Origin of the sequence: Fontimonas sp. SYSU GA230001, from assembly GCF_040066175.1 — a bacterium.
In the GTDB taxonomy this organism is placed as follows: domain Bacteria; phylum Pseudomonadota; class Gammaproteobacteria; order Nevskiales; family Nevskiaceae; genus Solimonas.
On the sequence record NZ_JBEAAM010000019.1, the window covers coordinates 1 to 57,671 of the forward strand.

General features: G+C 66.9%; 53 protein-coding genes and 2 tRNA genes (1 of these 55 running past the window's edge). 34 read left to right on the forward strand and 21 right to left on the reverse strand.

Annotation, left to right across the window (positions count from 1 at the left end; all coding sequences use genetic code 11):
* The first annotated feature begins 170 nt into the window (after positions 1–170).
* Together AAG565_RS10860 and AAG565_RS10865 are read left to right on the forward strand one after the other, a co-directional pair.
* Positions 171–246: transfer RNA gene (locus tag AAG565_RS10860), tRNA-Glu, on the forward strand.
* A gap of 120 nt (positions 247–366) precedes the next feature.
* Positions 367–1,686, forward strand: a complete 1,320-nt coding sequence (locus AAG565_RS10865; RefSeq protein ID WP_348819616.1) for a nucleotide sugar dehydrogenase — start codon at positions 367–369, stop codon at positions 1,684–1,686.
* 170 nt (positions 1,687–1,856) lie between these two features.
* On the opposite strand, the gene AAG565_RS10870 is transcribed toward AAG565_RS10865, so the two are convergent.
* The 6 genes from AAG565_RS10870 to AAG565_RS10895 form a co-directional block, all read right to left on the reverse strand.
* Positions 1,857–1,933: transfer RNA gene (locus tag AAG565_RS10870), tRNA-Val, on the reverse strand.
* 84 nt (positions 1,934–2,017) lie between these two features.
* A complete protein-coding gene (locus AAG565_RS10875) occupies positions 2,018–2,170 on the reverse strand; it encodes a hypothetical protein (protein WP_348819617.1) in 153 nt (50 codons plus the stop codon).
* Positions 2,171–2,322: 152 nt separating this feature from the next.
* A complete protein-coding gene (uvrB, locus tag AAG565_RS10880) occupies positions 2,323–4,380 on the reverse strand; it encodes an excinuclease ABC subunit UvrB (protein ID WP_348819618.1) in 2,058 nt (685 codons plus the stop codon).
* A gap of 36 nt (positions 4,381–4,416) precedes the next feature.
* Entirely contained in the window at positions 4,417–7,581 is a 3,165-nt protein-coding gene (gene putA, locus AAG565_RS10885; RefSeq protein WP_348819619.1) for a bifunctional proline dehydrogenase/L-glutamate gamma-semialdehyde dehydrogenase PutA, read from the reverse strand.
* A 77-nt stretch (positions 7,582–7,658) separates the two neighbouring features.
* Positions 7,659–8,315, reverse strand: coding sequence for a response regulator transcription factor (locus AAG565_RS10890; RefSeq protein WP_348819620.1), 657 nt, complete (start codon positions 8,313–8,315; stop codon positions 7,659–7,661).
* Complete coding sequence (locus AAG565_RS10895; protein WP_348819621.1) at positions 8,312–9,034, reverse strand: ATP-binding protein; 723 nt, start codon at positions 9,032–9,034, stop codon at positions 8,312–8,314. Before AAG565_RS10895 ends, AAG565_RS10890 begins: the two co-directional genes overlap by 4 nt.
* Positions 9,035–9,100: 66 nt before the next feature.
* On the opposite strand from AAG565_RS10895, the gene cutA reads away from it, so the two are divergent.
* The 25 genes from cutA to AAG565_RS11020 all read left to right on the forward strand — a co-directional run bounded on the left by cutA (position 9,101) and on the right by AAG565_RS11020 (position 35,585).
* A complete protein-coding gene (gene cutA / locus AAG565_RS10900) occupies positions 9,101–9,412 on the forward strand; it encodes a divalent-cation tolerance protein CutA (protein ID WP_348819622.1) in 312 nt (103 codons plus the stop codon).
* A 36-nt stretch (positions 9,413–9,448) separates the two neighbouring features.
* A complete protein-coding gene (locus tag AAG565_RS10905; protein WP_348819623.1) occupies positions 9,449–9,967 on the forward strand; it encodes a TlpA disulfide reductase family protein in 519 nt (172 codons plus the stop codon).
* A 127-nt stretch (positions 9,968–10,094) separates the two neighbouring features.
* The gene (aroQ, locus tag AAG565_RS10910) at positions 10,095–10,541 is read left to right on the forward strand and encodes a type II 3-dehydroquinate dehydratase (protein ID WP_348819624.1); all 447 of its coding nucleotides are present in this window, start codon (positions 10,095–10,097) and stop codon (positions 10,539–10,541) included.
* Positions 10,542–10,558: 17 nt separating this feature from the next.
* A complete protein-coding gene (gene accB, locus AAG565_RS10915; RefSeq protein ID WP_348819625.1) occupies positions 10,559–11,032 on the forward strand; it encodes an acetyl-CoA carboxylase biotin carboxyl carrier protein in 474 nt (157 codons plus the stop codon).
* Between the two features lie 31 nt (positions 11,033–11,063).
* Complete coding sequence (gene accC, locus AAG565_RS10920) at positions 11,064–12,425, forward strand: acetyl-CoA carboxylase biotin carboxylase subunit (RefSeq protein WP_348819626.1); 1,362 nt, start codon at positions 11,064–11,066, stop codon at positions 12,423–12,425.
* An 11-nt stretch (positions 12,426–12,436) separates the two neighbouring features.
* The gene (gene recQ, locus AAG565_RS10925) at positions 12,437–14,287 is read left to right on the forward strand and encodes a DNA helicase RecQ (RefSeq protein WP_348819627.1); all 1,851 of its coding nucleotides are present in this window, start codon (positions 12,437–12,439) and stop codon (positions 14,285–14,287) included.
* Positions 14,288–14,435: 148 nt separating this feature from the next.
* Positions 14,436–15,242 carry a TOBE domain-containing protein gene (locus tag AAG565_RS10930; protein ID WP_348819628.1) on the forward strand — a complete coding sequence of 269 codons (807 nt, stop codon included), beginning with the start codon at positions 14,436–14,438 and terminating at the stop codon, positions 15,240–15,242.
* 245 nt (positions 15,243–15,487) lie between these two features.
* Positions 15,488–16,846, forward strand: a complete 1,359-nt coding sequence (locus AAG565_RS10935; protein WP_348819629.1) for an alginate export family protein — start codon at positions 15,488–15,490, stop codon at positions 16,844–16,846.
* An 8-nt stretch (positions 16,847–16,854) separates the two neighbouring features.
* Positions 16,855–17,625 (forward strand): molybdate ABC transporter substrate-binding protein, encoded by a 771-nt coding sequence (gene modA, locus AAG565_RS10940; RefSeq protein WP_348819630.1) that lies wholly within the window; start codon positions 16,855–16,857, stop codon positions 17,623–17,625.
* Complete coding sequence (modB, locus tag AAG565_RS10945; RefSeq protein WP_348819631.1) at positions 17,625–18,305, forward strand: molybdate ABC transporter permease subunit; 681 nt, start codon at positions 17,625–17,627, stop codon at positions 18,303–18,305. Before modA ends, modB begins: the two co-directional genes overlap by 1 nt.
* A complete protein-coding gene (locus AAG565_RS10950) occupies positions 18,286–19,395 on the forward strand; it encodes an ABC transporter ATP-binding protein (protein ID WP_348819632.1) in 1,110 nt (369 codons plus the stop codon). The genes modB and AAG565_RS10950 overlap by 20 nt, the downstream gene beginning before the upstream one ends.
* Positions 19,392–20,369 carry an arsenic resistance protein gene (locus AAG565_RS10955; RefSeq protein WP_348819633.1) on the forward strand — a complete coding sequence of 326 codons (978 nt, stop codon included), beginning with the start codon at positions 19,392–19,394 and terminating at the stop codon, positions 20,367–20,369. Before AAG565_RS10950 ends, AAG565_RS10955 begins: the two co-directional genes overlap by 4 nt.
* Before the next feature lie 118 nt (positions 20,370–20,487).
* Positions 20,488–21,774 (forward strand): acetyl-CoA C-acetyltransferase, encoded by a 1,287-nt coding sequence (locus AAG565_RS10960; protein WP_348819634.1) that lies wholly within the window; start codon positions 20,488–20,490, stop codon positions 21,772–21,774.
* Between the two features lie 202 nt (positions 21,775–21,976).
* On the forward strand, positions 21,977–23,314 hold the full coding sequence (locus AAG565_RS10965; protein ID WP_348819635.1) for a sodium-dependent transporter: 1,338 nt from the start codon (positions 21,977–21,979) through the stop codon (positions 23,312–23,314).
* Positions 23,315–23,333: 19 nt separating this feature from the next.
* Positions 23,334–25,004, forward strand: a complete 1,671-nt coding sequence (locus AAG565_RS10970; protein WP_348819636.1) for an alanine/glycine:cation symporter family protein — start codon at positions 23,334–23,336, stop codon at positions 25,002–25,004.
* Between the two features lie 26 nt (positions 25,005–25,030).
* The gene (gene hemH / locus AAG565_RS10975) at positions 25,031–26,074 is read left to right on the forward strand and encodes a ferrochelatase (protein ID WP_348819637.1); all 1,044 of its coding nucleotides are present in this window, start codon (positions 25,031–25,033) and stop codon (positions 26,072–26,074) included.
* A gap of 181 nt (positions 26,075–26,255) precedes the next feature.
* Positions 26,256–26,702 carry a pilin gene (locus AAG565_RS10980; protein WP_348819638.1) on the forward strand — a complete coding sequence of 149 codons (447 nt, stop codon included), beginning with the start codon at positions 26,256–26,258 and terminating at the stop codon, positions 26,700–26,702.
* A 77-nt stretch (positions 26,703–26,779) separates the two neighbouring features.
* Complete coding sequence (locus tag AAG565_RS10985) at positions 26,780–27,214, forward strand: pilin (RefSeq protein WP_348819639.1); 435 nt, start codon at positions 26,780–26,782, stop codon at positions 27,212–27,214.
* A gap of 20 nt (positions 27,215–27,234) precedes the next feature.
* A complete protein-coding gene (locus AAG565_RS10990; protein WP_348819640.1) occupies positions 27,235–29,124 on the forward strand; it encodes a hypothetical protein in 1,890 nt (629 codons plus the stop codon).
* Positions 29,125–29,182: 58 nt separating this feature from the next.
* On the forward strand, positions 29,183–30,352 hold the full coding sequence (locus AAG565_RS10995) for a DegT/DnrJ/EryC1/StrS family aminotransferase (protein ID WP_348819641.1): 1,170 nt from the start codon (positions 29,183–29,185) through the stop codon (positions 30,350–30,352).
* A gap of 48 nt (positions 30,353–30,400) precedes the next feature.
* Complete coding sequence (locus AAG565_RS11000; protein WP_348819642.1) at positions 30,401–31,489, forward strand: hypothetical protein; 1,089 nt, start codon at positions 30,401–30,403, stop codon at positions 31,487–31,489.
* Between the two features lie 10 nt (positions 31,490–31,499).
* A complete protein-coding gene (locus AAG565_RS11005) occupies positions 31,500–32,330 on the forward strand; it encodes a class I SAM-dependent methyltransferase (protein ID WP_348819643.1) in 831 nt (276 codons plus the stop codon).
* Positions 32,331–32,354: 24 nt separating this feature from the next.
* Positions 32,355–33,851, forward strand: coding sequence for a lipopolysaccharide biosynthesis protein (locus AAG565_RS11010; protein ID WP_348819644.1), 1,497 nt, complete (start codon positions 32,355–32,357; stop codon positions 33,849–33,851).
* On the forward strand, positions 33,848–34,804 hold the full coding sequence (locus tag AAG565_RS11015; protein ID WP_348819645.1) for a glycosyltransferase: 957 nt from the start codon (positions 33,848–33,850) through the stop codon (positions 34,802–34,804). Before AAG565_RS11010 ends, AAG565_RS11015 begins: the two co-directional genes overlap by 4 nt.
* A 4-nt stretch (positions 34,805–34,808) precedes the next feature.
* On the forward strand, positions 34,809–35,585 hold the full coding sequence (locus AAG565_RS11020; protein WP_348819646.1) for a class I SAM-dependent methyltransferase: 777 nt from the start codon (positions 34,809–34,811) through the stop codon (positions 35,583–35,585).
* A 6-nt stretch (positions 35,586–35,591) separates the two neighbouring features.
* Here AAG565_RS11020 and AAG565_RS11025 read toward each other — a convergent pair whose 3' ends face one another.
* The 6 genes from AAG565_RS11025 to AAG565_RS11050 all read right to left on the reverse strand — a co-directional run bounded on the left by AAG565_RS11025 (position 35,592) and on the right by AAG565_RS11050 (position 40,474).
* Positions 35,592–36,632, reverse strand: a complete 1,041-nt coding sequence (locus AAG565_RS11025) for a glycosyltransferase (RefSeq protein ID WP_348819647.1) — start codon at positions 36,630–36,632, stop codon at positions 35,592–35,594.
* Complete coding sequence (locus AAG565_RS11030; protein ID WP_348819648.1) at positions 36,629–37,540, reverse strand: NAD-dependent epimerase/dehydratase family protein; 912 nt, start codon at positions 37,538–37,540, stop codon at positions 36,629–36,631. Before AAG565_RS11030 ends, AAG565_RS11025 begins: the two co-directional genes overlap by 4 nt.
* On the reverse strand, positions 37,537–38,688 hold the full coding sequence (locus AAG565_RS11035) for a glycosyltransferase family 4 protein (RefSeq protein WP_348819649.1): 1,152 nt from the start codon (positions 38,686–38,688) through the stop codon (positions 37,537–37,539). Before AAG565_RS11035 ends, AAG565_RS11030 begins: the two co-directional genes overlap by 4 nt.
* A complete protein-coding gene (locus AAG565_RS11040) occupies positions 38,688–39,560 on the reverse strand; it encodes a glycosyltransferase family 2 protein (RefSeq protein WP_348819650.1) in 873 nt (290 codons plus the stop codon). Before AAG565_RS11040 ends, AAG565_RS11035 begins: the two co-directional genes overlap by 1 nt.
* Before the next feature lie 165 nt (positions 39,561–39,725).
* Positions 39,726–40,046 carry a nucleotidyltransferase domain-containing protein gene (locus AAG565_RS11045; protein ID WP_348819651.1) on the reverse strand — a complete coding sequence of 107 codons (321 nt, stop codon included), beginning with the start codon at positions 40,044–40,046 and terminating at the stop codon, positions 39,726–39,728.
* A complete protein-coding gene (locus AAG565_RS11050; RefSeq protein ID WP_348819652.1) occupies positions 40,043–40,474 on the reverse strand; it encodes a nucleotidyltransferase substrate binding protein in 432 nt (143 codons plus the stop codon). The genes AAG565_RS11045 and AAG565_RS11050 overlap by 4 nt, the downstream gene beginning before the upstream one ends.
* Positions 40,475–40,638: 164 nt before the next feature.
* Here AAG565_RS11050 and pilB point away from each other — a divergent pair, with 164 nt between their 5' ends.
* From pilB to AAG565_RS11080, 6 genes are read left to right on the forward strand one after another with little or no spacing between them, the layout of a single operon-like run.
* Entirely contained in the window at positions 40,639–42,381 is a 1,743-nt protein-coding gene (pilB, locus tag AAG565_RS11055) for a type IV-A pilus assembly ATPase PilB (RefSeq protein ID WP_348819653.1), read from the forward strand.
* 18 nt (positions 42,382–42,399) lie between these two features.
* Entirely contained in the window at positions 42,400–43,620 is a 1,221-nt protein-coding gene (locus AAG565_RS11060) for a type II secretion system F family protein (RefSeq protein ID WP_348819654.1), read from the forward strand.
* Positions 43,621–43,638: 18 nt separating this feature from the next.
* Positions 43,639–44,505: an A24 family peptidase gene (locus AAG565_RS11065; RefSeq protein ID WP_348819655.1), complete on the forward strand. Its 867-nt coding sequence runs from the start codon at positions 43,639–43,641 to the stop codon at positions 44,503–44,505.
* A gap of 9 nt (positions 44,506–44,514) precedes the next feature.
* The gene (gene coaE, locus AAG565_RS11070) at positions 44,515–45,156 is read left to right on the forward strand and encodes a dephospho-CoA kinase (RefSeq protein ID WP_348819656.1); all 642 of its coding nucleotides are present in this window, start codon (positions 44,515–44,517) and stop codon (positions 45,154–45,156) included.
* A 57-nt stretch (positions 45,157–45,213) separates the two neighbouring features.
* On the forward strand, positions 45,214–45,972 hold the full coding sequence (gene zapD, locus AAG565_RS11075; RefSeq protein ID WP_348819657.1) for a cell division protein ZapD: 759 nt from the start codon (positions 45,214–45,216) through the stop codon (positions 45,970–45,972).
* Between the two features lie 32 nt (positions 45,973–46,004).
* Positions 46,005–46,184 carry a DNA gyrase inhibitor YacG gene (locus tag AAG565_RS11080; protein WP_348819678.1) on the forward strand — a complete coding sequence of 60 codons (180 nt, stop codon included), beginning with the start codon at positions 46,005–46,007 and terminating at the stop codon, positions 46,182–46,184.
* Here the strand turns inward: AAG565_RS11080 and AAG565_RS11085 are convergent.
* The 4 genes from AAG565_RS11085 to AAG565_RS11100 all read right to left on the reverse strand — a co-directional run bounded on the left by AAG565_RS11085 (position 46,169) and on the right by AAG565_RS11100 (position 52,342).
* A complete protein-coding gene (locus AAG565_RS11085) occupies positions 46,169–47,134 on the reverse strand; it encodes a Nudix family hydrolase (protein ID WP_348819658.1) in 966 nt (321 codons plus the stop codon). The genes AAG565_RS11080 and AAG565_RS11085 overlap by 16 nt on opposite strands.
* 46 nt (positions 47,135–47,180) lie before the next feature.
* On the reverse strand, positions 47,181–48,401 hold the full coding sequence (argJ, locus tag AAG565_RS11090) for a bifunctional glutamate N-acetyltransferase/amino-acid acetyltransferase ArgJ (RefSeq protein ID WP_348819659.1): 1,221 nt from the start codon (positions 48,399–48,401) through the stop codon (positions 47,181–47,183).
* A gap of 88 nt (positions 48,402–48,489) precedes the next feature.
* The gene (secA, locus tag AAG565_RS11095; RefSeq protein WP_348819660.1) at positions 48,490–51,261 is read right to left on the reverse strand and encodes a preprotein translocase subunit SecA; all 2,772 of its coding nucleotides are present in this window, start codon (positions 51,259–51,261) and stop codon (positions 48,490–48,492) included.
* Between the two features lie 148 nt (positions 51,262–51,409).
* Positions 51,410–52,342 carry a M23 family metallopeptidase gene (locus AAG565_RS11100; RefSeq protein ID WP_348819661.1) on the reverse strand — a complete coding sequence of 311 codons (933 nt, stop codon included), beginning with the start codon at positions 52,340–52,342 and terminating at the stop codon, positions 51,410–51,412.
* 9 nt (positions 52,343–52,351) lie between these two features.
* Between AAG565_RS11100 and AAG565_RS11105 the strand changes: the two genes are divergently transcribed.
* Positions 52,352–52,687 carry a hypothetical protein gene (locus tag AAG565_RS11105; protein ID WP_348819662.1) on the forward strand — a complete coding sequence of 112 codons (336 nt, stop codon included), beginning with the start codon at positions 52,352–52,354 and terminating at the stop codon, positions 52,685–52,687.
* A gap of 63 nt (positions 52,688–52,750) precedes the next feature.
* Here the strand turns inward: AAG565_RS11105 and lpxC are convergent, their stop codons facing one another.
* The 5 genes from lpxC to AAG565_RS11130 form a co-directional block, all read right to left on the reverse strand.
* Complete coding sequence (lpxC, locus tag AAG565_RS11110; protein ID WP_348819663.1) at positions 52,751–53,671, reverse strand: UDP-3-O-acyl-N-acetylglucosamine deacetylase; 921 nt, start codon at positions 53,669–53,671, stop codon at positions 52,751–52,753.
* A gap of 155 nt (positions 53,672–53,826) precedes the next feature.
* Positions 53,827–55,044: a cell division protein FtsZ gene (gene ftsZ, locus AAG565_RS11115; RefSeq protein WP_348819664.1), complete on the reverse strand. Its 1,218-nt coding sequence runs from the start codon at positions 55,042–55,044 to the stop codon at positions 53,827–53,829.
* Between the two features lie 161 nt (positions 55,045–55,205).
* Positions 55,206–56,435: a cell division protein FtsA gene (ftsA, locus tag AAG565_RS11120; protein WP_348819665.1), complete on the reverse strand. Its 1,230-nt coding sequence runs from the start codon at positions 56,433–56,435 to the stop codon at positions 55,206–55,208.
* 3 nt (positions 56,436–56,438) lie between these two features.
* A complete protein-coding gene (locus tag AAG565_RS11125; RefSeq protein WP_348819666.1) occupies positions 56,439–57,209 on the reverse strand; it encodes a cell division protein FtsQ/DivIB in 771 nt (256 codons plus the stop codon).
* On the reverse strand, positions 57,206–57,671 hold the end of the coding sequence (locus AAG565_RS11130; RefSeq protein ID WP_348819667.1) for a D-alanine--D-alanine ligase. The gene runs 536 nt beyond the window's last position; only the last 466 of its 1,002 coding nucleotides appear in the window; its start codon lies off the right edge, out of view; the stop codon is at positions 57,206–57,208. Before AAG565_RS11130 ends, AAG565_RS11125 begins: the two co-directional genes overlap by 4 nt.

Genomic DNA, 57,671 nt, shown 5'->3' on the forward strand with positions numbered 1-57,671 from the left:
ATCCTCCGATGATCCCGCCGCCCCGCCGGCCTTTCAGGCTCACTTCACGTTGGAATCACGCACCCCCTTCAGGCTCATGTGTCATTGGAAGAGGCTGCCCCTTGTTGAACGGCTCCGACGCACCCATAATACGCGCCCTTCGCGGCCGGCTCGGCTGCGGCAGACCCCTCGCTCCTATCGTCTAGAGGCCTAGGACGGAGCCCTCTCAAGGCTTAAACCCGGGTTCGAATCCCGGTAGGAGCGCCAAATCAAGCCCAGGCATGGGCTGCTGGCGTGGTATTCTGCGACACGATCAGCCATGGCATGTCATTTGATTGCCACGGCGATCACGTCCCGACCTGACGCGACCCCTCGTCCTCGACTGCCATGCCCGACCTCCCCGCGGCCGCCAGCAGCCTGCGACAGCGCTTGCAGGATCGCACCGCCGTCATCGGAGTCATTGGCCTGGGATACGTCGGCCTGCCGCTGGCGCTGCGCTTCGAGCAATGCGGTTTCCGCGTGCTCGGCTTCGACATCGATCGGGAGAAGATCGCGCGCATCGAGCGGGGACAGAGTTACATCAACTACCTGCCGGCCGCGGATGTCGTCGCGGCCACGCAGCGCGGACTCAGCGCCACCACCGATTTCTCGCGGCTGGACGAACCCGACGCACTGCTCATCTGCGTCCCGACCCCGCTCGACCGCCACCGCGAACCGGACCTGAGCTACGTGCTCGACACCGGCCGCGCGATCGCGGCGCGGCTGCGTCCGGGGCAACTCGTCTCACTGGAGAGCACCACCTATCCGGGCACGACCGACGAGGACCTGCGCGCCGTGCTCGACCACAGCGGGCTGACCCTAGGCCAGGACTACTTCCTGGTGTTCTCGCCCGAGCGCCAGGATCCGGGCAACACCCGCTACGGACCGCACAACATCCCCAAGATCGTCGGCGGCTGCACGCCGACCTGCCTGGCGCTGGGGCAGATCCTCTACGCCCAGGCCGTCGAGCGCGTCGTCCCGGTCAGCTCACCCCGGGTGGCCGAACTGGCCAAGCTGCTGGAGAACATCCACCGCGCGGTGAACATCGGCCTGGTCAACGAGATGAAGATGCTGGCCGATCGCATGGGCATCGACATCTTCGAGGTCATCGACGCTGCCGCGACCAAGCCCTTCGGCTTCGTGCCCTATTACCCCGGCCCCGGACTGGGCGGACACTGCATCCCCATCGATCCCTTCTACCTCACCTGGAAAGCGCGCGAGTACGGCTTGCACACGCGCTTCATCGAGCTCGCCGGCGAGATCAACAGCCACATGCCGCACTGGGTGGTGCAGAAAGTCGCGGACGCCCTCAATGACACCGGCCGCGCCGTGCGCGGATCGCGCGTCCTGATGATCGGCATCGCCTACAAGAAGGACGTGGACGACCTGCGCGAATCGCCGGCCCTCGAACTGATGGACCTGCTCGAGGAACGGGGCGCGGACGTCCATTACCACGACCCCTTGATCCCGCGCATCCCGCGCATCCGGCGCGGCGCATACGACAAGACCAGCGTGCCGATCACCGCGGATCGGCTGCCGGACTACGATCTCGTATTGATCGCCACCAATCACAGCGCGGTCGATTACGCGCTGCTGGCGCGCCATGCCCGGCTGATCGTCGATACCCGCGGCCAGTTCCGCGGCGACGGGCGCGTGGTCCGCGCCTGAGGAGTCCGCCTCCACATCCGTCCCGTGCGCGGGCAGGCCGCGATCCGCGGCCGTCGGTGCGAACGACCGCATCGGGACAAAACGACAAAATGCCCAACCAAGGTCGGGCATTTCGGGAACTTCTCGGAAAAATATCGGGAAGGGCGAAACCCTTCCCTAAGTCTTTGATTTGGTAGGCGCGATTGGACTCGAACCAACGACCCCCACCATGTCAAGGTGGTGCTCTAACCAGCTGAGCTACGCGCCTGCGGTTTGTGCAGGGGCGCGAAGGATACCGGCGAGGTGGGATGCGCGCAAGCGCGACTTCGGTCGCGCACGGGCGACGGCGCCCTCAACGGCCGCGCTGGACGTCTGCCGGGACGCCGAGGTGCGGACCGCGTGCCGGGATCGGCATCGGGGCCACCGGCAGCTGCGGTTCGCTGCGGTTCAGTGGAATGGACCTGGAGGGCTGGCCCAGTACCGGGATGCGGCGGATCGAGGACATCGGCAAGGCTCCTGAGGGGGCTGTGATCGGACTCCTGATCGCCAATGTGCCCGGCCGCGACCGGTTCGTCTGTCCCCCGACGACGGCGCGATGCCGACGATTCTTCCGGCATCGGTCATGCAAATCCCGACCGGCCCCTGACAGGAAACCGCTCAGGCGGCATTGACCAGCGCGCGTTCGCGCAGCCGGCGGATCTCGTCGCGCTTGGCGGCCGCGGCCTCGAACTCCAGATTCATCGCCAGCTGCTTCATCTCCTTCTCCAGCTTGGCGATCTGCTTCGCCATCTGTTCGGGCGGCAGCACGTCGTACCGGGCCTTGACCTCCGCCGCCTTGAGGGCACGACCGGCGACATCCTCGTAGCCGTAGCGCATGACGTCGGCGACGCGCTTCTGCACACCCTTGGGCGTGATGCCGTGCGCGGCGTTGTAGGCGAGTTGCTTGTCGCGCCGGCGCGTCGTCTCGCCGATCGCACGCTTCATCGAGTCGGTCTCGCGGTCGGCATAGAGGATCGCCTTGCCGTGCAGATTGCGCGCCGCGCGGCCGATGGTCTGGATCAGCGAGCGCTCCGAGCGCAGGAAGCCTTCCTTGTCGGCATCCAGGATCGCCACCAGCGACACCTCGGGAATGTCGAGGCCTTCGCGCAGCAGGTTGATGCCGACCAGCACGTCGAACAAACCCAGACGCAGATCACGGATGATCTCGGCGCGCTCGACGGTGTCCACGTCGGAGTGCATGTAGCGCACTTTCACGCCGTTCTCGTGCAGGTAGTCGGTGAGGTCCTCGGCCATGCGCTTGGTCAGCACCGTGACCAGCACGCGCTCGTGCCGGTCGGCGCGGATGCGGATCTCGCCGAGCAGATCGTCCACCTGGCTGGCCGCAGGGCGGATCTCCACGTCCGGATCGACCAGACCCGTCGGACGCACGACCTGTTCGACGACGGCACCGTGCGACTTCTCCAGCTCGTACGGGCCGGGCGTGGCCGAGACGAAGATCGTCTGCGGACAGATGCGCTCGAACTCATCGAAGCGCAGCGGCCGGTTGTCGAGCGCCGACGGCAGGCGGAAGCCGTACTCGACCAGGGTCTCCTTGCGGTTGCGGTCGCCGCGGTACATGCCACCGATCTGCGGCACGGTCACGTGCGACTCGTCGATGACGACGATCGCATCGGGCGGCAGGTAATCGAGCAGGGTCGGCGGCGGCTCGCCCGGCGCGCGCCCGGACAGGTAGCGCGAGTAGTTCTCGATACCGGAGCAGAAGCCGATCTCGCGGATCATCTCCAGGTCGAACAGCGTGCGCTGTTCGAGCCGCTGGGCCTCGAGCAGCTTGCCGACCGACTGGAAGTGCGTCACCCGCTCGCGCATTTCCTGCTGGATGGCGTCGAGCACGCCCAGCATCTGCTCGCGCGGCGTGACGTAGTGCGTCTTCGGGAACACCGTGACACGCGGCAGCTTCTGCTTCACCTCGCCGGTCAGCGGATCGAAGGTGCTCAGCGACTCGATCTCGTCGTCGAACAGCTCGACCCGGATCGCTTCGGCATCCGACTCCGCCGGATGGATGTCGATCACCTCGCCGCGCACGCGGTAGGTGCCGCGCTCGATCGCGACTTCGTTGCGGGTGTACTGCATCGCGGTCAGCTGGCGGATCAGGTCGCGCTGGTCGAGGCGCTCGCCCTTGATCAGGTGCAGCACCATCTGGAAGTAGCTTTCCGGATCGCCCAAACCGTAGATCGCGGACACCGACGCGACGATGATCGCATCGCGCCGCGTCATCAGCGACTTGGTCGCCGACAGGCGCATCTGCTCGATGTGCTCGTTCACCGAACTGTCCTTCTCGATGAAGGTGTCGGTGCTCGGCACGTAGGCTTCCGGCTGGTAGTAGTCGTAATACGAGACGAAGTACTCGACCGCGTTGTGCGGGAAGAACTCGCGGAACTCGCCGTACAACTGCGCCGCCAGCGTCTTGTTCGGCGCCATCACCAGTGCCGGACGCTGCAGCTGCTGGATGACGTTCGCGATCGTGAAGGTCTTGCCGGATCCGGTGACGCCGAGCAGGGTCTGGTGCGTCAGCCCGTCGCGCAGGTTCTGCACCAGCGCGGCGATCGCTGCCGGCTGGTCGCCATCCGGCTGCCAGTCGGCCTTCAGCTGGAACGGCTGCTCGTCACGCTGGCGCAGGCGGACCAGCTTGTTCGATTCGCGGGGGGCTTGCGGCATGGCGACAGGAGCTTACAGGTTCGCGGACGGGCGCGGTCAGCCGCTCTGCGCCAGCAGACGGGCGTTGCCGCCGACCGCCGCGGTGTTGACGGTCAGCGTGCGCTCGCTGACGAAGCGCAACAGGTAATGCGGTCCGCCGGCCTTCGGGCCGGTGCCGGACAGGCCCTCTCCGCCGAAGGGCTGCACCCCGACGACGGCACCGGTCATGCCGCGGTTGACGTAGCAGTTGCCGACCCGCGCGCGGGCCTGGACGCGCTTCCAGGTCGATTCGATGCGCGAGTGGATGCCCAGCGTCAGGCCGTAACCGCTGGCGTTGATCGCGTCGATCACCGCATCCAGGTCACGGCGCGCGTAGCGGATCACGTGCAGCATCGCGCCGAAGTTTTCCGATTCGAGTTGCTCGATGCGGTCGATCTCGACTGCGCAGGGCGCAAAGTAAGTGCCGTTCCGGCAGGCGTCCGGTAGCGCCAGGTGCGCGATCGGACGGCCGGCCGCGGTGATCTTCGCCGCATGCGCATCGAGCCGGTCGCGCGCGTCGGCGTCGATCACCGGACCGATGTCGGTGCTCAGCAATGCCGGATCGCCGATCACCAGCTCGCGCATCGCGCCGCGCAGCATCGCGACGGTCTTGTCGGCGATGTCCTCCTGCAGATAGAGCACGCGCAGCGCCGAGCAGCGCTGGCCGGCGGACAGGAAGGCGGAGTGGATCGTGTCCTTGACCACCTGCTCGGGGAGTGCCGAGGAATCGACGATCATCGCGTTCTGGCCGCCGGTCTCGGCGATCAGCGTCGCGATCGGCCCGCGCCGCGCCGCGAGCGTCCGGTTGATCGCCTGCGCGACCTCGACCGAGCCGGTGAAGACGACACCGGCGATGCGCACGTCGGCGACCAGCGCCGCGCCCAGGTCACCGGCGCCCAGGGCCAGCTGCAGGACCTCGCGGGGCACGCCGGCGTCGAACAGCAGCTGCACCAGACGCACGGCGATGAAACCGGTCTGCTCGGCGGGCTTGGCGATCACCGCATTGCCGGTGACCAGCGCCGCGGCGATCTGGCCGGTGAAGATCGCCAGCGGAAAGTTCCATGGCGAAATGCAGACGAACACGCCCTTGCCGTGCAGTTGCAGCTCGTTGTGCTCGCCGGTCGGTCCCGGCAGCGTTTCGGGGCGCGCCATCAGACGGCGCGCGGCCACGGCGTAGTAGCGCAGGAAGTCCACCGCCTCGCGCACCTCGGCGATGGCGTCGGGAATCGTCTTGCCGGCTTCGAGGATCGCCAGTTGCATGAACTCGGCGGCACGCCGCTCCAGCTGGTCGGCCGCGCGTTCGAGGATCGCCGCGCGCGCATCGACGTCGCGCGCGTTCCAGTGCGGCTGCGCGCGCAGCGCCGCCTCGATGATGTCCGCGCACCGCGAGGTCGGACAGGCGCTCCATTCGCCGAGGATGCGCCGACGATCCGCCGGCGAACTGGCGGTGTGGCGTTCGCCGTCGGCATTGCCGACGGCCAGCAGCGACTGCGCCCGTCCCGTCAAGGGCAAGCCGCGCAGCGCATCGCGCAGAACGAGGCGGACGCTCTCGTCGGCCAGATTGAGGCCCTGCGAGTTGCGCCGTGTCGCGCCGTACAGATCGGGCGGCAGCGGCAGCGCCGGGTTGGGCTTGACCGCCAGCGCGGCGACCGTTGCGACCGGATCGGCGACCAGCTGCTCGGCCGGTACCTGCTCGTCGAAGATGCGGTTGACGAAGGAGGTGTTGGCGCCGTTCTCCAGCAGGCGCCGCACCAGGTAGGGCAGCAGGTCCTCGTGCGAGCCGACCGGCGCATAGACGCGGCAGGGCACCGGCAGGTCCTCGCCGACGACTTCGTACAGTGCCTCGCCCATGCCGTGCAGGCGCTGGAACTCGTAGTTCGCCGTATCGCCGGCGTAGGCCTGCACCGCGGCGATCGTGTGCGCGTTGTGTGTCGCCAGCATCGGGTAGAACAGGTCGCGCGCGGCGAGCAGGCGGCGCGCGCAGGCCAGATAGGCGACGTCGGTGTTGGCCTTGCGCGTGAACACCGGGTACGAGGGCAGGCCCGCTTCCTGCGCCCGCTTGACCTCGGTATCCCAGTACGCGCCCTTGACCAGGCGCACCGGGATGCGCCGCTGGACGGTCCGCGCCAGCTGCTCCAGCCACTCGACGACGAACAGCCCACGCTTCTGGAAGGCTTGCACGGCGAGGCCAAAGCCTTCCCACAAACCGATCGACTCGTCGCGGAATACCGCCTCGAACACGTCGAGCGACAGCTCCAGGCGGTCCGCCTCCTCGGCATCGACGGTCAGGCCGATGTTGTGCGCCCTGGCCAGCTGCACCAGCTGCAGCAGCCTGGGCACCAGTTCGCGCAGCACGCGCTCGCGCTGCGCGAACTCGTAGCGCGGATGCAGCGCCGACAGCTTCACCGAGATGTTCGGGCGCTGGAACACGGGCGCCTCGCGCGTCGCGTCGGCGTGGCCACCGATCGCACCGATCGCCTGGCGATAGGCCTCGAAGTAGCGCTCGGCGTCGGCGCCAGTCAACGCGGCCTCGCCCAGCATGTCGAACGAATGCAGATAGCGGCGCTGCTCGCGCGAGCGCGCGTTCTTCAGCGCCTCCTCGATCGTGCGCCCCATGACGAACTGCGAGCCCATCAGCCGCATCGCCTGGCGGATCGCCAGCCGGATCACCGGTTCGGTGGACCTGCCGATCATGCGGTTGATCGCGGCGCGGAAATTGCCGGTGGTCTGCGGCGACAGCTTGACGATGCGCCCGGTCAGCATCAGGCCCCAGGTGGACGCGTTGACGAACAGCGAGTCGCTCTCGCCCAGATGCGCCTCCCAGTCGGCGTTGGCCAGCTTGTCGGCGATCAGGCGCTCGGCGGTCTCGTCGTCGGGGATGCGCAGCAGCGCCTCGGCCAGACACATCAGCAGCACGCCCTCCTCGGACGACAGGTCGTACTGCTGCATGAAGGCGTCGAGTGCGGACTGCTCGTCGCGCAACCGGCGTACGCGCGTCACCCAGTCGGCCGCGCGCGCCGTCACCGCCTGCGCCGCCGCATCCGGCAGGCCGGCGATGCCGAGCAGGCGGTTGATCAGCTCGGTCTCGTCGGCGAGGTAGTGTGCGGTGATCGCCGTCCGCGCCGCGTCGCGCGGCGGCGGGGTTCCGGAGAACACGAAATCGGGTGTGGATTCGGTCGTCATGCCGTCCTCCGTGCGGGAGGCGGCATTTTAGGGCGGCGACCGGCGCCGCCCATGAGGAGTTTCCTGTCCGGCGCGGATCAGACCAGGCCGAGATTGGCGGCCTTGAGCGCCGCTTCCGCGCGCGACGACACGCCGAGCTTGCGATACACCGACTTGATGTAGCCGGCGGCGGTGTTGCGGCTGATGTTCATCATCTCCGCGACCTCCGGCAGGCGCATACCCTTGGCGATCAGCATGAGCACTTCGCGCTCGCGCGGCGACAGGTTGCCGTCGTTGCTGTCATCGCTGTCTGCCGCTCCGACCTGCGGCCCTGCGCCGAACGCGGCGAGCATGCGCTGGGCGACGAGCGAGGACAGCGGCGGCTCGCCGTCGGCGATGCTGCGCAGCGCGCGGCGCACCTTGGCGTCCGGTTCGTCCTTGAGCAGATAACCCTGCACGCCGGCGCGCAGCGCGGCGAACAGGTGGTCGTCGTCGGCGTAGATCGTCGTCACCACGCGCAGGCAGTCCGGATAGTCCTGCGCGGCGTGGCGCAGCAGATCGATGCCCGATCCGTCCGGCAGGCCCAGGTCCACGAGCACGAGGTCCGGCTGGTACATCGCCAGCTTGCGCCGGCCCTCGGCCACCGACGCGGCGATGTAGATCTCGCAGGCGAACACGTCCTGCAGCAGGCCCGACAACCAGGCCGCCGCCGATGCGACGTCCTCGACGACCAGCGCGCGTTCGATGGTTTTCACGTCACCGCCTGCAAGGAATCCAGTGGCACTTCCAGGACGACCTTGACGCCGCCGGAAGACTCGTTGAGCCAGCGCACGCTGCCGCCCAGCGAGGCCGCGCGCTCCTGCATGCCCAGTGTACCGCTGCCGGCGGGCGTGGGCCGGCGCGGACCGGGCCGGTCGTTGGCGATCTCGAACACCAGCTGCCTTTCCCGGCAGGCGATGTTGACCGCGATCGTGCTGGCACCGGCGTGACGGATCGCGTTGGTGACCGCCTCGCGCATGATGCGGAACAGGTTGAGCGCGCTGGCGCCCACCACCGCGACATCCGGCGTCGCCGGATCCTGACGCCAGCCGAGTTCGACGTTGAAGGCTTCGAGACGCTGCTCCATCTCGTCGCGGATCTGTGCCAGCACCTCCAGCAGCGTGCCCGGCGGGCGGCGCGAGCGCGAGACGATGTCGCGCAGGTCGTAGATGATCGAGCGCACCAGGTCGGCGTGGCGCACGTCGCCGACCGTGTGCAGCAGCGCCAGCAGCTTGACGCCGATGTCGTCGTGCAGGTCACGGAAGATCTTGGCGCGCTCCTCAGCCGCGATGCGCTCGCGCTCACGCGGATCGGGCACACTCGGCGTCTCGCGCAGCCGCGCCTGGGCCGCGCGCGCCTGCCGCCGCCAGTACCACAGGCCGTAGCTCGCGCCCCCTGCGACCAGCAGCGCGCTCAGGAACAGGATCTCGATCACGTCGAATGGGTCGTGTGGCGGTGCGCGGCCTTTGTCGTCCGTGCCGCGGCGGGACACAATATACGCATGTCCGTGGCCCTTGCCCTCGTCACCTGCCCGGCCGACGCCGCCGACGCGCTGGCCGACCTGCTGGTGCGCACGCGCGTCGCCGCCTGCGTCAACATCCTGCCCGGACTGCGCTCGGTGTACCGCTGGAACGGCGATGTCTGCCGCGACGACGAGGTGCTGCTGCTGATCAAACACCCGGCCGAGCGCTTCGACGCGCTGCGCGAGGCGGTGCTGTCGCTGCATCCCTACGAACTTCCGGAGATCGTCGCGGTCGATCTGGACCGCGGGCATCCGCCCTATCTGCAGTGGGTGCTCGACGCCTGCCGCTGACCCGCACACGTCGATCCGTCTTCTACCGACCACCGCATGCGCCAGGGATTCGCTGTGCTCGCGCTGGCCCTCGTGGCCGGCATCGCCGGCTTCTACGCCTATCAGCGGATCGACCGCAGCCCCGCGCTGATCGGCCGCGAGGCACCGCCACTGGTGCTGCGGGACGCTGCCGGCCAGGCGCACGCGCTGGCCGCGCTGCGCGGCCGGTGGGTGTTGCTGAACTTCTGGGCGTCGTGGTGCGCACCCTGCATGGACGAACTGCCGCTGCTGGTCGATGCGCAGCGCCGCTACGCGGCGCAGGGCCTGCAGATTCTCGGCCCCGCACTGGACGACGCCGACGCCGTCGCGCCGGTGATCGCGCGCTTCGGCATCAATTACCCGGTGATGCCGGATTTCGCCGCGGCCGACGCGGCGATGCAGGCGCTGGGCAATGATCGCGGCGCGCTGCCGTACAGCGTGCTGATCGATCCGCAGGGCCGCATCGCCGACCGCGTACTGGGCGGCCTGTCGCGGGATGCGCTGGAAAGCCTGATTACCTCGAACCTCGGCCAGTGACGCGCCAGAACCGGCAGCCAGCCTCGATTGCATAGGATTTTGCGGCGATCTGCGGCCAATTTCGCCCATCTTGTATTGTTCGGATCCACTCGTGCAGAATGCGGCGACCTCGTGCACGAGCCGAACCTTGAGCCGCCTGCTGCTGATCAACGGACCGAACCTGAATCTGCTGGGCACCCGTGAACCGGGCGTTTACGGCAGCCGCACGCTACCCGACATCGAACAGCAGCTGCGCGACGAGGCGCATGCGCTGGGGCACGCGCTCGACTGCTTCCAGAGCAATCACGAGGGCGCGCTGGTGGACCGCGTCCAGCAGGCGCGCGGCGACGGCACGCAGTTCATCCTGATCAATCCCGGCGCCTACACCCACAGCAGCATCGCCCTGCGCGACGCGCTGCTGGGCGTCGCCCTCCCGTTCATCGAGATTCACCTGTCCAACGTGCACGCGCGGGAGCCTTTCCGCCGGCACTCGTACCTGTCCGACATCGCCGCAGGCGTCATCGTCGGCTGCGGGCCGCTGGGCTACCGCCTCGCCCTGCTCGCCGCGAATGAACGCCTCACGGCCAAGAACTGAAGCCCTCGGGGGGCCCAATGGATTTGCGCAAGATCAAGACCTTGATTGAGCTGGTGGAACAGAGCGGCATTTCCGAACTGGAAGTCCGCGAGGGCGAGGAGTCGGTGCGCATCAGCCGGCAGACGCTCGCGGCCGCCGCGCCGGTCCCGTACCTGCCGCCGCCGGTTCCCGCGCTCGCCGCCGCCCCGACGCCCGCACCCGCGGCCGCCGCGGCCGGCGCACCCACCGCACCGCCCACCGCGGCCAAGACGGACAACCGGCACATCGTGCGCGCGCCAATGGTCGGCACCTTCTACCGCGCGCCGTCGCCGGGCGCCAAGGCCTTCGTCGAGGTCGGCCAGACGGTCAAGGTCGGCCAGGTGCTGTGCATCATCGAGGCGATGAAGATGCTCAACCAGATCGAAGCCGACAAGGCCGGCGTGATCGTCGAGATCCTGGTCGAGAACGAAAAGCCGGTCGAATTCGACCAGCCGCTGTTCGCGATCGAGTGAGAGGAAGCGCCACCGGACGCGGTTCCTCCCCATGAAGAACATCCAGAAGATCCTGATCGCGAACCGCGGCGAGATCGCCCTGCGCATCCTGCGCTGCTGCCGCCAGCTCGGCATCAAGACCGTGGCGGTCTATTCCACCGCCGACCGCGAGCAGAAACACGTCGCGCTGGCCGACGAGGCCGTGTGCATCGGCCCGGCGCAGGCTGCCCGCAGCTACCTCAACATGGCGGCGATCATCTCGGCCGCCGAAGTCACGCAGGCCGACGCGATCCACCCGGGTTACGGCTTCCTGTCCGAGAACGCGGACTTCGCCGAGTCGGTGGAAAAGTCCGGCTTCATCTTCATCGGCCCGCGACCCGAAACCATCCGCCTGATGGGCTCCAAGACCAATGCCAAGGCGGCGATGATCGCGGCCGGCGTGCCCTGTGTGCCCGGTTCCGACGGCGTGCTGCCGGACGACGAACAGACCTGCATCGACATCGCCGCCAGGGTCGGCTATCCGGTGCTGATCAAGGCGGCGGCCGGCGGCGGCGGACGCGGCATGCACGTCGTGCACAGCCAGAGCGAGCTGATCCAGAAGATCCAGCTCGCGCGCAGCGAGGCGCAGGCCGCGTTCCGCGACGGCAGCGTGTTCATGGAGAAGTACCTGGAGACGCCGCGGCACATCGAGTTCCAGGTGCTGTCCGACGGCCAGGGCCACGCGATCCATCTGGGTGAGCGCGACTGCTCGATGCAGCGGCGCAACCAGAAGGTCGTCGAGGAATCCCCGGCGCCCGGCATCACGCCGGCGCAGCGCGCCGAAGTCGGCGGCCTGTGCGTCGAGGCCTGCAAGCGCATCGGCTACCGCGGCGCCGGCACCTTCGAGTTCCTTTACGAGGACGGCCGTTTCTTCTTCATCGAGATGAACACGCGCATCCAGGTCGAGCATCCGGTGACCGAGATGGTCACCGGCATCGACCTGATCCGCGAGATGATCCAGATCGCCGACGGCGAGCCGCTGCGCCTGCGCCAGAGCGACATCGAAATGCGCGGCCACGCGATCGAGTGCCGCATCAACGCCGAACACCCGCGCAGCTTCGTGCCATCGCCGGGAGAGATCCGGAAGTACCACGCGCCGGGCGGCCCGGGCATCCGCATCGACTCGCACTGCTACGCCGGCTACCGCGTGCCGCCGCACTACGACTCGATGATCGGCAAGCTGATCGCCTACGGCCGCGACCGCGACACCGCGCTCGCGCGCATGAGCCAGGCGCTCGCCGAGATGGTGATCGAGGGCATCCACGTCAACATCCCGCTGCAGCGCCGCATCATGGCCGACGAGGTGTTCGCGCAGGGCCTGCATCACATCCACTACCTCGAACACATCCTCGCCGAGTGGTCGCAGGAGACCTGAATCCCGGTGCGGTGACTGCTGACGCGATCCACGAAGCGCTCAAGCACCGCTTCGGTTTCGAGCACTTCCGCCCCGGTCAGGAAGCGATCGTGCGCGACGCGCTGGCCGGCCGCGACCTGCTCGCGATCATGCCGACCGGCGGCGGCAAATCCCTGTGCTTCCAGCTGCCGGCGCTGCTGCGGTCCGGCGTGACGCTGGTGGTGTCGCCGCTGATCGCGCTGATGCAGGACCAGGTGCGCCTGCTCGACGGCATGGGCATCGCCGCGACCTTCCTCAACTCCAGCCTCGACGCTGCCGAGGCCCGCCGGCGCCAGCAAGCCTTGCTCTCCGGCGGCGTGAAACTGCTCTACGTGGCCCCGGAACGCTTGCTGCTGCCGGATTTCCTCGACGGATTTGTTGCACAGCTGCAGCAGCAGGCCGGGCTGTCGGCGCTGGTCGTCGATGAAGCGCACTGCGTGTCCGAGTGGGGACACGACTTCCGCCCCGAATACCGCCAGCTCGCCGCATTCCGGGCGCGTTTTCCGCAGCTGCCGTGCTGGGCTTTCACGGCGACCGCGACCGAGCGCGTGCGCCGCGACATCGGCACGCAGCTGCAGCTGCGTGATGCGGCGGTTCACGTCGCCAGTTTCAACCGGCCGAACCTGTACTACGCGGTGCGCCCCAAGGACCGCCACAGCTACCGCGAACTGCTCGAACAGGCGCGGGGCGGCGGGTCCGGCATCGTCTATTGCCTGTCGCGCAGGCGCGTCGACGAGCTGGCCGCGAAGCTGCGCGGCGACGGCGTCGCTGCGCTGCCCTACCACGCCGGTCTCGACGCCGACACGCGCCGCACGCACCAGGAGCGTTTCATCCGCGACGACGTGCAGGTGATGGTCGCGACCATCGCCTTCGGCATGGGCATCGACAAGCCGGACGTGCGCTGGGTCGTGCACCACGACCTGCCGCGCACCATCGAGGGCTACTACCAGGAGGCCGGGCGCGCCGGCCGCGACGGCGCCCCCGCACGTTGCACGCTCTACTTCGGCGCCGGTGACATCCGCACCGCCGAGTTCCTGATCGGACAGAAGACGCACCCGGACACCGGCGCGCCGCTGGAGGACGAGCAGCGCATCGCCCGCCAGCAACTGCGCCAGGTGCTCGACTACGCCGAGTCGAGCGAATGCCGGCGCAGCATCCAGCTGCGCTACTTCGGCGAGACGTTCACGCCGCCGTGCGGCGCCTGCGACAACTGCTGTGAACCGCGCACGCGGGTCGATCACACGCTCGCCGCGCAGCAGCTGCTGTCCTGTGTCGCGCGCCTGGCGCAGCGCCAGCAGCGCTTCGGCGGCAGCTACGTGATCGACCTGCTGCGCGGCGCCGACACCGACAAGATCCGCCGCAACGGCCACACCGACCTGTCCACCTACGGCATTGGCCGCGGACTGTCGCAGGACGAGTGGCGCGTCGTGCTGCGTGCACTGCTGCACCAGGGCCTGATCGACGAGACCCAGGATGGCTACCCGGTGCTGCAGCTGAACGCGGCCAGCCGCGCGGTGCTGCGCGGCGAGCGGCGCGTCGAAGTGGCGGCGCCTCCGCCGCGCCGGGCGGCCGGACGCAAGCCGCGACACGGCACCGCGGCGCCGGCGTCGCTGCCGGCCGACGACGCGCTGTTCGAGGCGCTGCGCGCGCTGCGCAAGCAACTGGCGGTACAGGCCGGCGTGCCGCCCTACGTGATCTTCACCGACGCCAGCCTGCGCGCGATGGCCGAGGATCGGCCGCAGGACCTCGACGCCTTCGCGCGCATCCCGGGCGTCGGCGACCGCAAGCTGGCCCAGTACGGTGCGCGTTTCACCGCGCTGATCCGCGCGCACGCCGCCTCATGAGCGACGCGCGCTTCCGGGTCACCGGCCGCGGCCGCAGGTCCGGGGCCTTCATCGGCGAACGCCCGCCCGGTATCGTGCAGAACCGTATGCCGCGGCCGCCGTCCGTGACGATCCGGCTGCAGACGACTTGCACGTCCTGGAGGCATCGATGAACCAACCCAGCGACGCCAGTGACGAGGCGCTGTTCGCATCCGTCGGCGGGCCGGTCGGCGGCCGGCGGCGGCTCGCCCTGCTGCAGGCAATCGCCGCAACCGGTTCGCTGGTCAAGGCCGCCAAGGCGGCCGGCTTCAGCTACAAGGGCGCCTGGGACGCGGTCGAGGCGATGAACAATCTCGCCGAAGGCACGCTGGTCACGCGCACGACCGGCGGCCGGGGCGGCGGCGGCACATGGCTCACGCCGCGCGGTCGGGAACTGCTGGCAATGTACGAGAAGCTGCTCGAAGGTCAGCGCGGACTGGTGGCCCGCATCGGCCGCGAGCACGCCAGCGCCGCGCGCGACCTGCCGGTGCTCGGCCGCATCGCCATGCTCAGCAGTGCGCGCAACCAGTTCGTCGGCCGTGTCACGGCGCTGCGCCGCGGCACCGTCAACGACGAGGTCGAGCTGGAGATCGCCGGCGGCCAGCGCCTGTTCGCGACCGTGACGCACGGCAGCGCACACACGATGCGCCTGAAGACGGGCGTGCCGCTGACCGCGCTGATCAAGGCATCCTGGGTGCTGCTGGCGTCCGGCGCGCCGGACGCGCGACGCTGTTCGGCCGGCAACCAGCTCGGCGGCACCGTCGCCCGCGTGCAGAAGGGCGCGGTTAATTCCGAAGTCGTGCTCGCCCTCGATAGCGGCCTGGCGATCGCCGCGATCGTCTCGAACACCGGCCTCAAGGATCTCGGCCTCAGGAAGGGCGAGCCGGCCACCGCGATGTTCAACGCCGCCAGCGTGATTCTCGTCCGCCTCGACTGAGAGGCTGTGAGTAAATCAACCGCATTTCTCGAACTCCCAATTTCGACTCACCGGAGGCCGAAAATGGGCAGCGTAGGCGTGCTGAAAGCCGATTTAGCCGCTGCAAATCCGCATCTACATCGCTGTGGCGCGCTGCGTCGAGAACGTCACAAACTCTGAGAGGCGCTTGCCGCACCGGCAAACCTGGCGCCGACCGCGACTGCCGTTATATAGTTTTGTATATATCGCGGATCAGCGCACGGGACATGACCGGAAGGGGACTCGCCACCACCTTGGTGACGCTGCTGGCGGCTGGGCCGCTGTGGGCGCAAGGCGCAACCGGACCGCCTCCGGCGTGGATCCTCGACGGCAGCCTGCGCGTGCGCGTGGAGACCATCGACAACACCTTCCGCCCCGGCCTCGCCGAACACGACCGACTGCTGTCGCTACGCACGACGCTGTTCGCGGAGTACGCGCGCGCCCCGTGGCGCTGGGGCGGCGAGCTGTTCGACAGCCGCGCCTACGGCCAGCAGGAACGCTCGGCAGCCGGCACCAGTGAGGTCAATGCCCTCGAGCTCGCGCAACTGTACGCGGCGTATACACCCGGCCATGGCTGGGCGGGTCTGCACGAATCCCGCCTCACGGCGGGCCGCTTCACGATGGACGTCGGTTCGCGGCGGCTGGTCGCGCGCAACCGCTTCCGCAATACGACCAATGCGTTCACCGGGCTGCGATTCGATGGCGAGATCGGCGCGGACCGGTCATTGACCCTGTTCTGGACGATGCCGCACACGCGCCTGCCGAGCGATCGGTTGGGGATCGAGCACAACGGCGTGGAATGGGACCGCGAAAGTCCCGACCTGCAGTTCTTCGGCGGCTCCTGGACCCGCCCCGGACTCGGAGGTGGCAGCGCGGAACTCTACGCCTACGGCTTGCTGGAGCGGGATGCGGACGGCCACCCCACGCGCAACCGCCGCCTGTGGACGCCGGGGCTTCGCCTTTATCGCACCAGCCGCATCGGGCAGACGGACTACGACCTGGAATTCGCCTGGCAGACCGGGCAGGCGCGCGCCTCCAGCGCCGACAGCGACACCCGGGATCTCGACGTGTCAGCCTATTTCCTGCACGCCGAAGTCGGCCACTGCCTCCCCGCATCCGCATCGCCACGGGGGGCGCTGTTCCTCGACGTGGCCAGCGGCGACGGTCGCAGTCCGCACACCTACAAGCGCTTCGATACCTTATTCGGTGCGCGACGCAGCGAGTACGGACCGACCAGCCTCTACGGTGCAATCGCGCGCGCCAACCTGCTGTCGCCCGGTCTGCGGCTGGACCTGCGGCCGGATGCGCGCTGGGACGGCTTCGTCGCCTGGCGCGCGCTCTGGCTCGAAGATCGCCATGACGGCTTCTCCGGCACCGGCGTGCGCGATGCCAGCGGCGCATCTGGCCGCTTCGCCGGCCACCAGTTCGAACTCAATGTCCGTCACTGGCTGAGCGCCGAGACCCTGCGGCTGGACGCCGGCGTCGCCGTGCTGGCGCGCGGACCGTTCTTGAAGGATGCGCCGAACGCGAACGGCTACGGCGATACGACCTACGCCTATCTCGATGCCACGTACAGCTTCCGATGAGACACGCCATGGCCCGACTGCTGTGTCTGCTCGCCACCGGGCTGCTGGCACCCGCACTGTTCGCACAGCAAGTGCCGGTGGTGGCCGCCGCCGCGGACCTCAAGTTCGCGCTGGAGGACATCGCGGCCACCTTCCAAGCGGACAGCGGGCAGCGCGTGAAGCTGAGCTTCGGCTCGTCCGGCACCTTCGCCACGCAGATCCGCAATGGCGCCCCGTATGCGATGTATCTGTCGGCGGACGAGGACTATGTCCTGCAGCTCCACAAGGACGGCTACACGCGCGATGCGGGCACGCTCTACGCGATCGGCCGCATCGTGCTGATGGCGCCGCCGTCGTCGGAGCTGGCCGTGGACGGCGAACTCAAGGGCCTCGCCGAGGCGCTCAGGGCCGGCCGGATCGCGCGCTTCGCCATCGCCAATCCCGAGCACGCGCCCTACGGCCGGCGCGCCGAGGAAGCCCTGCGCCACGCCGGGCTGTGGGACGCGATCCGGCCGAAACTGGTGTTCGGCGAAAACGTCTCGCAGGCGGCGCAGTTCGCCACCAGCGGTTCGGCGGCCGGCGGCATCATCGCGCTGTCGCTGGCGCGCGCGCCGCAGATGCAGGATCAGGGACGCTACGCCCTGATCCCCGCCGGGTGGCACGAACCGCTGAAGCAACGCATGGTGCTGTTGAAGCGCGCCGACGCGACCGCCGAGTCGTTCTACCGTTATCTCCAGGCGCCTGCCGCGCGCAGCGTGATGCGCCGCTACGGCTTCGTGCTGCCGGACGAGGCCGACTGATGGACTGGCAGGCACTCAGGCTCACGCTGCAACTCGGCGCCGTGACGGTGCTGCTGCTGCTGCCCGCCGCCTTGTTCGCAGGCCGCGGGCTGGCCTATGGACGTTTCCGCGGCCGCGCCGTGGTCGAGGCACTGCTGGCCGTGCCGCTGGTGCTGCCGCCCACCGTCGTCGGCTATTACCTGCTGGTCGGTCTCGGCGGCCGCTCGCCGATCGGCCAGTGGATCGAGGGTCTCACCGGCGCGCCGCTGGTGTTTCACTTTTCCGGGCTGGTGGTGGCCTCGCTGATCGTCAACATCCCGTTCGCGGTGCAGCCGATCCAGCGTGCCTTCGAGACCATCCCGGACGAAGTGCGCGATGCCGCCGCCTGCTGCGGCATGGGTTTCTGGCGGACGCTGCTGCGCGTGGAACTGCCGCTGGCCTGGCCCGGCGTGCTGACCGGCCTGGTGCTGACCTTCGCGCACACGCTCGGCGAGTTCGGCGTGGTGCTGATGGTCGGCGGCAGCATCCCGGGCGAGACCAAGACCGTGGCGATCGCGATCTACGACCGCGTGCAGGCTTTCGACTTCCGCTCGGCCGGGCAGATGTCGCTGCTGCTGCTGCTGTTCTCGGTGACCGTCCTGGCCACCGCCACCGCGCTCGGCCAGCGCTACGGGAGGCGGCGTGTCCTGCCGCAGCTCTGAGTTCCGGCTGCAGGTCCGCCAGGGCCGGCCGGTTCCGTTCGACGCCGAGCTGAGCTGCCGCGGCGGCGAGGTGCTGGCGCTGGTCGGTCCCTCGGGCAGCGGCAAGTCCACGCTGCTGCGCATGATCGCCGGCCTGTCGCGGCCGGCGTCCGGTTCGATCCGCTGCGGCGAGCGGCCGTGGTTCGATGCCCAGACGGGCGTGAACCTGAGCCCGCAGCAGCGGCGGGTCGGCTACGTGCCGCAGCACTACGGACTGTTCCCGCACCTGTCGGCGCTGGCCAATGTCGAGGCCGGGCTGGGCCATCTGCCGCGCGGGCAACGGGCACGGCACGCCCGCACCTGGCTGGAGAAGGTGCATCTCGATGGCCTGGCGTCGCGCCGGCCCGCCGAGCTGTCCGGCGGCCAGCAGCAGCGCGTGGCCCTGGCGCGCGCACTCGCGCGCGAGCCCTCGATCCTGCTGCTCGACGAACCGTTCTCGGCGGTGGACCGCGCCACGCGCGAGACGTTGTACGGGGAACTGGCCGAGCTGAAGCAGGAGCTGGTCCTGCCGGTCGTCATGGTCACGCACGACCTGACCGAGGCGCTGCTGCTCGCCGACCGCATGAGCCTGCTCGATCAGGGCCGCACGCTGCAGACCGGCGTGCCGCACGAGGTCATGGCTCGGCCGGTCAGCGCCGTCGCCGCGCGCCTGATGGGCTTGCGCAACGTGTTCGGCGGCCGGCTGATCGAACACGACGCGGCGGCCGACCGCAGCTGGATCGGGATCGGCGGCCTGCGCTTGGCCAGCCGATACCGCCCGGAATTCGCACCGGGAAAGCCGCTCGACTGCGTGCTGCCCGACGGCGCCATCCGCCTGCCCGGCATCACCGACCGCGCCCTGCCCGACGGCCCGAATCGCGTCGAGCTGAGCCTCGTCCGCCTGCTGCCGATGGGCGAGGAGGTCCGCATCGACGCGCGGCTGCCCGGTGTCGAAGCCATGCTGCACTTTCAGGTCTCCGCACGGCTGACCGAAGTTCTGCGCCTGTCGCCGGGCGGCAGCGTACCGGCGGTGCTGCGCGAAGACCGGCTGCACCTGATGGCACCGCCATGACCCGGCTGGACCTGGAGCGTGGGCAGGTCTGGATCTACCTCGCGGCGATCGCCGCGGGACTGCTGACCGGCAGCGCGCTGCCCGGCAGCGCGCCGGCGCTGGCGGCGCTGCTCTGGCCGGCCCTGATGGTCCTGCTCTATGCCACTTTCGTGCAGGTGCCGCTGCTGCACCTGCGGGCGGCTTTCGCCGATCACCGCTTCGTGGCGGCGGCACTGACCGGCAACTTCGTGCTGGTCCCGCTCGTCGTCGCCGCGCTCGCATCCTTGCTGCCGCCCGATCCGGCGCTGCGCCTGGGCGTGCTGCTGGTGCTGCTGGTACCCTGCACCGACTGGTTCATCACCTTTTCGCAGCTGGGGCGCGGCGACACGCCGCGCGCGATCGCGGTGACGCCGCTCAACCTGCTGCTGCAGCTGCTGTTGCTGCCGGTCTATCTGTGGCTGATGGGCGGTGCCGGCGTGACCGGCGCACTGACGCCCGCACGGGCCGCGCCGGCACTGGCCATCGTGCTGCTGCCGCTCGCCGCCGCGGCGCTGAGCGAACGCTGGATCGAGGCGCGGCCGCAGCGCGCGGCTGTGCGCGAGACGCTGGCATGGTGGCCGGTGCCGCTGCTGGCGCTGGTCGTGTTCCTGATCGCCGGCGCGCAGGTCGCGGCGCTGGGTACGGCGCTGGCCGCCGTGCCGCGCGTCGTGCCGCTGTTCGCGGCATACCTGCTCCTCGCGGCGCTGCTCGCGCGCCGGCTCGCCACGCTGTTCCGCCTGCCGGCACCGCAGGGGCGGACGCTCGCCTTCAGCCTGGGCACGCGCAATTCCTTCGTCGTGCTGCCGTTCGCGCTGACATTGCCGCCGGGCTGGGAGGTCGCGGCGGTCGTCATCGTCATCCAGTCGCTGGTCGAGCTGTTCGGGATGGTCGCCTACCTGATCTGGATTCCACGCCGCCTGTTCCCCGACCCGCCCGCCGGTCGCCCGGCCGGCTGAGTTCAGCCCGCGCGGTTCGCCGGCAGGCGGATGCACCTGGCGCACCGGCAATAGCCACGGTCACAGGCGCGCCGGATAATCGGCGCAGGTTCCCTTTCCCCCTCCTCAGGAGCATCCGATGAAACCCTACGGCCGCAAGGTGGCGATTCTCGGCGGAGCGCGCATCCCGTTCGCGCGTTCCAACACCGCGTACGCGACCAAATCCAACCAGGACATGCTGACCGCCGCGTTGAAGGGCGTCGTGGACCGCTTCCAGCTGCACGGCGAGCGCCTCGGCGAGGTCCAGGCCGGCGCGGTGCTCAAGCACTCGCGCGACTTCAACCTGTGCCGCGAGTCGGTGCTGTCGTCGGGGCTGTCCGCCGATACCGCAGCGTCCGACGTGCAGATGGCCTGCGGCACCGGCCTGCAGGCGGCGATCAACGTCGCCAACAAGATCGCGCTCGGCCAGATCGAGTCCGGCATCGCCGGCGGCGTGGACACGACCTCCGACGCGCCGATCGAGGTCAACGACAAGCTGCGCAAGATCCTGCTCGAAGTGAACCGCGCCAAGACCGGCACGCAGCGCCTCAAGGCACTGGCCAAGTTCCGTCCGTCGATGCTGGCGCCGGCGATTCCGACCAACGGCGAACCGCGCACGCGCATGAGCATGGGCCAGCACTGCGAGGTCATGGCCAAGGAATGGAAGATCCGCCGCGAGGACCAGGACCTGCTCGCGCTCGAATCGCACCAGAAGGCCGCGAAGGCTTACGACGAAGGCTTCTTCAGCGACCTGATCGTGCCCTTCGCCGGGCTGGAGCGCGACAACAACCTGCGTGCCGACGTGTCCCTGGAGAAGCTCGCGTCGCTGGCGCCGGCCTTCGACCGCAAGTCCGGCCAGGGCACGCTGACCGCCGGCAACTCGACGCCGCTGACCGACGGCGCCTCCGCGGTGCTGCTCGCCTCCGAGGACTGGGCCGCGTCGCGCGGGCTGAAGCCGCTGGCCTACCTGACGCACATGGAAACCGCGGCGGTCGATTTCGCCGGCGGCCGCAAGGAGGGCCTGCTGATGGCCCCGGCCTACGCGGTGCCGCGCATGCTCGCCCGCGCCGGCATCAAGCTGCAGGACTTCGACTTCTACGAGATCCACGAAGCCTTCGCCGCGCAGGTGCTGTGCACGCTCAAGGCCTGGGAAGACCCGAAGTTCTGCAAGGAGCGCCTGGGCCTCGACCAGCCGCTGGGCACCATCGACCGCAGCAAGATGAACGTCAAGGGCGGCAGCCTCGCCGCCGGCCATCCCTTCGCCGCGACCGGCGGCCGCATCCTCGCGTCGCTGGCCAAGATCATCCGCCAGAACGGCGGCGGCCGCGGCCTGATCTCGATCTGCGCCGCCGGCGGCCAGGGCGTGGTCGCAATCGTTGAGGGGTGAGCCGGAGTGACGCCGGAGCGCCGGTGGCGCTTTAGGCCCGGCGAACGCCCGGCCATGGATGGCAACACGGCGCTGCTGAAATGCAAGAGCAACGAGCCCGGCCGCGCGCCGGGCTTTCTTTTCGGACGGCTCTGAGGGCGTTCCCGCTGAGACACTGCAGCCGAGTCCGGCATAATCCGCCCTTCTTACCGGGGGATACGGAATGAGTGTCGGCAGGGAGAACTGGGGCAGCCGTTTCGGCTTCATCATGGCCGCGGCGGGTTCGGCGATCGGCCTCGGCAATGTCTGGCGCTTCCCGTACATCACCGGCACCAACGGCGGCGGCGCCTTCCTGCTGATCTACCTGGGCATCATCGTCGCGTTCGGCGTGTCGCTGGCGCTGGCCGAGATGGTGGTCGGCCGTACCGCACAGCGCAATCCGGTCGGCGCGTTCCGCGCACTCGGCGGCGCGCGCTGGGCCGGTGTCGGCTTCCTCGGCGTGTTCACCGGCTTTGCGATCCTGTCGTTCTACATCGTCGTCGCCGGCTGGACGCTCGCCTACATCGTGCAGTCGCTGCGCGGCGGCCTGCACAGCACCGATCCGAAGGTGCTGGAAGCGGCGTTCGGCGCCTTCGTGTCCGACCCGGTCGCGCCGATCGTCTATGCCGGCCTGTTCATCGGCCTGACGGCGTGGATCGTCGTCGGCGGCATCGCCCGCGGCATCGAGCGCTGGAACAAGATCCTGATGCCGGCGCTGTTCGTGATCCTGCTGGTCCTGGTCGCGCGCGCGCTGACGCTGCCCGGCGCCGCACAGGGCCTGTCGTTCTACCTGGTGCCGGATTTCAGCAAGGTCAGCACGCGCACCTTCTACGACGCGATCTCGCAGGTGTTCTTCTCGCTGTCGATCGGCATGGGCACGCTGCTGACCTACGGCTCCTACCTGTCGAAACAGGAAAACCTGCCATCGGCGGCGCTGACCGTCGTGCTGCTCGACACCTGCGCCGCGGTGCTCGCCGGCCTGATGATCCTGCCGGCGGTATTCGCCTTCGGCTTCAACCCGAGCGCCGGCCCCGGCCTGACCTTCATCACGCTGCCTGCGGTGTTCGCGTCGATGCCTTTCGGTGCCGTGTTCAGTGTGCTGTTCTTCACGCTGCTGGCGATCGCGGCGCTGACCTCGGCCGTGTCCATCCTCGAACCGATGGTCGCGTATTTCGTGGACGAGCACGGCCTCGACCGCCGCCGCACGGTGATCGTCGCCGCCTGCGTCTGCTTCCTGCTCGGCGTGCCGGCCTCGCTGTCCTTCGGCCTGTGGAACGGCTTCACGCTGTTCGGCAAGACCTGGTTCGACCTGATGGACTTCCTGTCGAACAACCTGCTGCTGCCGATCGGCGGGCTGCTGACCGCGCTGTTCGTCGGCTGGGCGTGGGCGCAGCCGGCAGCGCACCATCTGTCCAACGAAGGCAAGCTGCACCAGCCGTGGTCGCCGCTATGGCTGTTCGTGCTGCGCTATGTCGCGCCGCTGGGCATCCTCTGGATCCTGCTGTCCTCGCTGCTGAAGTAAACCACCGCGGACCGCCCTCATGGACGCCTTCTTCGCCGCGCTCGACGCGATCAATGCCGTGATGCTGGGCGTACCGACGCTGCTCGGCCTGCTGTGCATCGGCCTGCTGTTCACCGTGTGGAGCCGCTTCGGCCAGTGGCGCTCGCTGACCCATGGCGTGCAGCTGGTCCGCGGCCGGGTGCCCGGCGTCTCGGGTCAGGGCAAGGGCGCGCTGTCGCACTTCCAGGCGCTGTCGGCGGCGCTGTCGGCGACCGTCGGCCTGGGCAACATCGGCGGCGTGGCGATCGCGGTATCCATCGGCGGGCCGGGCGCGGTGTTCTGGATGTGGATGGTCGGCCTGGTCGGCATGGCGCTCAAATCGACCGAGGTCACGCTGTCGCTGCTCTACCGCAACACCGACGATCCCGCCAACCCGCACGGCGGCACGATGTGGGTGTGCAAGAAGGGCCTCGCCGAGCTGCGACCGCAGCTCGCCGGCGTCGGCGCGGTCGCCGGCGGCCTGTTCGCCGTCGCGCTGATCCTGTTCGGCATCACCGGCGGCAACATGTTCCAGGCCTGGAACGCGTCGGAGATCGCGCGCGCCTACTTCGGCGTGCCGACCTGGATCTCGGGTCTGGTCATGGCGCTGCTGGTCGGCGCGGTGATCCTCGGTGGCATCCGCCGCATCGGCCAGATCGCCGGCGTACTGGTGCCGGTGATGTGCGGCCTCTACGTGCTCGCGGCGCTGTACGTGATCGGCGCGAACCTCGATCGGGTGCCCGGCATCTTCGCGCTGATCCTGCGCAGCGCATTCGCACCGGCCGAGGCCGGCGGCGCCTTCATCGGCGCGAGCCTGGGCACGGCCTTCATCTTCGGCATGAAGCGCGCGCTGTTCTCGTCGGAATCCGGCCTGGGGTCGGCGCCGATCGCGCATTCGGCGGTGAAGACGCCGGAGCCGGTCACCGAAGGCGTGGTCGCCGGCCTCGAACCCTTCATCGACACCATCGTCGTCTGCACGATGACCGCGCTGGTCATCCTGATCACCGGCCTGTGGAACCGCGGTCCCGCGGTGAGCTGGGACACACCGCCGGCGCTGGTCGCCGCCGGCCCGCAGCAGTGGGCGCCGGCGCTCGACTGGCTGCCGGCCGGCGCCGATCCGTCGCTGCTGACCGGCGACCAGGTGTTCGTCGTCGTCGGTCATGCCGACGGTACGCGCGGCAAGCTGTTCGGCAACATCGCCGGCAGCGGCGACGCGCGCTCGGTCGTCTGGCGGCCGCTGGTCGCAGCCGAAGCGCCGCGCATCGTCGAACCCGGCGTCTTCGCCGACTACCCCGGCTCGACGCTGACGGCGAAAGCCTTCGATTCCGTGCGTCCGGGCCTGGGCCAGTGGATGGTCACGATCACCGTCTGGCTGTTCGCGATCTCGACGATGATCACCTGGAGCTACTACGGCGAACAGGGCGTGGTCTATCTCGCCGGCAGCCGCTGGGTCGTGCCCTACCGGCTGCTGTGGTGCGGCCTGGCATTCGCCGCCTGCCTGGGCTTCATCCGCACCGACGTCGAACTCGACACCGTCAGCACCGTCGCGCTGGGCTTCATGCTCGCGGTCAACCTGCCGACCATGCTGCTGCTCGGCCACCGCGCGATGCGCGCCTGGCAGGACTACTTCGAACGGCTCGCCGCCGGCCGGGTCGGACAGCGCCCGGACTGAACACCGCCGCCGATCCAGCCCCGATGATGAATGCCATCACCGCGCCCTCGCGGATCGATACGGCGCCACCACCGGCAACCGGGACCGGCGTGCTGCTCGTCAATCTCGGCACGCCTTCGGCGCCGACCGCGCCGGCGATCCGCCGCTACCTGCGCGAGTTCCTCGCCGACCGGCGCGTGGTCGATCTGCCGCGCCTGCTGTGGTGGCCGATCCTCTACGGCTTCATCCTGCCGCTGCGGCCACGCCGGCTCGCACACGCCTACGGCGCGATCTGGACGGAACGCGGCTCGCCGCTGCTGGCGATCGGACGCGATCAGCAACAGGGCCTGCAGCAGCGGCTCGGCCACCGCGCGACCGTCGCGCTGGCGATGCGCTACGGCGAACCGTCGGTGACCACGGCACTCGCCGGACTGCAGGCGCAGGGCGTGACCCGGCTGCTGGTGCTGCCGCTGTACCCGCAGTACTCGGCGACGACCACCGCCTCGGTGCTCGACGCCGTGTTCGACGCCTGCCGCCCGCTGCGCGCGGTGCCGGAGCTGCGCACGGTCAACGACTACCACGACGACGCGGGCTACATCGCCGCACTGGCGGACTCGGTCCGGCATCACTGGGCAACCCACGGGCGCGGCGACCACCTGCTGCTGTCCTTCCATTCCATCCCGCAGCGCTATGAAGACGCCGGCGACCCCTACGGCCGCCACTGCCGGCAGACCGCGCAACGACTCGCACAGCTGCTCGACCTGCCGGCGGACCGCTGGAGCCTGAGCTTCCAGTCCCGCGTCGGCCGTGCGCAGTGGCTGTCGCCCTACACTGACGAATACGTCACCGCCCTCGCCGGCCGGGGCGTGCGCCGGCTCGACGTGATCTGCCCCGGCTTTGCCGCCGACTGCCTGGAAACGCTGGAGGAAGTCGCGCTGCGCTATGCCGCCGACTTCCGCCGTGCCGGCGGCGAGGTTCTGCGCTACATTCCCGCGCTCAACGCCGAACCGGCGCACCTCGACGCGCTGGCCGCACTGGTCGAACGCCATCTCGCCGGCTGGCCCTGCGGCGATCCCACAGGAGACTTTTGACAAATTCCGTCACTCACTGACACAACTGGGCCGACCCGTCCGGTCGGCATGTAGATAAATTTGACTAAGCGCCTGGTTTTATTGAGTTGCACCGCAGCATGAGCCTTGGCACACAGGCTGCGTAAGAAAAGGCGCACGGGGAGACGTTCCGGTGCATCACCATCCAATTGGAGAGTTTCAAATGAAGAAGCAGCTGCAGAAGGGCTTTACGCTGATCGAGCTGATGATCGTCATCGCGATCATCGGCATCCTCGCCGCCATCGCCATCCCGGCCTACCAGGACTACATCGCGCGCTCGCAGGCGTCCGAGGCGGTCTCGCTGATGTCCGGCGGCAAGACCCCGCTGGCGGAGTTCTTCTCCGACAAGGGCGTCTGGCCGAGTGCCGCGGCGTCCGTGATGGGCACGCTGTCCGGCAAGTACGTCGCCACCATCGAGATCACTGGAAACACCGGCGGCACTTCGCTGCCGATCGAACTGACGGCGACGATGAAGGCTCAGGATGTCAACAAGAACATCATGGGCAAGACCGTCATCATGACGTCCACGAGCGGCAGCAGCTGGACCTGCAAGCCGGGCGGGGCCAATCCGATCGATCCGAAGTACCTGCCGGCGGCCTGCCGCGGGTGATCGACTCGTGACCAGGGAAGGCTGCACGCGGTCGGTGCAGCCTTCCTCGTTTTGAACGTCACCGCAGACGCGAAGCCATGGACCTTCGGAGCAATCGGGGTTTCACGCTGATTGAGCTGATGATCGTCATCGCGATCATCGGCATTCTCGCCGCCATCGCGATTCCCGCGTACCGGGATTACGTGGCCAAGGCGCAGGCCGGCGAGGCGATCACGCTGTTGATGGGCAAGAAGGTCCCGATGGCCGAGTTCTTCAACAGCGCCGGACGCTGGCCCGCCGACGTCGCCAGTGTGGCGGACCAGGGCAGCACCGGCACCTTCATCGCCACGGTTTCCATCACCGGCGGCGCGGGATCGACGGGTGTGGTGCAACTCACGGCGCATATCCGCGCAACCAACGTCTCCACCCTCATCGCCAACCGCAACGTTCTCATGACCTCGTCGGACGGCGCTCACTGGACTTGCAGTTCCAACGACATTCCATCGCGATACCTGCCGGCAGCCTGCCGGTAAGCGCGATACACGTACTCCGCTTGCAGCGTTTCCTGCCCGCCGGATTCTGGCTGCTGGCGCTCGCGGCGTTCTGGCTGCTGTATCGGCCCGGCCTGCCCGGCGGATTCATCTTCGACGACTATCCCAACCTTCAGCGACTGGCCACCATCACCACCGGCCGCTGGCAGGAACTGCTGTCCTACGCCGTTCAGGGCATCGCCGGCCCGAGCGGCCGCCCGCTGTCATTGCTGACCTTCGCGCTGCAGCACGACAGCTGGCCCGCGGATCCCGGGGCGTTCAAACGGATCAACCTGCTGATTCATGCAATCAATGCCAGCCTGCTGTGGTGGTGCTTCGCACGCCTGGCGCAACTGATGAATCTGCACCAGGGCCGATGGATTGCACCCATCGCTGCCGCGCTGTGGCTGCTGTGGCCGATCCAGGTCAGCTCGGTCCTGTACGTCGTGCAGCGCATGACCCTGCTGGCCGCGACGTGCATGTTCCTGGGGCTGGCGCTGTATGTCGAGTCACGCTCCGTTCAGCCGCGCGCAGCCGGGACGACGACGAACAAGGCACACGCTCTATTTCTGCTTGCGCTGTTCGTGGGAATCGGCCTCGGCATGCTCTGCAAGGAAAATGCGATCGTCTTTCCCTTGCTGGTGCTCGCCGTGGAAGCAACGTTGCTCAGCCGCGTGCGTCGGCCGCCGCGCCTCTGGCTCGCGGGGCTGTGGCTTCCTCTCGCCGCCTTTACGATCTACCTGCTGGTGTTCCTGCAACCCTGGCAACACTACGGAAACCGTGCCTTCGACATGACCGAGCGCGTGCTTACCGAAGGCCGCGTGCTCTGGATGTATGTGCAGCAGATCGTGCTGCCCTCGGCGGGGTCGCTGCGGTTTCTCTACGACAACTACCCGGTTTCCACCGGCCTTTTCGCGCCGTCCACCACCGCGCTGGCCTGGACGGCATGGCTCGCGGTGATCATTGCCGCATGGCAGTCGCGCAGGCGCTGGCCCGTCGCCGCATTCGCGGTGTTGTTCTTCCTCGGCAGCCACGTCCTGGAATCGACCATCGTGCCGCTGGAACTGGTCTTCGAGCACCGCAACTACCTCGGCAGCCCGGCGATCGCCTTGTTCCTCGTCGCCGGATTGACAGGCATCACGCAGGTGCGTCCGAGCGTGCGACTGGCGCTCGGCGCTCTCTACTTCGTCATGCTCGCCGTGGTGACCTTCAACATCACCTCGCTCTGGGGCAATCCCCTGCTCCAGAAGAAGGTCTGGTACATGCAGAATCCGGATTCGGCCCGGGTGCATACCACCTTTGCGGCAGCAGTGCTCGTGGAAGGGTACCCCGAGGAATCCGCGCGCCTGCTCGACATCGCGATCGAGCGCTTCCCGACGAACAGCGCCCTGGCCATCGCCCGAGCCGAGATCGGCTGTTACGTCCCTGAACTGCGCCCGGCTTCACTCGACCAGGCCATAGCCGCCGCCGCGAAAGGCGACGGAGAGATCCTGACTGCCGTACAGTTCCTGGATCGAATCGTCAACGCATTCAGCGAAAACCACTGTTCTGCATACTCTGCTGCGGAGATCGTTGACCTGCTCCGCGCCGCGCAAGACAACCCTGCGTTCCAGCCGCGTCTGTGCGATCTCGTCCTTCTCGAAGGCATCGTCTACAGCGCGATCGGCGAAACCGATCGTGCGCGCGAACGACTTCAGCGGGCTCTGGAACTGGACCGTCGTCCCCGCACGCTCATTCAGGCCGCGAGCTGGGAACTGAGCAACGGCAACACGATCGAAGCACGCAAGCACCTCGACGCACTGCACAAGCTGAGGGAAAGCAAGCCAATCCAGTATTTCGCCGTTCTGGACGACGTGAAGCTGCTCGAACTGCGATACCGTGCACTGACCTCAGACTCCGGAAGCCCGGAATGACGATCATGTGCGAGTGTGGTTGCGCGTACCCGATCCGGCCGCGAGAACCGAGACCATCGTGAAAACGATCCGGAATGCCAGCGACCTGGCCATCAACGGCGCGCCCCCGGCCTTCCCCGAGCCGATTCATGTCGGCCGCCCCAACCTGGGCGACCGGGAACGCCTGCTCGCCTACACCGCAGAGATCTATGATCGACGCTGGCTGACCAACAACGGCCCGCTGGTCCAGGAACTGGAACGACGGCTGGCGGACTTCCTGGGGGTCAAGCACTGCGTGGCCATGTGCAATGGCACCGTCGCGCTGGAGATCGCCATCCGCGCGTTGGGTCTGGAGGGCGAGGTGATCATCCCCTCCTACACCTTCATCGCCACCGCACACGCCTTGCACTGGCAGGCGATCACCCCGGTTTTCGCGGACATCGATCCGAGTACACACAACCTGGATCCGGACAGCGTCCGGCGCATGATCACGCCGCGCACGACCGGCATCATCGGCGTACACCTGTGGGGACGTCCCGCGCCGATCGAGCCGCTGCAGGCGATCGCCGACGAGCATGGCCTGGCCCTGATGTTCGACGCCGCCCACGCCTTCGGCTGCAGCCATGGCGGGCGGAAGATCGGCGGATTCGGCCGCTGCGAGGTGTTCAGCTTCCACGCGACCAAGGTGTTCAATACCTTCGAAGGCGGCGCCGTCACCACTGACGACGACGAGCTCGCCGAGGCCCTGCGCCTGATGCGCAATTTCGGCTTCAAGGGTTACGACAACGTCGTGTACCCGGGCACCAACGGGAAGATGCCGGAGATCAATGCGGCGTTGGGGCTGGTCAACCTCGAATCGCTGCCCCGCTTCGTCAACCACAATCGACGCCGATATCAGGACTACGCGGAAGCACTCTCGCCACTCGGCCACCTTCGACTGTTGCAGTATCGAAGCGACCAGCAACCGAACTACCAGTACGTCGTCGTCGAGTTGGATCGAAGTGTTGCTGGGCTTCGGGACAAGATCGTCGCCGCGCTCCAGGCCGAGAACATCCTGGCGCGCAAGTACTTCTGGCCCGGCTGCCACCGGATGGAGCCGTACAGATCACTCTTTCCGCACGCCGGCTTGCTACTGCCCGTGACGGAGGACATCGCATCGCGGGTGATCGTGCTCCCGACAGGGAACACTCTTCCACCTGCGTGTCCAGCCGTGTGCGCGGCCGTCTTAAAGTCATCGCGCGACTGTTGACCACAATTCTCAGCACGGCCTTCACTATCCTGCCCTCGTGTCATCGTTATGCAAGACGGAACCTTTCTTTTGTTCTCCGGCTATAACGACCGGGCGGTTATTGCGCTCTGCAGATTCTTCCACAGCCAACATCTGCCCTTTGCAATCGTTGCAGCCGACCACAACGATTCAATATTTAAGACATCATGGAAGAGCAATGTAATTCTGACCAGGGACGATCGGCTCATCGATCTGCGCCTGTTCACGAGAATCCGAAATGTTGCGACTGAATTGGGAATCCGTTCATTGATCTATTGCCCTACGACTGAATTCTCCAATGTCTTCGTGCTCGCCCATCGCCAAGATCTGCAAACCATGGGCTGGCACATACCGATGCCATCCGAATCCCTGTATCTGCTGCTCTCCAACAAGGCGACGAGCCACGCGCTCATTCATCAAGTGTGCGGAATACACCCCCCCCCACACTTGAATTGGCACGAAGCAGCAAGCCCCTGCGTATTCAAGCCAAAGACCAATGTCGGTGACGAGAGGGTGAACTATCCGCTCATCTGCTTGAGCGAATCCGAAGTGCTGAGGGCGAAATCAGTGCTCAATCCCGATAACTGGTTTGCGCAGACATATATCAAGGGACAAAGCCACTACCTTTGTGGCTATCTCGCTCGAGACGGCCGACGATCCTATTTTTGGCAATTGAATCTTCTCCAGCAATCCGGTGGAAAATCAATCGTTCTGGCGCGAACGGGACATAATCCAGGACTCGATGAGGAGGCGTTATTCGACAGACTCTCATCTGTCGGGTACTTCGGCCCGTGGATGATGGAACTGCTGCAAGACTCTTCAGGCACCCTGCACTTTGTTGAAGTCAACCCCCGCTTCTGGGGTCCCCTCCAACTCGCCGTTGATGTATGCCCGCGCATTTTGCACCTCTTTTCTTCAGACTCTGGGCATTCCACTGATGACTTTCATTGCGACACGTCTTCTATATATTGGTATGCGTGGGCACATGGCCGTCGCGCGGCGACGTGCATGTATTTCCCAGCTGCAGATTCTTTGACTGCGCCCGAAATTGACGAGTTGATTGCACAGCACGATGTATACGGGCGAGAAGATACCGCAGCATTACACGGCAAACATTGAAGATCCCACAATGAACGACTTGCGATCAGCAGTGGCAGACCGCCTTCGCAAGCTACTGGAGGCACAGAGTAAGCACAGCGGTTACCAGTCGCTTCACCCTGCACTTACGTCTGCTGTGGGACTTGAATTGGCTGCTCCCGGGAAATATGAGCAGCAGCGGCTTGCGTACATGCATGAGCACTCTTCTGTCAGAGGGCTACATGTCCTGGATATCGGTGCCAATACGGGCTACTTCAGTCTTGGCGCCCTAGCTGCAGGTGCAGAGAAGGTCGTTTCGGCCGAAGGCAATCCCGCTCACGCAGCCTTTCTTAATGAAATTGCACAGTATCTCGATATTTCACACAAACTGGAGGTCCGTTGCGAGTACCTTAGTTTCCTGGATGCCGGATCAGACTTCTTCGATTTCATTTACTGCCTGAATGTCCTGCATCACGTGGGAGATGATTTCGGCGACCGCGATATTTCGATTCATCAGGCGAAGCACCTCATCCTTTCGAGCCTCAACGCATTGGCGACGACCTGCGGAATGATGTGGATGCAGATCGGTTTTAACTGGAAAGGGGACAGGGGCAAGCCTCTCTTCACGAGCGGCACGAAAAGTGAGGTCATTGAATTCATTCGTTCTGGCACCGTAGATTCGTGGAGCATCGAAAGGATTGGATTATTTGATCCGACAACGGAGCGGTACTCGGACTTGACGCCATCCAATCTTCGGCGATTCGAGTTCTTGGGCGAGTTCCTGAATCGCCCTCTGTTCTTGATGAAGAGCAAGGTCGCGCGCCCGGCCAAACCAAACCTTGTCGCCGACAGCAAGCGCCTGCCGTCGAGCGGCAGATCCTGAACCCGACTGTTGGGTCGCCAGGCAGTGGCTTACAAGAGTTCGGCGGAAAAGAGCGCCACAAAGGCCCAGATTGATCCCCGCAGCGCAGCATGGGCTCTCGTAGAAATATGCTTCCGCTACGGCGGACAGTTGATCGTAACGCTCGTTCTGGCGAGGCTGCTGCAGCCAGCCGATTTTGGCCTGGTCGCCATGCTGCTCGTGGGAACGAGCATTGCCATGCTTTTCGTCGATGCCGGCCTGGGGCCCGCAATCGTCCAACGGCCAATACTTTGCCCGGACCATGAGACAACTGCATTCTGGTTCATGACCATCGTTGCCGTTCTGGCCTGGTCACTCCTCGCTTTGTCATCTCCGTTGGTCGCAAACGCCTTCGGCGAGCCGCTACTCGCGCGACTGTTGCCGGTGATGGCACTCACGATATTCTTCAATGCGCTCGCCGCAGTCCCGGATGCACTCATCACTCGATCGATGCTGTTCAAGCGTCGTGCTGGGATAGAGGCCATCTCGGCGATCGGATCAACCGGTCTGGCCCTTTTGACGGCGGCGATGAACTTGGGGGTATGGGCACTTGTGGTTCAAGCGGTTGCTGCAGCAGCGCTCCGCGCCGCAGCGTGCTGGCTGATCTCTGGATGGCGCCCCGCGGGCCGGATTCGCAGACACTCGCTGACGCAGCTCTTGGGTTTCGGCGGCAACCTGATGGTCGCAGGACTGCTGGACGTCCTATCGCTGCGCTTGCAGTCCGTTCTGATCGGTCGCCTGTACGGGAGTTCAACCCTGGGCCTCTATACGGTCGCCTATACCTGTTTTCAGGCGCCGGTTTCGATCGTCTCGGCGATGTTGAACAAGTTCGGCCTCGCGGTGCTTTCGCGCGCGGCTGGCCATACGGAGAGCCTGAGAGTGACGCTGCAAATTTCGGTTCGGAGTGCAACCTTTCTGTCTGCGCCGGTGATGCTGACGATCGCCTTGCTCTCCGAGCCGATCGTGCAGGCCGCCTTCGGCCCCCAGTGGATCGGCGCGGCTCCGCTTCTGGCGATCCTCGCGCTCAGCGGGATGTTCTGGCCCATCCACGTGCTGAATCAGGTCGCAATCAATGCCATCGGGCGGTCGGATCTGTTCCTGAAGCTGGCGATTGCCAAGAAGTGTCTCGCCATCACACTGATCGTCATGGGCAGCCTGTGGGGTGCCGTCGGGGTCGCCTACGCTTTACTGGCGTCCAGCCTGCTGTCACTGGCGCTGAACGCTCGATACCTGGAGACGCTGATGCAGTACGGGATGCGTCCCCAACTCCGCGACCACGCCGATACACTGCTGGCACTCGGCGCGCAGACCGTCACGGGCCAGTTGGTCCTCGTGACTCTCGATCCCGGTGGCTGGCGCACCGGATTCCTCGTGGCGGCCCCATTGGCCGCCTACTTCGCAACTGCGTTTCTGATCAGGCACCGAAGCTTGCGTGACATCGGTGAACTCCGGCGGATGGCCCACACACAGCTGGCCGCAACGGCATCGGGCGATACAGCGTGAGCATTCCGGATGTCAGCATCTGCATCATGACCTTCAACCAGAGCCGGTACATCCGGCGCTGCGTCGAGAGCGTTCTGGAGGAAACACTCGAACTGCGCGCCGAGATCATCGTCGGCGATGACCTCTCGACTGACGACACCCCCGCCATCGTTGAGTCACTGCGCATCCAGTATCCAGGACGCCTCCAGTATGTCCGCCACCCGCAGCGACTTGGCGCGTCGCAGAACACGCGGGCGCTCCTGGATAAGGCCCGTGCTGATCTGATCGCCCGTGTCGATGGCGACGACTACTGGCTGCCTGGCAAGCTCCGCAGGCAGCTCGCGTTTCTGCAGCGGCACCCCGACTGCTCTGCGGTTTACACGAACGCGGTAACCATTGATGAGCAAGGCCATGAACTCGGCTTGTTCAACAATGTCGGCGACGAAACAATGGATCTAGACAGCCTGCTCCGGCGCGGCAACTTCTTGTGCAACAGCTCCGTGCTGTTCCGGTCTATGCACAAGCAGCAATGGCTTTCGATCGAGGGGGATCTCATTGACTACCGTGCGCACTTGCTGCATGCCCAGAATGGTCCCATTGGGCATATCGGCGAACCGCTGGTCGCCTACCGCGTCAACGCGGTCGGCTCGCTGGTCAACGAAGCGAATGCTCGCGTTCGCGAGCTTTATTGGGACGCGATCCTCAGTGTCCCGAGAGACAAGGTCAGTCAGCGCGCCTTCGCGGAAGGACTGGCCGACTTCTGGCGGCGGGTTGCTCTGCGTTCGATCCGCGAACGTCGGCCGGACTTGTTGCGCCGGTGGACGCCTGCGGTGCTCTCGGCATCCCCGTACCCCGCATCGGTGACGCTGGCCTTTTGCGCGTTCGCGTTCGGGCGCGCAGTCGTATCTGAACTTGCCGGGCGCGCCACCACACTCGTTTCGAGCGATCGGCCGCACATCCTCTACAGACGTTGATTCGATGCGCTCGATCAATCCACTCAAGATGATCCGGTACGGACTGTCCGGCTTCGTTCCAGGCGGTCGGTACTACTGCGTCTGCTGCCGACATTCGGTCCGCGCGTTCATGCCATACAGGTCCGGTGGCGGCGGTGTGGCACCGCTGATGCAATCGGTCCGCATGGCGGGCAGTGATGTCGATCATTTCGAGTGCCCACGCTGCGGTGCGCACGACAGGGAACGTCACCTCCTGCTGTACATGACAGCGTCGGGCCTACTGCAGGACCTGGCCGGCAAGCACATCGTGCATTTCGCGCCGGAGAAGCGGTTGCCATTGCATCTCGCACGGATGAAGCCGGCCTCTTACATCCTCTGCGACCTGTATCCGACTCGTCCCGAGATCAGACAGGTTGATTTGCTGGACATGCCGTTCGCATCGGAGTCCGTCGATCTGCTGATCGCCAATCATGTTCTGGAACACGTGGCCGATGACTCGATCGCACTCCGCGAGATTTTCCGCGTACTTCGATCTGGCGGCATGGCGATACTGCAGACGCCCTACTCCCAAGTGCTCGAACGCACCTGGTGCGATCCGGGCATCACCGACCCGCAAGCGCGATTTCACGCCTATGGCCAGGAAGACCACGTGCGTCTGTACGGCAAGGACATCTTCGACCGAATTGCGAGTTCCGGCCTGATCCCGGATATCGCGACACACGAAGAACTCCTGCCGGACATCGATGCGCTGAAGTTCGGCGTCAACCCCGAGGAACCGTTCTTCCGCTTTCGCCGCGGCTGACACTCGTCACGTCCGCTGACCCGTGCCGATTTCCGGCACACCATGGCGAGCCAGGAGTCTGAGCTTCTGGAGCGTGCATACGAACGGACGCAGATACGCGCGCAAGGACACCACCCTGCTGCGCTGCACCTGCCGCCGGCACGCGATCAGGCGCGGCATTTCGCGGATCAGATCGATGAGCGCTTTCATGTGTACCTGACCAAGAATGCGAATGTTCAGGCGCAGCACGCTCAGAACAAGACCCTCCGCGAGAATCAAGCCGGCATGTAATAACAACCAAGGCCACACCAGTACCGTCGGTGTCGCGATGAACAACACGTAGCTGCGATTCCGCTCGCTCAAGTAGCGCCGTTGAATGGTCGTCCGCAGCCGGCCGGACTGCAGCTTGTTACCGCCGAAGCTGACGCCCTGTCGGTGCCGGTATCCGCTGGCATCGGGCACGAATACTGAAACCCCACGCAATCGTGCGACGGCGCACAGGTAGAGATCCTCGCCGATCGAGCCCATCCACTCCGGAAATCCGCCCGTTTCCATCCACAGCGACCTTGGAAGCCACATGCAGGCACCGATGACGAAGGCAGCCGTCACAGGTGCGCTGGCACGAATCGGCACGGGGTAGTACGCGAGATCCAGACGGCAGCCCCGATCGACCAGCGCGCCGGTTTCCCAGTCGTACTGCGGCAGACTGAGGATCGCCGGCCCGGCCTGCGATCTCGCGTAGCGCAGAAGAGTGTCCAGCGCATCATCGAACAGGGCGGCGTCATTGTTCAGCAGCAGGATGAATTCGCCCCTGGCCTGACGAACCATGCGGTTGTTCGCCACGCAGAAACCGACATTCGCCGCGCTCTCGATCAGGACGACCCGGGGATATCGGTCCCGGATCAACCGGACGGAACCGTCCGTCGAAGCATCGTCGTGAATGATGATCTCGACCGGAATATCGACGCTCTGCCGCAGGATCGAGTCGATACAATCGACGAGCATGGCCTCGCCGTTGTAGTTGGCGATACAAACCGAGATCACCGGCGTCGCCTGCCGCTGGCTCACTGATTCGCTCGGTACCACGCCCAGGCACGCCCGAGTCCTTCGGCCAGGGACACCGCCGGGTGCCATGCGAACCGATCGCGAGCTGCAGTGTTATCGGGCACGATGGCGCGGACGTCCACGCGCCGCGCGGCGCGATACTCTCGCCGCAACGGGTGTCCGGTGATCCGATCGATCTCATCGAGCAGGGCATTGAGCGTCGTGCCATGACCCGCGGAAGCATTGAACACCGACAAGCCCCGCGGCAGATCGTGTGCGATGGCGACGCCACACAGTGCAACGAGGTCGTCCACGTAGAGGTAGTCGCGCAGGCTCGTGCCATCGCCCCAGATCGTGAGTGCGCGTCCATGCAGCGCGCAATCGAAGGCCGCTGGAATGATGCCGAAGTCTGCGCGCCGCGGCTGGCCGGGGCCATAGACGTTGGACGGCCGGATGACCACACCGGTGCCGCCATACTGCGCGGTCCATGCGTGCATGAAGTGCTCGGCGGCCGCCTTGCCGGCGCCGTGATAGGAACGCGGACGCAGAGGGGCCGACTCAGTGGCCGGCTGCACGCAGTCGCCATAGAGCGTGCCAGCCGACGACAGGTAAAGCAGCCGTCGATCGGGCAGTGCCTGCAGTGCCTCGATGAGAGCCAGCGTGGGCCTCAGGTTGCCCTCTAGCTGAGGTCGGGCCTCACTGCTTCCCGGCGTGCTCGAAGAAGCTGCGTGGATCACGGCATCGCAACGCGCCAGCAACGGCATGAACTGGTCCACGGCATCGAAGCTTGCGACGGCGTTCTCGATCAGCGCACTGTCAAACGACGCGGGGCGGCGCGTCGCGGCGATTACTTCGATGCCCCGCGTGGAGAAAAACGCACACAAGTGCCGTCCGATGAAACCCGCAGCGCCGAGCACGAAGACACGCTTCACGGCTGTGCGCCCTTGTCCATCAGCCGACGGTAGATGTCGGCGTAGCGGCGCGCGCAGTCGTCCCAGGTGCCGACTTCCTTGCTCGCCCAGGTCCGCGCCGCACTACCGATCCGCTGATTGGAAACATCGTCCTCGATCACACGGATGGCCTCGGCAGGCGACTCGCCGTCGGCGACCAGCATGCCCGTGACCCCGTCGCGAAGAAAGCTGGCATGTGCCGCGATGTCGGAGGCAACGATCGGTAGCGCCGACGCCATCGCCTCGAGCATGACCTGCGGTCTGCCCTCGGCATGTCGGCTCAGCGTGATCAGTCCGGTTGCTTGCGGAAACCAGGTCTCCCGCAGCACGTCCGGGCCCAACGGGCCGTGATAGTGCACCCACTGAGGAACCACGATGTCCTCCTGCATCGGTCCGATCAAGTGCAGTTCCCGTTCGCCAGACTGGAAAAGCGGCGCACAGGAATCGAACAGCGGGCCGAGCTTGGCCGCCGTCAATCGCGTCACCGCCAGCCAGCGGTGCGGGCGCACGCGGCGGCCACGATCGACAGCGAACCAGCCGGGATCGATGCCGAACGGGACGAATCGAACCTCCGCGATGTCACCGAACGCCTCGCGCAGTGGCGCGAGCATCCAGTCGGCGTTGGGGCAGATTGCCGTCGGCCTGCCCCGGAATACCCGGCGCAGCATCGCCTTCATCAATGGCAACTTCAACAGCTGCAGGTCGGTACCGAGTACAGAAACCAGCAGTGGGCGCCGATCGTGCGGCATCGGCAACGCGTTCTGCAGCCAGTTCACATGGAAGACGTCGATGTCATGACTGCGTCGATACAGCCGCCGCAGGTAAACGAGCAGGCGCAGAACCTCGGCGCCACCGCGCAGCCCCGCACTGCGGTAGAGGTGCGCGATGCCGCCGGCCGCCATCAGCCGCGAAAGCCACTGCCGCTCTTCGGTCAGTACATCGACTTCGACGGAGGGGTGGGTCTCGCCGGGCGGCGCCCAGAGCCGCAGCCTCAGGTCTTCACGCCTGCCCACGGCATCGGCGAGGTGACGGATGAAAAGACCGCGCCAGTCGCGCAAGTCTTGCGGATACGACGTGCTCACCATCAAGACGCGCATGTTTCCGCGAAGCGGCTCGTCGGTGGCGCCCATCATCCGTGTTTTCGGTCAGATCGGGTCGATAGATAGGTGAGGCCCGTGATCTGTTCCGACATCAGACCGGCCAGGAAGATGATCACGGACGCACTGAATAGCAGCGCGCTCATGTTGGTGAATCGCCCCTGGGTTGCGAACGTATAGCCGTAATAACCCAGGCCCAGGCTGAAAAACGACGCGCTCACCGGCACGAACAGCTTGAGCGGCGAGTACAGCGTGGCGATCTTGAAGATGATCAGCAAGAAGCGGACGCCATCTCGGAAAACGCGTATGTGGCTCGTGCCGACCCGTTGATGCGCCACGATTGGCTGATAGGCGACGCCATAGGCGCTGCGAAAGAAGGCCATCGTGATCGTCGTGGGATACGAGAAGCCGTTGGGCAGCAGGTGCAGGAACTCGCGGAACTTGTCGGCGCGCACGGCGCGGAAGCCGGAGGTGAGGTCCAGGATCTGGTGACCCGTCATCCAGGTGGCGATGCGGTTGTAGAGCGCATTGGCAAGTCCGCGGTGCAGGCTGGCCTGACCGCTGGCGTCACGGGCACCGACGACCATGTCGTAGCCCTCATCCAGACGCGAGAGCAGGCGCGGAATGTCGGCGGGATCGTGCTGGCCGTCGGCATCCATGAAGACGAGGACGTCGCCCTTCGCGGCACGGGCCCCACGCTTGACGGCGGCTCCGTTGCCCATCGAATACGGCGACGACAGGCAGGTGACACCGCTCTCATCACAGAGGTCGCGCGTGTTGTCGGTGGAGCCGTCGTCGATGACGATGATCTCCGCAGACGGCTGGGCCTGCTTGAGCCGCGGCAGCAGCGTTCTGAGAGATTCCGCCTCGTTCTTGGCGGGGAGGATGATGCTTAGGTTTGGCACTGCGGTTCGTCCACTCAAGTCCGCGCGGTCGCGGCGTATTCTGCGGTAAGTTTCGGGACAACGCTTGCTGGTGGTGGCACTGGAGCAGATGAAGCTCGGACAGCGGGATATCGGGATCCGGGTCAAACACGTCGATCGGCTGCCCCCCGAGCGGCGCTGTGAGCGTCATAGCAGGCGTCCCTCGCGCAGGATGCTCGCCTTGAGCGGCTCGCTCTCGATCAAATGAAACGCCGAGAGGTCGATCTTGTAGGGCAGCCCGAGTGCGTCGAGGGCCTGCTCGATCCGCAGCAGACGTGTGGACGTGATCTCTCCAAACAGGCAGAGGTCGATGTCCGATCCCTCACGGTACCGACCGGTGGCGCGCGATCCGTAAAGAACGGCCTTTTCCACGCCGGCGAAGCCGGAAAGAACCCGGCGCAACGCAGCCAGCGTCTTCGGCGGAAGCCCCGTCGCTGCATCGTCAACAGGCGTGAAAGCATGTGTCACGGCTGAGAGGCACTGGGGATCTTGCGGGCCAGCGTGTCGCGCAGCTGATGAAACAGCCGCTGGTAGTGATCGATCACATGTTCCACGATCGCCAGCGCGGTGCCTTCGTGGTACGTATGGGACTTCCGGTTACGGTCCGACAGCATGTCCATCCACTGCTGCCCGTCCGCGATCAGTCCTCGGGCGAATGCCTCGCGGATCGTGTCCCGGGAACCGACCAGGCCGGTGATGCCTTGCCATTCCAGGTAGTCCTTGAGCGTGGTCCAGGCCAGTTCGTACGTGAACTCGAAGGCCTGGATCAGGCCCTGCCGCTCCAGTTGCGACAATGGGCGCCGGGCATTGAGCGCAATAGCGTCGTCGAGCTGGGCCAGCGCGCGGATCAGGTTGTTGTGACGCAGTACCCAGCGTGGAGCGGACAGCATGCTCATGTTGGCTCCCATGACCCCTGTGACCGCAGGCGGACCGCGAGGATCGTAACGCATCCCCGTGCCGCCTTTTCCACCACGGCACGGAACCGTTCGGCCCCGGCCAGGGAATTTGACCTCGGCGAACGACAGCCTATAGTTCCATTCCGGCCTGCGAGAATGGGTTTATGGCGATTTCTCCTGCACCACAGAGCGGCAATGTCTTCCTCGGCGGTCTGGCGCGGCGCCTGGCCGCGGACGGGCTGTTGAGCGAGCAGGCCGCCCGTGACTACCAGGTCAAGGCGCTCAAGGACGGCGTTCCGTTCGTCAAGCTGATCGTCGATGCCAAGGCGGCCAAGCCGCTGGCGATCGCCGAGATCGCCAGCCTCGAATTCGGCGTGCCGCTGATGGATCTCTCCGCCCTGGAGATCGACCCCATGATCGCGCGGGAGGTCAGCGAAAAGGTCCTGCGCAAGGCGCACGCACTGCCGATCTTCAAGCGCGGCAAGAAGACCTATGTCGCGGTCTCGGATCCCACCAATCTGCAGGCGCTCGACGAGATCAAGTTCGCCACCGGCAACCCGACCGAGGCGATCCTGGTCGAGGAGGACAAGCTGGCGAAGGCCATCGAGGCCGCCATCCAGGCGCAAAGCGCCCAGGAGATGAACCTCGGCGACGCCGACCTCGAGGGCCTGGCGATCGAAGGCGGCGAGGAGGGTGGCGAGTTCGGCCACGACGTGTCGAAGGCGGATGCGGAAGATGCGCCGATCATCCGCTACATCAACAAGATCATGGTCGATGCGATCAACATCGGCGCATCCGACATCCACTTCGAGCCCTACGAAAAGAGCTATCGCATCCGCTACCGCCGCGACGGCGAGCTCAAGACCGTCGCGACGCCACCGATCAACCAGGCGGGCCGCATCGCGGCGCGCGTGAAGGTCATGTCACGGCTGGACCTGGCCGAACGCCGGGTGCCGCAGGACGGCCGCATCAAGCTGTACCTGTCCAAGAACAAGGCGATCGATTTCCGCGTCAGCACCTGTCCCACCCTGTTCGGCGAGAAGATCGTCTGCCGTATCCTCGATCCGTCCAGCGCGCAGCTGGGCATCGATGCGCTGGGCTACGAGCCCGAGCAGAAGGCTGCCTATCTCAAGGCGCTCGAACAGCCACAGGGCATGATCCTGGTGACTGGTCCGACCGGGTCCGGCAAGACCGTGTCGCTGTACACCGGCCTCAACATCCTCAATACCGAGGACATCAACATCTCCACGGCCGAGGATCCGGCGGAAATCAATCTGCCCGGCATCAACCAGGTCAACGTCAATCCCAGGGTGGGTCTGACCTTCGCGGCGGCCCTCAAGGCGTTCCTCCGCCAGGATCCCGACGTGATCATGGTCGGCGAAATCCGCGACCTGGAGACCGCGGAGATCGCCATCAAGGCCGCGCAGACCGGCCACCTCGTGCTCTCGACCCTGCACACGAACGACGCGCCGCAGACCATCGTGCGCCTGATGAACATGGGTGTGCCGGCCTACAATCTGGCCTCGACGCTGACGCTGATCATCGCCCAACGCCTGGCGCGCCGGCTCTGCAAGGAGTGCAAGCGGCCAGCGACCATCCCTGCCGCCGAGTTGATCAAGCAGGGCTTCACCCAGGAGGAGATCAACGACCCCAAGTTCAAGATCTTCGAGGCGGTGGGCTGCGATCAATGCGACAACAGCGGCTACAAGGGGCGTACCGGCATCTATCAGGTGATGCCGTTCTCCGAGGCGATGGGGCGCATCATCATGGAGGGCGGCAACGCGATCGACATCGCCGACCAGGCGCAGAAAGAGGGCATCAAGGATCTGCGTCAGTCGGCGCTGCTCAAGGTCAGGAACGGCATCATCGACCTCGTTCAGGCCAATGCCTGCACGGTCGGCGACTAAAACGAGTGAGGAACGACTATGGCGCAGGCACTGGCCGTCAAGGAAGCGACCTTCAAGTGGGAAGGCACGGACCGCAAGGGCAACCGTGTCAAGGGTGAGACCCAGGCGCCGAACGAGGCTTTCGTCAAGCAGCAGCTGCGCCGCCAGGGCATCAATCCGGTCGCGGTGCGCAAGCAGTCGGCGCTGTTCGGCAAGCGCAAGAAGAAGATCACCACCGGCGACATCGCCATCTTCCTGCGCCAGATGGCGACCATGATGTCCGCCGGCGTGCCGCTGGTGCAGTCGCTGGAGATCGTCGGCCGCGGCCACGACAACCCGAGCATGGGCGAGATGGTGATGGCGATCAAGGCAAACATCGAGGGCGGCGACTCGTTCGCGCAGAGCCTGGCCAAATTCCCGCTGCTGTTCGACGACCTGGTCATCAACCTCGTCGCCGCCGGTGAGAAGTCGGGCACGCTGGAAACCCTGCTCGACAAGGTGGCCACCTACAAGGAGAAGACCGAGGCGATCAAGAAGAAGGTCAAGAAGGCGCTGACCTACCCGACCGCGGTGATCATCGTCGCGTTCATCGTCACCGGCATCCTGCTGTACTTCGTCGTGCCGCAGTTCCAGGAACTGTTCCAGGGATTCGGCGCCGACCTGCCGGCCTTCACGCAGATGGTGGTCAACCTGTCGCTGTTCGTGCAGGAGAAGTGGTGGGTGATCGGCCTGACGATCGGCGGCATCGGCTACGGCTTCTTCGAGGCCAAGCGGCGCTCGGCGGCGTTCCGCAGAATCCTGGACCGCGTGATGCTCAAGATTCCGGTGGTCGGCGACATCCTCTACAAGTCGGCGGTCGCCCGCTTCGCGCGCACGCTCTCGACGATGTTCGCCGCCGGCGTGCCGCTGGTCGAGGCGATGGACCCGGTGGCCAAGGCGACCGGCAACATCATCTTCCAGGAAGCGGTGCTGGTGATGCGCGACCAGGTCGCCACCGGCCAGCAGCTGCAGCTGACCATGCAGCAATCCGGCCTGTTCCCCAACATGGCCACACAGATGGTGGCGATCGGCGAGGAGTCCGGTTCGCTGGACGCGATGTGCGGCAAGGTCGCGGACTTCTACGAAGCCGAGGTGGACAACCTCGTCGATGCGCTGTCGAGCCTGCTGGAGCCGATGATCATGGCGATCCTGGGCGTGCTCGTCGGCGGCCTGGTCGTCGCCATGTACCTGCCGATCTTCAAGATGGGCATGGCCGTCTAAGCCGATCGACCTCACCGCATGGAACTCCTACAAGGGCTGCAGACCAGCCCCGGCCTGCTCGTGGTCGCCTGCACGGCGCTGGGACTGGTCATCGGCAGTTTTCTCAACGTCGTCATCCTGCGCCTGCCGCGGATGATGGAACTGGCCTGGCGCCGGGAAGCGCGCGAGCTGCTCGAACTGCCGCCCGTCGAGGAAGCACCGCTGTCACTGATCCGACCCGCCTCGCGCTGCCCCGGCTGCGGGGCCGCGATCAAGCCGTGGCACAACGTGCCGGTGCTCGGCTGGCTGTGGCTGCGCGGACGCTGCGCGGCCTGCCGCGCGCCGATCTCGGCGCAGTATCCGCTGGTGGAACTGGCCTGCGGCGTCCTCAGTGCCCTGTGCGCCGTGCGTTTCGGCTGGGGTCCGCAGCTCGCCGCCGCGCTGGTGTTCACCTGGGTGCTGCTGACGCTGGCGTTGATCGACCTGCGCACGACCCTGCTGCCGGACGATCTGACGCTGCCCCTGCTGTGGCTGGGTCTGGGACTGAGTCTCGTGCCGGTGTTCGCGCCGCCGCCGTCCGCGATCGTCGGCGCGATGACCGGCTACCTGAGCCTGTGGAGCGTGTTCCAGCTGTTCAAGCTGGCCACCGGCAAGGAGGGCATGGGCTACGGCGACTTCAAGTTGCTGGCCGCGATCGGCGCCTGGCTCGGCTGGCAGGCCCTGCCGATGGTCATCCTGCTGTCCTCGCTGGTCGGCGCCACCGTCGGCATCGGCATGGTGCTGTTCCTGCGCCACGACCGCCGCGTACCGATTCCCTTCGGACCCTACCTCGCAGCCGCCGGCTGGCTGGCGCTGATGTATGGCGACAGGCTGCAATCGGCGTACTTCCAGGCCATCGGCATCTGAGGCCGGGCGATGCTCACCATCGGTCTGACCGGCGGCGTCGCCAGTGGCAAGTCAACCGTGCAAGGCCGGTTCGCGGCGCTGGGCGTGCCGGTTCTGGACGCGGACCTCGTCGCACGCGAGGTCGTCGCGCCCGGACAGCCGGCGCTGGCCCGGATCGCCGCCGAGTTCGGCGCCGGGATGATCCTGCCGGACGGCACCCTCGACCGGCGGCGCATGCGTGAGCACGTGTTCGCGCATCCGGCCGAACGCCGGCGCCTGGAGGCGATCACGCACCCGGCGATCCGGGCGAGGATGCAGGCGTGGAAGGCCGCCCAGACCGCCCCTTACTGCGTACTCAGTGTGGCCATCCTCATCGAAGCCGGGATGCAGAGCCTGGTGGACCGCATCCTCGTGATCGATGTCCCCGAGGACGTGCAGCGGGACCGGTTGTGCAGCCGCGACGGCATCACGACCGAGCTGGCCGCACAGATGCTGGCGGCGCAGCTGCCGAGGCAACGACGGTTGGCGGCCGCTAACGACGTCATCGTCAACGCCGGCGATCTGCATACGCTCGAAGCTTGTGTCGAACTCCTGCACCGGCACTATCTCGACCTGGCGCGGCGTGGTCAGCCGCGGGCCGCCGGCCTGCGTTTGCCCGCTTCAGTGAACTAGGTCACAATCAATTTTTGATATTCGAGATGGGCGCCCGGCGTGACCTCAGCGGCAGCGGTGACCGCATTCGAACAGCCCCTGACCGAACGGGTCCGCACCTTCCTGCGCCTGGAGTTCCTGTTTGCGCAGCATGCCCATCACCGCCGTGATTCCAGCGAGTTCGGCATCCGCGCGACGCTGACGACGCTGCTCGACACGCTCGTGGTGCTGTCGCGCTCCGACCTGAAGAACGACATCCTCAAGGAACTCAACGAGCAGCACGGCCATCTGACCCGGCTCGCGGCCAAGCCCGGCGTGGACCCGCAGCGCCTGGACAGCGCGCTGACCGACATCCGCCGCGCGCAGAACGGCTTGCAGCAGCTGACGACGCAGTTTGCCGGCGCGCTGCTGCGTGAGAACGATTTTCTCAACGGCATCCTCAACCGCTCGGGCATTCCCGGCGGCACGTGTGGCTTCGACCTTCCGCACTATCACTACTGGCTATCACAGCCTCACGAGCTGGTGCGGCGCGATCTCGACGCCTGGCACGCCGAGATCCACGCCTACGAGGTCGCCATCAACCTCTACCTGCACATGCTGCGCGCCAGCATCGAGCCACGGCCGGCGGATGCGCGTGCAGGGATGTACGTCATCGCGCCGCCGGGCCCCTGTCAGATGATCCGCGTGCTGGTCGCGCAGGACTGCGGCGTCTATCCGGAGATCAGTGCCGGCAAGCACCGCTGCACGGTGCGCTTCATGAACGCGCGCAATGCCAGCGCGCGCGCGCAGCAGGCGACGAACGACATTCCCTTCCAGATCCAGTTCTGCGCACTGTGAAGCCGACGCCGGACAAGGCCCGCGCAGGGCGCATCGCCGCGTGCCCGCAGTGCGGGAAATCGACGCGGCTGGACGCGCAGAATCCCTGGCGCCCGTTCTGCAGCGAACGCTGCAGGCTGATCGATCTCGGCGCCTGGTTCTCCGGCGAACGCCGCATCGCCGACGAGGCGCCGGTGGATCCCTCCGCGCCGGCCCCTCAGTCCGACCAGTAGGCCGAGATCCCGGCAACGCCCTGCGCGTAGGCCGCGAAGGCCTGCGCCAGGTCGCGCGGGCCGACGCCGCCCAGGGCATACACCGGCAGGCCGGCATACTGCGCCGCATCGGCGAAGGCCGGCCAGCCGATCGGCGTGGCACCGGGATGGCTGCGTGTCTCCTGCACCGGCCCCAGCACCGCGGCATCGAATCCGGCCTGGGCGGCGCGGCGGAGTTCTTCCGGGCCGTGGCAGGACGCCAGCTGCAGCGCGGGTCCGCCCTCAGCGCGCGCAGCGCGGCCGGCCAGCATCGCGGCACTCGCGTGCCAGCCGTCCGCACCCAGTTGCACGGCCGCGACCGGATCGCGGTCCAGAATCATGCGCAGACCCTGCGCCTGGACATGCGGCATCAGCGCACGGGCGCAGCGTCGGTAAGCCGCGTCGTCGAGTCGCGGCAGGCGCAGACGCAGGAGTGCGCCGGGCGGCAGACGCACCAGGCGCGGCAGCAGCCAGGGCAGGGTCGCGTCGGGGGGCGTGAAGACATAGTGCTCGGGCAACAGCAGCGCACGCACGGTCGGCCACACGGTCGGCAGCGCCTGCGGCCAGGCCTGCAGCCGGCCGGCCGGCACCCACGCGAAGCTCTGTCCCTCGCGGCCATGCGGCTCCCCGGAGAAACGCGTGACCAGCCAGGTGTCGAGCAGGACCGTGCGATTGCTGTACTCGTGGCGGAAGCGGATCAGCGGACGCGCATCCTCGACGGTGATGCCCAGTTCCTCGTGCAGCTCGCGCGACAGCGCTGCGCGCGGCGGTTCGCCCGCTTCGATCTTGCCGCCCGGGAACTCCCAGCAACCCGCCGCGATCTTGCCTTCGGGCCTCTGCGCCAGCAGCACCTCGCCCGATGGCTGCCGCAACACCCCGCAGGCCACATGGATCAAGGGCCGGGAACCGGAGGCGGCGACAGCGTCGGCCATGTGTGCCTCTACGATTCCCGGTTCTCCATTCCCGATTCCCGTACGCTCACGTGCGGTACTCGGCATTGATCTTCACGTAGTCGTAGCTGAAGTCACAGGTCCACACGGTGGTTTCGGCGACGCCGCGTCCGAGGCCGATCGAGATCGTGAACTCGTCCTTGGCGACCACCGCGGCGCCGAGCGCTTCGCGATACTCGGGGTGCGGCTCGCCGCCGGCGATCAGCTGCACGTCGTCGAGCGCCACGCTGACCGTGCGCGCCTCCAGGCCGGGCACGCCGGCCTTGCCGATCGCCATGACGATGCGTCCCCAGTTGGCATCCGAGGCGAACATCGCGGTCTTGACCAGCGGCGAATGCGCCACCGACAGCGCGACCTGCCGCGCTTCCCTGGCATCGCGTGCCCCATGCACGCGGATCGTGATGAACTTGGTCGCCCCCTCGCCGTCACGGACGATCGCGTGTGCCAGCTCGCGGCAGACGTCGTGGATCGCGGCGGCCACCACGGCATAGTCCGGATGTGAGACATCGACATCCTCGCTCCCGGTCCGTGCAGTGGCGAACAGCATGCAGGCGTCATTGGTCGAGGTGTCGCCATCGACGGTGACGCAGTTGAAGGTCCGGGCGACCGCGTCCTCCAGCGCGCGCCGGACCGCCGACGGCGTCAGGCGTGCATCGGTGCCGACATAGGCCAGCATCGTCGCCATGTCCGGGTGGATCATGCCGACGCCCTTGGCGATGCCGGTGACGGTGATCTCGCCCTGCGAGGTGGCGACCTTGCGTGTCGCGCCCTTGGGCACGGTGTCGGTGGTCATGATCGCGCGCATCGCATCGGTCCAGCCGTCGGCGCGCAGATCCTGCGCCGCGCGGGGGATTGCCGCGGTCATGCGCTGCAGCGGCAACCGCTGACCGATCACGCCCGTCGAGAACGGCAGCACCTGGTCCGCGCCGCAGCCGAGCGCCTGCGCCGCCGCGGCACAGCTGGCGCGCGCGTCCTCGACACCGCCGCTGCCTGTCGCCGCATTGGCATTGCCGGCATTGACCAGCAGCCCGCGGACCTGCGTCCCGGCGGCGAGCACCTGCCGACACAGCTGAACCGGCGCAGCGGCGAATGCACTCTGCGTGAACACACCGGCGACCCGGCTGCCGGCGGCGAGCTCGATCAACAGCAGATCCTTGCGGCCTGGCTTCTTGATCGCGGCCTCGGCCACACCCAGCCGGACGCCGGGCACCGGATGGAGAAACTCGGGGACTCGCAGGTTGACGGCCATGGTGCTGCACCCAAACAAAAAGGCGCCCGAATGCGGACGCCTCGATATTGTGCGACGCTTCGCTGGCGCAGGCCAGCCTCGCCGTTCCTCAGACCAGCGCGCCGTGACAGTGCTTGTACTTCTTGCCGCTACCACAGGGGCAAGGTTCGTTGCGGCCGACCTTGGGCATCTCGCGGACCACCGTCGCCGGCCGCTGCGGGGGTGGCGGCGCGGCCTCCAGCCGACGCGGCCCGGCGCCCTCGGCCGCCTCCGCCGACGCGGTCTCGACCGCCGCCTCCTCGACACCCGGGGCGGACTCGTGCTGCAGCTGCATCTTGCGCTCCAGTGCCTGCGCCTGCCGGCGGCGCTGCTCCTCGACCTGCTGCACCTCGGACTCGGTCTGGATGCGCACGCGCGCCAGCAGCGAGATCACCTCGTGCTTGTAGCGCGCGAGCATGTCGTTGAACATCGTGAACGCTTCGCGCTTGTATTCCTGCTTCGGATCCTTCTGCGCGTAGCCGCGCAGGTGGATGCCCTGGCGCAGGTAATCCATCGACGCCAGATGCTCGCGCCACAGATTGTCGAGCACCTGCAGCATGATCGCCTTCTCGAAATGCTCCAGGACCGGTGCGCCGATCTGCGCCTTCTTCTGCGCATAGGCATCGGCGACCGCCGCGACGAGACGCTCGCGCAGCCCCTTCTCGTTGAGATCCTTCTCGCTGTCGAGCCACTGCCGGATCGGCAGTTCGAGCAGGAAGTCGCGCTTGAGGGAATCCTGCAGGCCGTCGATGTTCCACTGCTCCTCGATGCTCTGCGGCGGGATGTAGGCGTCGATCACCGCGTTGACGACATCCGGGCGGATGTCATCGACCATCGACGTCACGCTCTGCGCCGCCATGATGCTGTTGCGCAGCTCATAGACCGCCTTGCGCTGGTCGTTGGCGACGTTGTCGAACTCGAGCAGATGCTTGCGGATGTCGAAGTTGTGGGCCTCGACCTTGCGCTGCGCGGTCTCGATCGCCCGCGTGACCCAGCGGTGCTCGATCGCCTCGCCTTCCTGCATGCCGAGCTTCTGCAGCATCGCGCGCATGCGGGGCGGCGTGAAGATGCGCATCAGCGTGTCGTCGAGCGACAGGTAGAAGCGCGACGCGCCGGGATCGCCCTGACGTCCGGAACGTCCGCGCAGCTGGTTGTCGATGCGCCGCGATTCGTGGCGCTCGGATCCGATCACGTACAGACCGCCGGCCTGCACGACGAGGTCGTGGCGTTCCTGCCAGGCCTTGCGCGCCGCATCGCGCGCCGCACCGTCCTCTGCAGGAATCTGCGCCAGCTCGGCCTCGAGATTGCCGCCGAGCACGATGTCGGTGCCGCGGCCGGCCATGTTGGTGGCGATCGTCACCGCGCCCGGACGGCCGGCCTGGGCGACGATCTCGGCTTCACGCTCGTGCTGCTTGGCGTTGAGCACCTCGTGCGCGATGCCTGCCTTCTTCAGCAGCGCCGACAGCAGCTCCGAGGTCTCGATGCTCGCGGTGCCGACCAGCACCGGCTGCTGGCGCGCGTGCGCCTGCTTGATCTCGCCGATGACCGCGTCGAACTTCTCCTTCGCCGTCATGTACACCAGGTCGCCCTGGTCCTTGCGGATCATCGGCCGGTTGGTCGGGATGACCACCACTTCCAGGTTGTAGATGTTCTGGAACTCGAAGGCCTCGGTGTCGGCCGTGCCGGTCATGCCGGACAGCTTGTTGTAGAGGCGAAAATAGTTCTGGAAGGTGATCGACGCCAGCGTCTGGTTCTCCTGCTGGATCGCCACGCCTTCCTTGGCCTCGACCGCCTGGTGCAGGCCATCGCTCCAGCGGCGTCCGGCCATCATGCGACCGGTGAACTCGTCGATGATCACGACCTGCCCGTTGCGCACGATGTACTCGACGTCGCGCTTGTACAGATGGTGCGCACGCAACAGCGCATTCAGGTGGTGCAGCAGGATGATGTTGGCGGCGTCGTAGAGGCTGTCCTCGTCGCCGAGCAGCTTCGCGGAGCGCATCAGCTCCTCGACCTTCTCGTGGCCGGCCTCGGTGAGATGGACCTGTTTGGACTTCTCGTCCAGGGAGAAGTCACCGGGGCCGTCTTCCTCTTCCTGGCGCGTCAGGCGTGGGATCAGCGCGTTGATGCGCCGGTACAGCTCCGGATCGTCGTCGGTCGGCCCGCTGATGATCAGCGGCGTGCGCGCCTCGTCGATCAGGATCGAATCGACCTCATCGACGATCGCGTAGTTCTGTCCGCGCTGCACCTTGTCGGTGAGCGCGAAGGCCATGTTGTCGCGCAGGTAGTCGAAGCCGAGCTCGTTGTTCGTGGCGTAGGTGATGTCGCAGGCGTAGGCCTCGCGCTTCTCCTGGTTGGACTGACCCGAGACGATCACGCCGACCGACATGCCCAGGAAGCGGAAGATGCGCCCCATCCAGTCGGCGTCGCGGCGTGCGAGATAGTCGTTGACGGTGACGATGTGCACGCCCTTGCCCGGCAGGGCATTGAGATAGGCCGGCAGCGTCGCCACCAGGGTCTTGCCCTCACCGGTGCGCATCTCGGAGATCTTGCCCTCGTGCAGCACCGCGCCGCCGATCAGCTGCACGTCGAAGTGACGCATGTTGAGCACGCGCTTGCCGGCTTCGCGCACGACCGCGAAGGCGTCGGCCTGGATCTGGTCCAGGGTCTCGCCCTTGGCCAGGCGTTCACGCAGCACGGCCGTCTGCGCCGCCAGATCCGCGTCGCTCATCCCGGCGTAGCGGGGCTCCAGGGCATTGACCTGTTCGACCAGGCGATTCAGGCGTTTGAGAACGCGCTGGTTGCGGCTCCCGAAAACGCGGGCCAGCAGAGTGTTGATCATAGATTCCGATTCTGACCGCGCCGTGCGCAGGGTGATGGATCGTCGTATTGCCGCCGACGAGGCCCGGCGGCCAATCAAGGGCGCGTATTATGCCTCGCCTTCGGACCGCGATCCGTGGATCGAGTTCTCAGCACCGCGGCCCCGTCGTTCAGCGCGCGGCGTGGATGTACTGCTCGGGATCGACGATGTTGCCGTTGTAGAGGACTTCGAAGTGGACATGCGGTCCGGTGGACCGGCCCGACGAGCCCATCCTGGCGATGCGCTGTCCCTTGGACACCTTGTCGCCGGCGGCCACCAGCACCTGGCTGTTGTGGCCGTAGCGCGTCGTGTAGCCGTTACCGTGGTTGATCTCGACGAGGTTGCCGTAGCCGTCGCGCGGTCCCGCCTCGGTGACGATGCCGGCCGCCACCGACAGGACGTCGGCACCCGGACGCCCGGCGAAGTCGATGCCCTGATGACGGGTCAGGCGCCCGGTGAACGGATCGGTGCGCACACCGAACAGCGAGCTGATCCAGCCTCCGTCGATCGGCCAGCCGGACGGCCGGACCTCCTTCTGCATGCGGCTGGTCAGCAGCAGATCTTCCAGCACCCGGAACTGGCGCTCGCGGTCGGACAGCTGGCGCTCGAAATCGCCCAGCGATGCGAGCAGCGCGTCGAGGCCGCTGTCGCCGAGCACGGCGGACTCCGGGCCACCGATCGCCGGCGGCTGGTCGAAGTTGAACTCGCCGCGGTCGAGGCCGGCGATCTCGGTCAGCCGCTGGCCCGCGGCATCCAGGCGCAGAATGTGCGCCTGCAGCTGGGCGATGCGTCGTGCCAGCGCCGCGGAATTCTGCTCCGCCTGCGCCCGCGCGGCCTCCAGCGCGCTACGCTGCAGCCGCACCTCCTCGGACCAGTTCGATACCAGTGCGGACGGCAGGCCCGCACCGGCGCCCAAGCCGCGTGACCAGAAACCCGCCGCGAAGGAAGCCGAGACGACCAGCAGCAGCGCGAGCACCAGCGGCAGCCAGCCCAGGACGTGGTGCAGATCTAGCGGAAACCGCCAAGTGCGGCCACGCTTATGGCTGACGACGATGATGTCCATGGGTGGCCAGTGATCTCCGATACAACCGAACCGCGAAACCTGAAGCAAATCCTCAGCCAGAACCCGCAACGCACGGGCGGCGTCATCACGCGCGCCCAGCGGCTGGCCGACATCAATCGCTCCCTGCGCGACTGGTGCGACGAACCCTGGGTCCACCAGGTCCGCATCGCCAACATCCGTGGCGACACCGCGGTCCTGTACGCATCATCCGCCCCCGCCCTGCTGCGCGCACGGCAACGGCAGCGCGCGCTGCTGGCCTGGCTCAAGACCCGTCACCTGCTTTCGTGCACCCGGATCGAAGCCAAGGTGCGCCCCCCGGTTACCGGCTCGATCGGCCGAGTGTAGTCGGCCACGGCCGGTCGGCGCAAGCCAAGTGGCTGAAACTGCGGGTTTTCCCTGAGTGCCGGCTCAGGCGGCGGCGAGGCTGCCGCGCACGAATGAAATCGGCGCCGGACGCGTGGCGTCGTCGTAGGTGGTGAGCTCGAACGCCGAAGGGTCCGCCAGCACGGCGCGCACCAGCTTGTTGTTCAGGGCATGCCCGGACTTGTAGGCGGTGAACGCGCCCACCACCGGGTGCCCGAGCAGGTACAGATCGCCGATCGCGTCGAGAATCTTGTGCCGCACGAACTCGTCCTCGTAGCGCAGGCCTTCGCGGTTGACCACGCGGTAATCGTCCAGCGCCACGACATTGTCCAGGCTCGCGCCCAACCCCAGGTTCGCCGCGCGCAAGGTGTCGATCTCGCGCATGAAGCCGAACGTGCGCGCGCGACTGACCTCGCTCACATAGCTGGTGGTCGAAAAGTCGATGACCGCGCTCTGGCCGGACGCGCGCAACGCCGGATGGCGGAAATCGATCGAGAACGTCAGGCGGAAACCGTCGTAGGGCTCGAAGCGCGCCCACTTGTCCGCGTCCTGCACCTGCACCGGCTGACGGATGCGCAGGAACTTCTTCGGCGCGTCCTGCTCGTGGATGCCGGCGGACTGGATCAGGAACACGAAAGGCCCGGAGCTGCCGTCCATGATCGGCACCTCCGGCGAGGACAGTTCGACGACGCAGTTGTCGATGCCCAGGCCGGCGAAGGCCGACATCAGGTGCTCGACGGTCATGATCTTGGTGCCGTCGTCGGCCACCAGCGTGCTGCACATCACCGCCTCGCGCAGCAGATGGGCCCGCGACGGCACCTCGACGACCGGGGACAGGTCGGTACGGCGGAACACGATGCCGGTGTCGGGGCCGGCCGGCAGCAACGACATGTACACCTTGCGGCCGGAATGCAGGCCGATGCCGCTGGCCCGCACGGCCTGCTTGAGGGTTCGTTGTCTGACCATCTCGCGTGTTTCGCTGTTCACCACCGGATACAAGAAGGGCGCGGCGTGGGTGGCACGCTGCGCCCCATTGACACGCGAGTTTAACATGGCGTTCCGCGCTCACCCTGGCCGGGCCGCGGGGCCATGAATCGCCCCTGAACCGCGGTGACCGGCGGTCAGTCGGCCAGGTTACGCAGGAAGGTGGGGATGTTGATGATGTCGTCCCCCAGGTCTGGGAACGCCGCGCCGCCGCCGGCCGCGGCAACCTTGCGCTGGCGGTGGTAGGCCGGGATCTCCAGGTTCGCCGAACCCAGCGACGGCATCGCCGGCATGCCCGGCAGTGTCGTCTCCGGCCGCACGAAGGGAGCGACCTTGGGATTCTGCGGCGTCGCCGGCGCGGCCTGTACGGCGTGCTTGGTGCCGGGCAGACCGGTGGCGACGACGGTCACGCGCAGCATGCCGTCGAGGTTCGGGTTCATCGACATGCCGCACTTGGCATCGGCCTCGTCGGACGCGATCTCGGCGACGCGCGAGTTGATGTACTCGAGCTCCTCCATCGTCAGCGATTCGTCGCAGGTGACGTTGACGAGCAGGCCGCGGGCACCGTGCAGCTCGATGTCGTCCAGCAGCGGACTCGACAGTGCCATCTCGACCGCCTTCTCGGCGCGGCCCTCGCCGCTGGCCTGGCCGATGCCCATCATCGACATGCCGCGGTTCGACATGACCGTGCGCACGTCCGCGAAGTCCACGTTGACCAGGCCCGGCCGGGTGATCAGGTCGGAGATGCCCTGCACCGCGTTCTGCAGCACGTCGTTGGCCGCGCGGAAGCAGTTGAGCACCGTGATCTTCGTGCCGAGCACCAGCCCCAGCTTCTCGTTCGGGATCAGGATCAGCGAATCGCTGTACTGACGCAGCTCGTCGATACCCTTGAGCGCGACAGCCATGCGCTTCTTGCCCTCGTGCGCGAACGGCTTGGTCACGACCGCAACGGTCAGCACGCCCAGTTCCTTGGCGATCTGCGCAATCACCGGTGCCGCGCCGGTGCCGGTGCCGCCGCCCATGCCGGCGGTGACGAACAGCAGGTCGGTACCCTCGATCATCTCGCGGATGCGGTCGCGGTCCTCCTCGGCGGCCTGGCGGCCGACATCGGGGTTGGAACCGGCACCCAGACCGCGCGTGATCTCCGCGCCCAGCTGCAGCTGGGCGGTCGGCGTGCAGCGCTCGAGGTGATCGCGATCGGTGTTGGCGCAGATGAACTCGACCCCGTCGATGCTCGCCTGCGCCATCTGATTGACGGTGTTGCAGCCACCGCCGCCGACGCCGATGACACGGATGACCGCGCGCTTGCGCTGGCCGTCTTCCAGTTCGAATACGTCTCGTGCTTGTCCGCCCATCTGTCCGCTCCTGCGCGTGCGCGCGTTACGTGTTGCCATCACCCGTCGGTTCGCGCCGCACCGGCAGCGACGAACTCTGTTTTTTTATACCTACTACGCCGCAAATTTAATATAGATAAACACTGTGCCAATGTCAACAAAAAATGTTCGGTATCTGCAAATTAAAAACTCCCCTTGAACCACTCGCCGGCGCGCTGCATCCAGTACCCGAAGCCCTGGTTCGCGGCCCGGGCCACCTGCGGACGGGACTGGCGTCCGTACAGCAGCAGGCCCACGGCGGTGGCATACGCCGGATTGCGCGTCACGTCCTTGAGCCCGGCGACGTTGTGCGGCATGCCGATGCGCACCGGCAGCTCAAACACCTGCTCGGCGAGCTCGACGACGCCCGGCATCTGCGCCGACGCACCGGTGAGCACCACGCCGCCGCCGATCAGCTCGTACCATTCGGAGCGGTGCAGCTCCCTGCGCACGAACCGGAACAGTTCCTCGTAACGCGGCTTGATCACCTCCGCGAGCGTCAGGCGCGACAGCCGCCGCGGCGGCTGATCGCCGACACCCCGGACCTCGATCTCCTCGTGGCCGGCGGCGAACTGCGGCAGCGCGACGCCGTACTGGACCTTCAGCTCCTCCGCGTAGGGCGCCGGCGTGCGGAACGCGACGCTGATGTCGTTCGTGACCTGGTTGCCGGCGATCGGCAGCACGGCGGTGTGGCGGATCGAGCCGCCGCGGAACACGGCGATGTCGGAGGTGCCGCCGCCGATATCGACCATGCACACGCCGAGGTCGCGCTCGTCCGGCAGCAGCGTCGCGTAACTCGACGCCAGATGCTGGAGAATCAGCTTGTCCACCTTCAGGCCGCAGGACTCGACACACTTGTAGATGTTCTGCGCCGCCGAGATCGAGCCGGTGACGATGTGCACCTTGGCCTCGAGACGCACCCCATGCATGCCGATCGGATCGTGGATGCCTTCGCGGCCATCGACGACGAACTCCTGCGGGATCACGTGCAGGATCTTCTGGTCGGCCGGAATCGCGATCGCGCGCGCCGCATCCATGACGCTGTCCACGTCGCGCTCGCTGACGCTGCCGGCCCGCACGGGCGCGACGCCGGTCGAGTTGAAGCTGCGAATGTGCGTGCCGGAGATGCCGACATAGACCGACTGCGCACGGCAATTGGCCATGTGCTCGGCGTTCTCCACCGCGCGCTTGATCGCCTGTGTGGTCTGCTCGATGTTGACGACATCGCCACGGTTCATGCCGCGCGAGGCATGCTCGCCGCGGCCGACGATCTCGACCTCGCCATCCGGCGTGATCTGCCCCACCACCGCGGCGCACTTCGACGTGCCGACGTCCAGTCCCACGAGCAGCTTGCGTTCTTCGCGTCGCGCCATGCGTCAGTTCCTCTTTGCGTCGGCAGGGAGCTCGCGCCAGCCCACCGAGAAGCCATTGGTGTATCGAAGGTCCACGTACTTGACCGCGTCCATGCGCGCGGCCAGTGCCTGCGCAGCCGGGCCCAGCAGCACATCGACCGCAGTCAGCGGATCGTCGCGGCCGAAGCGCAGCACGACGCCATCGCGTGTGGTCCCGGTCCAGTCGCCGCGCGCGTCCTCGCCCAGACTCAGCAGCGCGAACGGCGAACCGTCGAGCCGCGCGGACAGCCGCCGATAGGTGGCCAGCACGCGCGGCGCGCTGCCCTCGGGACCGGACAGCTCGGGCAGCGACTCGGGGACCTCGCGCCCTTGCGGCGCGAAAATCACGGCGTCGCCGTCGAGCAGGCCGTCCGTGCCCCAGCGCGCTGCCGGCATCCGTTCCCACAGGCGCAGCCGCACGGTCGCCGGCCACTCGCGCTCGACACGCACGCGCGCGACCCACGGCAGGCTCTGCACCGCCTGGTGCACGGCATCGAGATCCACATCGACGAAGCGCGCATCGAGCAGCGGCCGCACGGCCGCGTCGATCTCGGCGGCGCTGACCCGGCGCAGCTCGCCCTCGATCAGCAGCCGCGCGACCGGCCGCGCGCCGGTCATCTGGAAGAAGGCCCAGACCGCCGCCGCCGCCGCGCACAGTGCCGCGCTGCCGATCAGGAAGCGCAGCAGCCGCGACCGGCCGCTGGGCCCGGCCGTCTCGTCCTCGAACACTTCCGCATCCATCGCGATCGCCGTCATCGCGCCGCTCCGTGCACCGGCTGCAGCGTCGTTTCCAGGATCGCCCAGCACAGTTCGGCGTAATCCATGCCGCGCGCGCGGGCCGCCATCGGCACCAGGCTGTGCGAGGTCATGCCGGGCACCAGGTTGACCTCGATCAGCCACGGCCGGTCCTGCGCGTCGAGCATGAAATCGACACGGCCCCAGCCGCGTGCGCCGATCGTTTCGAAGGCGCACAGACAGATCGTCTGGATGCGCGCCTCGAGCCCGGAGTCCAGGCCGCTGGGACAGTGATAACGCGTCGCGTCGGACAGATACTTGGCGTTGTAGTCGTAAAACTCGCCATCGGGCTCGATGCGGATCAGCGGTAGCGCTTCGCCATCGAGGACCGCGCAGGTGAATTCGTGGCCATGCGCGCCACCGGCGATGTAGCGTTCGGCCATCACGGTGCGTGGGATGGCGGCCTCGCCGCACGCCAGCCGC

What these genes read in the sequence shown, in the direction of transcription:
- putA (WP_348819619.1), bottom strand. Translation starts at nt 7,581, where the DNA reads ATGACGACCGAATCCACACCCGATTTCGTGTTCTCCGGAACCCCGCCG.
- AAG565_RS11035 (WP_348819649.1), bottom strand. Translation starts at nt 38,688, where the DNA reads ATGGGCGCCACCGACGAGCCGCTTCGCGGAAACATGCGCGTCTTGATG.
- ftsA (WP_348819665.1), bottom strand. Translation starts at nt 56,435, where the DNA reads ATGGCGCGACGCGAAGAACGCAAGCTGCTCGTGGGACTGGACGTCGGC.
- pilB (WP_348819653.1), top strand. Translation starts at nt 40,639, where the DNA reads ATGGCGATTTCTCCTGCACCACAGAGCGGCAATGTCTTCCTCGGCGGT.
- AAG565_RS10960 (WP_348819634.1), top strand. Translation starts at nt 20,488, where the DNA reads ATGAAACCCTACGGCCGCAAGGTGGCGATTCTCGGCGGAGCGCGCATC.
- AAG565_RS10930 (WP_348819628.1), top strand. Translation starts at nt 14,436, where the DNA reads ATGAACCAACCCAGCGACGCCAGTGACGAGGCGCTGTTCGCATCCGTC.
- argJ (WP_348819659.1), bottom strand. Translation starts at nt 48,401, where the DNA reads ATGGCCGTCAACCTGCGAGTCCCCGAGTTTCTCCATCCGGTGCCCGGC.
- accC (WP_348819626.1), top strand. Translation starts at nt 11,064, where the DNA reads ATGAAGAACATCCAGAAGATCCTGATCGCGAACCGCGGCGAGATCGCC.
- secA (WP_348819660.1), bottom strand. Translation starts at nt 51,261, where the DNA reads ATGATCAACACTCTGCTGGCCCGCGTTTTCGGGAGCCGCAACCAGCGC.
- modA (WP_348819630.1), top strand. Translation starts at nt 16,855, where the DNA reads ATGGCCCGACTGCTGTGTCTGCTCGCCACCGGGCTGCTGGCACCCGCA.
- lpxC (WP_348819663.1), bottom strand. Translation starts at nt 53,671, where the DNA reads ATGGTCAGACAACGAACCCTCAAGCAGGCCGTGCGGGCCAGCGGCATC.
- modB (WP_348819631.1), top strand. Translation starts at nt 17,625, where the DNA reads ATGGACTGGCAGGCACTCAGGCTCACGCTGCAACTCGGCGCCGTGACG.
- AAG565_RS10865 (WP_348819616.1), top strand. Translation starts at nt 367, where the DNA reads ATGCCCGACCTCCCCGCGGCCGCCAGCAGCCTGCGACAGCGCTTGCAG.
- uvrB (WP_348819618.1), bottom strand. Translation starts at nt 4,380, where the DNA reads ATGCCGCAAGCCCCCCGCGAATCGAACAAGCTGGTCCGCCTGCGCCAG.
- accB (WP_348819625.1), top strand. Translation starts at nt 10,559, where the DNA reads ATGGATTTGCGCAAGATCAAGACCTTGATTGAGCTGGTGGAACAGAGC.
- AAG565_RS10955 (WP_348819633.1), top strand. Translation starts at nt 19,392, where the DNA reads ATGACCCGGCTGGACCTGGAGCGTGGGCAGGTCTGGATCTACCTCGCG.
- AAG565_RS10985 (WP_348819639.1), top strand. Translation starts at nt 26,780, where the DNA reads ATGGACCTTCGGAGCAATCGGGGTTTCACGCTGATTGAGCTGATGATC.
- AAG565_RS10970 (WP_348819636.1), top strand. Translation starts at nt 23,334, where the DNA reads ATGGACGCCTTCTTCGCCGCGCTCGACGCGATCAATGCCGTGATGCTG.
- AAG565_RS11085 (WP_348819658.1), bottom strand. Translation starts at nt 47,134, where the DNA reads ATGGCCGACGCTGTCGCCGCCTCCGGTTCCCGGCCCTTGATCCATGTG.
- AAG565_RS10935 (WP_348819629.1), top strand. Translation starts at nt 15,488, where the DNA reads ATGACCGGAAGGGGACTCGCCACCACCTTGGTGACGCTGCTGGCGGCT.
- AAG565_RS10905 (WP_348819623.1), top strand. Translation starts at nt 9,449, where the DNA reads ATGCGCCAGGGATTCGCTGTGCTCGCGCTGGCCCTCGTGGCCGGCATC.
- AAG565_RS10980 (WP_348819638.1), top strand. Translation starts at nt 26,256, where the DNA reads ATGAAGAAGCAGCTGCAGAAGGGCTTTACGCTGATCGAGCTGATGATC.
- coaE (WP_348819656.1), top strand. Translation starts at nt 44,515, where the DNA reads ATGCTCACCATCGGTCTGACCGGCGGCGTCGCCAGTGGCAAGTCAACC.
- AAG565_RS10875 (WP_348819617.1), bottom strand. Translation starts at nt 2,170, where the DNA reads ATGTCCTCGATCCGCCGCATCCCGGTACTGGGCCAGCCCTCCAGGTCC.
- AAG565_RS11020 (WP_348819646.1), top strand. Translation starts at nt 34,809, where the DNA reads ATGCGCTCGATCAATCCACTCAAGATGATCCGGTACGGACTGTCCGGC.
- AAG565_RS10965 (WP_348819635.1), top strand. Translation starts at nt 21,977, where the DNA reads ATGAGTGTCGGCAGGGAGAACTGGGGCAGCCGTTTCGGCTTCATCATG.
- AAG565_RS11060 (WP_348819654.1), top strand. Translation starts at nt 42,400, where the DNA reads ATGGCGCAGGCACTGGCCGTCAAGGAAGCGACCTTCAAGTGGGAAGGC.
- AAG565_RS11050 (WP_348819652.1), bottom strand. Translation starts at nt 40,474, where the DNA reads ATGAGCATGCTGTCCGCTCCACGCTGGGTACTGCGTCACAACAACCTG.
- AAG565_RS11125 (WP_348819666.1), bottom strand. Translation starts at nt 57,209, where the DNA reads ATGACGGCGATCGCGATGGATGCGGAAGTGTTCGAGGACGAGACGGCC.
- ftsZ (WP_348819664.1), bottom strand. Translation starts at nt 55,044, where the DNA reads ATGGGCGGACAAGCACGAGACGTATTCGAACTGGAAGACGGCCAGCGC.
- cutA (WP_348819622.1), top strand. Translation starts at nt 9,101, where the DNA reads ATGTCCGTGGCCCTTGCCCTCGTCACCTGCCCGGCCGACGCCGCCGAC.
- AAG565_RS11000 (WP_348819642.1), top strand. Translation starts at nt 30,401, where the DNA reads ATGCAAGACGGAACCTTTCTTTTGTTCTCCGGCTATAACGACCGGGCG.
- AAG565_RS11100 (WP_348819661.1), bottom strand. Translation starts at nt 52,342, where the DNA reads ATGGACATCATCGTCGTCAGCCATAAGCGTGGCCGCACTTGGCGGTTT.
- hemH (WP_348819637.1), top strand. Translation starts at nt 25,031, where the DNA reads ATGAATGCCATCACCGCGCCCTCGCGGATCGATACGGCGCCACCACCG.
- AAG565_RS11005 (WP_348819643.1), top strand. Translation starts at nt 31,500, where the DNA reads ATGAACGACTTGCGATCAGCAGTGGCAGACCGCCTTCGCAAGCTACTG.
- AAG565_RS11065 (WP_348819655.1), top strand. Translation starts at nt 43,639, where the DNA reads ATGGAACTCCTACAAGGGCTGCAGACCAGCCCCGGCCTGCTCGTGGTC.